Genomic DNA, 55,588 nt, shown 5'->3' on the forward strand with positions numbered 1-55,588 from the left:
CGACCCCGTTGTCGGTGTCCGCGGCGTCACCGGTCCGGTACCAGCGGAGCCCGTCACGCTCGACGAAGGCCGCCGCCGTGCGGGCGTCGTCGCCGAGGTACCCCTCGGCGAGCATCGGCCCGTGCAGCCACAGCTCGCCGTCGACGACCGCGGTCCGGACGGTGCCGAAGGGCACGCCGTCGTACACGCAGCCGCCGCTCGTCTCGCTCGCGCCGTAGGTGGTGACGATCCGCACCCCGGCCGCCCGTGCCCGTTCGCGGAGCGGGGCCGGCGTGGCCTGGCCCCCGACCAGGACGGCGTCGAAGGACGTCAGCGCCCGCGTCGCACGGGCGTCGTCGAGCACGCGGGCGAGCTGCACCGGTACGAGCGAGGTGTACCGCCGCGGAGCCGCGGGGCCGGTGTCGAGCCGGTCCGCGGCGTCCGCGAAGGCCGCGGCGTCGAAGTGCCCCGGTGCCACCACGGCGGGCGTCGTCCCAGCAGCGATCGACCGGGTCAGGACGTTGAGGCCGGCGATGTAGTGCGTCGGCAGCGCCAGCACCCAACCACCCGGTCCGCCGAGCGCCGCGTCCGCGGCGGCGGCGCCGGCGAGGAGCGCCTCCGACGACAGCGCCACCCGCTTGCCCGTCCCGGTGGAGCCGCTCGTCTCGACCACCAGGGCGACCCGCTGCGGGACGTCGGCCGGAGCCGGTGTCGGCAGCGCCGGAGCGTCCTCGGCGACGGGGAGCAGCGCGGGGCCGCCGGCGAGTGCTGCCTCCAGGCCGTGCAGCACGCCCATCGGGTCCGACGCACCCAGGGTGACCAGCGGACGCGTCATCGGTCCGACCCGACCATCAGTAGTGCCAGGGGAACGCGGTCCACTCGGGCTTCCGCTTCTCGAGGAAGGAGTCGCGGCCCTCGACGGCCTCGTCCGTGCCGTAGGCCAGGCGGGTGGCCTCGCCTGCGAAGACCTGCTGGCCGACCAGGCCGTCGTCGACCGCGTTGAAGGCGTACTTGAGCATCCGGATGGCCGTCGGCGACTTGCCCAGGACGATCTCGCCCCACCGGATCGCCTCGCGCTCGAGGTCCTCGTGCGGCACGACCTTGTTCACCGCGCCCATCTCGTACGCGCGCTGCGCGGAGTACTCCTCGGCGAGGAAGAAGACCTCGCGCGCGAGCTTCTGGCCGATCTGCTTCGCGTAGTACGCGCTGCCGTAGCCGCCGTCGAACGAGCCGACGTCGGCGTCGGTCTGCTTGAACTTCCCGTGCTCCGCGCTCGCGATCGTGAGGTCGCAGATCGCGTGCAACGAGTGTCCGCCGCCGGCCGCCCACCCCGGGACGACCGCGATGACGACCTTCGGCATCATCCGGATGAGGCGCTGGACCTCGAGGATGTGCAGCCGACCCATCGACGCCTGCGCCGCGGCCGGGTCGACCCCCTCGGGCGGAGCGCCCTCGTCGCCGACGTACTGGTACCCGCTCCGACCGCGGATCCGCTGGTCGCCGCCGGAGCAGAACGCCCAGCCGCCGTCCTTCGGGCTCGGGCCGTTGCCGGTCAGCAGGACGACACCGACGCGGGGGTCCTGACGGGCGTCGTCGAGGGCACGGTAGAGCTCGTCGACGGTGCGCGGGCGAAAGGCGTTGCGGACCTCGGGACGGTCGAACGCGACGCGGACGATGCCCTGCGAGACGTGCTTGTGGTACGTGATGTCGGTGAACTGCTCCGCGATCGGAGCCGCGGTCCAGACGTCGGGGTCGAAGAGGTCGGAGACGGGAGCAGCCATGCCCCCAACGCTACCGCCGGGGCGGACCGGCTAGTTGCTCGTCCCGCTCGTCGCCGAGCCGCCCATGTCGGTGAGGAGCTCGGGCGCGACGATCACGAGCAGGACGATGAGGATCACCGGGTTCGCGAAGAACGCGACGACGACGCCGACGGCCCCGTACCACCGGCCGAACGACCCGACCGCGGCGACGAAGCCGAGCACCGCGGCGATGAGGGTCAGGAACACGACCACGAAGCAGATGCCCAACGCGAAGTCGGTGTCGCCGCCCATGAAGACGGCGAAGGCGCTGGCGTCCACCGCGGCCGAGACGACGGCCAACCCGAGCGCGATCTTGCCGACGACGGGATTGCGCTTCCGCCGGGCCGCCTGGCCCTGCTGGCGGACGTCGACGGTGTTGCGCTGCATGAGGCGGGCGAACTCGTCGGTGCCACGGCCGGGCGCACGAGCGGCAGCAGCGGGGGTGCCGCGGACCGGGGATGCGGCGGGCGACGCGGCACGCTGTGCGGGTGAGGCCGCGCGCTGCGACGGGGGCGTCGCTGCGCGCTGGGCCGGAGGCGTGACCGGGGGCTTCGACGCCGGCGTCGACGGACGTCCCGACGTGCGCTGCTGCGGATCCCGCGCCACCGAGCCTCCCTCGTCCGACCTGTCGGTGCTGCCGACCGGAAGCCGACCGATGCATGCTAATGCCCTGCCCTGGCGGTCCCCTCCGAGGAAGTGTGAGGTGCCCTGGACGTCGCGGACGGACACCGGCTGGGAGGATGGGACCGTGCTCCCCGACCTCGCCGACCTCCTCGCCGACGCCCACGTCGTCGCCCTGCCGATGCGCGTGCGCTTCCGCGGCATCACCGTGCGCGAGGCAGTGGTCCTGCGCGGACCGGCCGGCTGGACCGAGTTCTCGCCCTTCGTCGAGTACGACGACGCCGAGGCCGCCGCGTGGCTCCGCGGGACCATCGACTTCGGGTGGACCGAGCACGAGCCCGCCGCCGACTCCGTCCCGGTGAACGCCACCGTCCCGGCGATCGCACCCGACGAGGTCGCCCCGCTGCTCGCCCGGTACCCCGGCTGCACGACCGCGAAGGTGAAGGTGGCCGAACCCGGCACGACGGTCGACGACGACGTCGCGCGGGTCGCCGAGGTCCGACGGGTCATGGGCCCCGACGCCGCCGTCCGTGTCGACGCGAACGGGCTCTGGTCGGTGGACCAGGCCGCCGAGGCCCTCGAGCGTCTCGCCCCGTTCGGCCTGCAGTACGCCGAGCAGCCCTGCCGCACGGTCCCGGAACTGGCCGAGCTCCGGCACCGGATCGCGGGCCTCGACGTGCCCGTCGCCGCCGACGAGAGCGTCCGGAAGGCGTCCGACCCGCTCGCCGTCGCCCGGGCCGGGGCCGCCGACGTCCTGGTGGTCAAGGCGCAGCCGCTCGGCGGCATCACCGCCGCGCGCGCCGTCGTCGCGGACGCCGGGCTGCCCTGCGTGGTCTCCAGTGCGCTCGACACGTCGGTCGGGCTCGGGATGGGGGCGTTCCTCGCTGCGGCGGCGATGTCACCGGGCTACGCCGCGGGACTCGGGACGGCCGCGATGTTCACCTCGGACGTCTCCGCGTCGCCGATCCTGCCCGTCGGTGGACGCATCCCCGTCGCGCGCGCCGCGGTGTCGCGGGAGCTGCTGGACCGGAACGCCGCGTCGCCGGAGCGCACCGCGTGGTGGCTCGCGCGGCTCGAGCGCGTGCACGCGGTGCTCGCCGCCTGACGCGTCGCCGGGGGCGCGGCGCGCGGCGCGCGCCCCGCACGTGGCGCGCGTCGCGAAGTGGCACGACTCGCCGCTCGCGTCCGCCGAGATGTCCGAATCCGTCACGCTCGCACGTCGCGGACCGCACATCGCGCCACCTCGGCATCACGCCGACGGCGCGTCGTGACGCGTCGCCGAGGGCGCGCGGCGCGCGCGTCGCGCGCATCGCGGAGCGCTGCGCGCCTCGCCGAGATCGCACTTCCGACGGTGTCGCCGGGGCCCGGGCACCACGAAGTGCGATCTCACCCGCGGCCGGCGGCCGCCGTGCCGCGGACGGCAGTCCGGCCGGCGCCGGTGGGGACGACGCGGGTGCGGCCCGAGACGCGACCGGAGACGGACTGGAGGCGCGGTGCCAGCTGGCACCGCGCCTCCAGGACGACCGTGGTCGCGTCAGCGACGCACCCGACTCACAGACCCGAGTAGCTGTGCAGGCCCTTGAAAAACACGTTCACGACCGAGAAGTTGAACATCACCGCAGCGAAGCCGATGAGTGCCAGCCACGACGACCGCGCACCGCGCCAGCCGCGCGTCGCACGTGCGTGGATGTAGCCGGCGTAGACGACCCAGATGATGAAGGTCCAGACCTCTTTCGTGTCCCAGCCCCAGTAGCGGCCCCAGGCCCGCTCGGCCCAGATCGCACCCGCGATGAGGGTGAAGGTCCAGAGCACGAAGCCGACGAGGAGGACGCGGTAGGTGAGCACCTCGAGGCGGTCGGCGTCGGGCAGCGTCGCCATGAAGCGGAGCTTGCCGGTCGGACCGCGGCCCTGCCGGTAGGTCTGCACGAGCTGCGCGACCGCCAGGCCGGCGCCGAGCGCGAAGAAGCCGGTGCCGGCGATGGCCACGAAGACGTGGATGACGAGCCAGTACGACTCGAGCGCGGGCACGAGCGGGCGGACCGGCACGTAGTAGTTCACGGTGGCGATGCCGAGCAGGATGATCGTCAGGCCGGTGATGAACACACCGAGGAACTTGAGGTTCTGCCAGAGCTGCACGAGCAGGAAGATCAGGATGATCAGCGCCGTGCCGGTCAGCGAGAACTCGAACATGTTGCCCCACGGCACACGGTCGGCCGCGATGCCCCGGAGCACGACGGAGCCGACGTGCAGCACGAGCGCGAGGATCGTCATCGCCATGCCGACCCGCTCGAAACGGGTGCCACGACGCGAGCCCGAGTCGCCGTCGGAGGACTGCGCGACCTTCTCGAGGACGACGGTGCCGCCCCGGACGCTCGCGACGGTCTTCTCCGCCGTGCTGACCTGCGGCGCAGCGGTGCCGGCCGCGGCGGCCGCGACGTCGCCGGAGCGCTTCGCCATGTCGAGCGCGAACGCGATGAACGCGATGACGTAGACCGCCATCGCGGAGTACGTCAGCACGACCGAGTAGGTCGCGAGGTTCGTGGTCATGTCGTTCACTGGGGCATCCTAACTCCGAGGTCCGACGTGTGGCGCTGGGCGATGTCGGCGACGGCCCGTTCGAGGTTCGGGTCCTCGCCGCGGGCGAGACCCGCGTACTCCAGCGTGTACTCGGTGTCCGAGCCGTCCGAGCTGTCCGAGCCGCCCGAGCCGCCCGAGGCATCCGACCCGCCCGCGTCGGGGCCGGCCGTGCGCTTCGTCGGCACGACCTTCACCCACACCCGGCGCCGCGGCACGAAGAGCGAGGTGAGCAGGCCGAGCACGGACAGCACGGCGAACCCGGCGACGAAGAGCTGCGACGGGTCGTGGTGCACGTCGAGCGACACGTACCGCTTCACCCCGTCGAACGTGATGGAGCCGGCACCGTCCGGCAGCGACTTCGTCTGCCCGGGCTTCAGCTCGATGCTCGCGGCGGCCGACTGCCGGCCCGCGATCTGCTTGAGCCCGCTCGTGTCGAGCGTGTAGACGCTCTGCGGCACGCCGTCGTCGAGCCCGAGGTCGCCCGTGTAGACCTGCAGCGTCAGCAGCGGGTTCTGGTCGTCCGGGTAGTTGCTCGTGTACGCGCCGCTCGCCAGCTTCGTCGCCGTCGGGTAGAAGAACCCGACCATGCCGAGCTGGTCCGGGACCGCGTCCGGCACCTTGACGACGCCGGTCGAGGTGTAGTTCGCGTCCTCGGGCAGGAACGGCACGACGTCCTGGAACGCCACGTTGCCCTTGCCGTCGCGCACCGTCATCTGCATCGCGTAGCCGTTGCCGAGCAGGTACACGTTCGTACCGCCGACGCTCACCGGGTCGTTCACGCCGAGGCGGCCGGTCTTCGGGGCCTCGCCAGGCTGCCGGGTGGTCACGGTGGCGGAGTAGTCGAGCGCCTGTCCGAGGGCGTCGAGGTTCCGCTCCTCGTACTTCGTGACGAACTTGTCGAGCGTCAGGTTGTAGCCCTTGAGGTCGGTCTGCTGGAACCAGCGACCCGGGTTGAACGAGTCGTACGAGCCGAGCACGTTCGAGAAGGTCTGCCCCTCGACGAGGAGGCGCTGCCCGGTGTACCCGAACCCGCCGCCGACGCCGACCGCCAGGAGCACGCCGACCAGGGCCGCGTGGAACACCAGGTTGCCGGTCTCGCGCAGGTAGCCCCGCTCCGCGCTCACCGAGTCGCCGAAGCGCTCGACGCGGTACCCGGAGCGCTTGAGGATCGCCATCGCGCGGGTCACCGCGTGCTCGACGGACGGGAGGCCCGTGGCCGCGTCCGTCCCGCCGCTCGCGCCCGTCGTGGTGTCGCGTTCCAGGGTCGTGCGACCGACCGGCACGCTGCGGTAGCCCGCCAGGCGCGCCAGACGCACCGGCGTCTTCGGCGGCCGGGTGCGGAGCGCCTGCCAGTGGTGCTTCGTCCGCGGGACGATGCAGCCGATCAGGGAGACGAAGAGCAGCAGGTAGATCGCCGAGAACCACACCGAGGTGTAGGTGTCGAAGACCTGCAGCTTGTCGAGGACCGGGAACAGCTGCGGGTGGTCCGCCTTGTACTGCACGACGCCGTTCGGGTCCGCGGTGCGCTGCGGCACCAGGGAGCCCGGGATGGCCGCGAGGGCCAGGAGCATGAGGAGGAAGAGCGCCGTCCGCATGCTCGTGAGCTGGCGCCAGAAGAAGCGGAGGTAGCCGATCGGGCCGAGCTTCGGCTGGTTGACCCCGGAGTCGCCGGGGCCCGAGCCGTCGACGTGGTCGGACGGTCGCTGCGGGTCGGAGACGGCGTCGGCACCCTCGGCCGCGTCGGTCGGGGTGGGCTCCTCGGCCGGGTTCGTCGGGTCGGCCGGGTTCGTCGGGTCAGACTGCGGGGACAAAGCTCTGGATCACCGCCCCCGCGCTCGACATGACGGCCGACCAGATGCCGGTGACCATGAGCAGACCGATGACGATCAGGATCGCTCCTCCGATGATGTTGACGGTGCGCATGTGGCGCTTCACGGCGCGGATCGCACCCGTGGCCCACCCGGCGCCGAGCGCGACGAGCACGAACGGGATGCCGAGACCCAGGCAGTACGCGACCCCGAGCCACATGCCCTGCCAGGCGCTGCCGGACTGGACGCTGAGCAGGTTGATCGCGGCGAGGGTCGGGCCGAGGCACGGGGTCCAGCCGAGGCCGAACACGATGCCGAGCAGCGGTGCGCCGACGAGCCCGGTCGCGGGGGTCCAGCTCGGCTTCAGGCTGCGCTGCAGGAACGTGAACCGGCCGACGAAGACGAGGCCCATCGCGATGACGACGACGCCGAGGACCTGGGTGATGAGGTCGCGCCAGCGGACGAGCCAGAACCCGAGCGCACCGAAGACCGTCGTGTAGGCGACGAAGACGGCCGTGAAGCCGAGGATGAACAGCAGCACCCCGAGCACCACGCGACCCCGGCGCTGCCCACCCTCAGCGACGCCACCGACGTAGCCGAGGTAGCCCGGCACGAGGGGCAGCACGCACGGCGACAGGAACGAGACGAGCCCGGCGAGCGCCGCGACGGGGAGCGCCACGGCCATCTGCCCGCTGAGGATCGCGTCGGCGAAGGGGTTGCTGGACACGGGTCAGGAGGCCTTGCCGGCCAGTTCGTCACCGACGAGCGTGTCGAGGATCGACGGACCGTCGACGGCGCCGAGCACGCGGGCAGCGACCCGCCCCTGCTTGTCGAGCACGATGGTCGCGGGGACGGCGTTCGGCGCGATCTGCCCGGACAGCGCGAGCTGCATCTCGCCGGACTTCGCGTCGAGCACGGTCGGGTAGTCGATCCCGAAGGTCCGCTCGAACGCGGCGGCCGTGCCCTGCTCGTCGCGGACGTTCACGCCGATGAACTGGACGTCCTTGCCGGCGTACTCGTCGTGGACCTTGTTGAGGTACTTCGCCTCGGCGCGGCAGGGCGGGCAGCCGGCGTACCAGAAGTTGAGGACGACGACCTTGCCCTTGAGGGCCTTCGACGACACCGTGTCGCCGTCGGTGTCCTTCGCCGAGAAGTCGACGGCGTCGGTGCGCTTGTCGGTGGCGACCTCGGTCACCGCGCCGTCGCCGGAGATGTAGTTCTGCGTCGTGCCGTTGCCGTACTGCTTGGCGAGGCCGCCGCTGTCGGACGAGCACCCCGACAGGACGAGGGCGGCGGCGACGGCCGTCACCGCGAGGACCGCGAACCGCTTGCTGATGACGCTCACACTGCTCCTTCGTCGATCGCGGTCGCGCGCAGTGCCTGCGCCGGGTCCGCGTACCCGACCTCGGTGAAACGGCCGGACGAGGTGGCGGGTACACGCTCGACGGTCGTGATGCTGGAGAGGTCGCAGCGGCGCTTCCTCGGGTCGTGCCAGAGCTGCTCGCCGGCCAGACGGCGGTGCACCATCCAGATCGGCAGCTGGTGGCTGACGAGGACGACGTCGCCCTCGTCCACGCTCTCCCAGGCCGTCGCGACGGCGGCGAGCATCCGGTTCGCGATGGACTCGTACGCCTCGCCCCAGCTCGGTCGGAACGGGTTGGCGATCCACGGCCACTCCGCCGGACGCCGGAGCGAGCGCTTCGTGAAGCCCGGGGGCTGTCCCTCGTAGCGGTTCGTCGGTTCGATGAGTCGTTCGTCGAGCACGACCTCGAGCCCGTACGCCTCGGCCCACGGCGCCGCGGACTCCTGCGTGCGCTGCAGCGGGGAGGCCACGATCCGGCGCACGTCGACCCCGGCGTCCTTCCAGGCGGTCGCCGACGCGCGCGCCATCTGCTTGCCCAGGTCGCTCAGGCCGAAGCCCGGCAGTCGCCCGTAGAGCACACGGTCCGGGTTGTGCACCTCGCCGTGACGGACGAGGTGGATTCGGGTCGCGGGCATGGGTTCCAGTGTAGGTCGCCCAGCCGTTCCCACCGGCCGCACAGCCGATTCACCGGATGCGGAACCGCTCAGCCGAGCTCCCCGGACAGCCGCCGGTGCAGCGCAACCGAGCCGGTGTTGAGGTTCACCACCTCGACCGTGGACCCGTGCTTCGCGAAGCGCTGCTCGACCCCGTCGAGCGCGGCCACCGTGCTCGCGTCGAAGACGTGCGCCTCGGACATGTCGATGACGACGTGCTCCGGGTCCTCGGCGTACGAGAACCGGGTGACCAGGTCGTTCGACGACGCGAAGAACAGCGCACCGCGCACCCGGTACCGGACCGTGCGGTCGTCGACCGGCTCGCGGACGACCGTGACCACGTGCGCGACCCGGCGGGCGAAGACGAGGGCGGCGACGACCACGCCGACGAGCACCCCGGTCGCGAGGTTGTCGGTGGCGACGACGACCACGACAGTGATCACCATCACCGCGGTCTCGCCGAGCGGCATCCGGCGGAGCGTGCGCGGCCGGATGCTGTGCCAGTCGAAGGTCGCGACGCACACCATGACCATCACCGCGGTGAGGGCGGCCATCGGGATCTCGGCGACGACGTCGTGCAGCACGATCGTCAGGACCAGGACGGAGACGCCCGCCGTGAAGGTCGACACCCGCGTCCGCGCGCCCGCGGTCTTCACGTTGATGACGGTCTGCCCGATCATCGCGCAACCGCCCGTCCCGCCGAAGAAGGCCGAGGCGACGTTCGCGACGCCCTGCCCCCAGGACTCCCGCCACTTGCTCGACCCCGTCTCGGTGATCGAGTCGACGAGCTGCGCGGTGAGGAGGGTCTCGATGAGCCCGACGATCGCGACGCCGAACGCGTACGGCGCGATGAGCTGCAGGGTCCCGAGGCTGAGCGGGACCGTGATGCCGTTGAACCCGGGCAGCGCGGTCGGCAGCGAGCCCTCGTCGCCGACCGTGGGCACGGCCACGCCGAACACGATCGTGATCGCGGTGATCACCACGACCGCGATGAGGGGCGCGGGGATCGCCTTCGTCAGGAAGGGGAAGCCGACGATGATCGCCACCCCGAGGGCGGTGAGCGGCCAGACGACGACGGGGACGTCGCCGCCGAAGAGGTTCGGCAGCTGCGCCGTGAAGATCAGGATCGCGAGGGCGTTGACGAACGCCACGTTGACGCTCCGCGGGATGAACCGCATCAGGCGTGCGACCCCGAGGAACCCGAGCACGACCTGGACGAGGCCGCCGAGGACGATCGTCGGCACGAGGTAGGCGATCCCGTGGTCCCGCACGAGCGGGGCGATGACGAGCGCGACCGAGCCGGCGGCCGCGGACACCATCGCCGGGCGCCCGCCCACGATGGAGATGACGACGGCGATCACCACGCTCGAGAACAACCCGACGGCGGGGTCGACGCCGGCGACGACCGAGAACGATATCGCCTCGGGGATGAGCGCGAGCGCGGTGACGACGCCGGCCAGGACCTCTCGCGTGAGGAGCCGGGGCGAGCGCAGGGCGCTGAGGACGCTCGGGGCGGTGGGGGCGTGGGTGATCACGGACATCACCGGGAACTCTACCCTCACGTGAGGGTAGAGTTGGTCGTGTGAGCACCACCATGCACATCGGGGAACTGGCCGAGCGCGCGGCGATGTCCCTCCGGACCATCCGCCACTACGACGAGGTCGGGCTGCTCGTGCCCAGCGGTCGGACGTCGGGCGGGTTCCGCGTCTACACCGAGCAGGACCTCGAGCGGTTGCTGGTGATCCGGCGGATGAAGCCGCTCGGGTTCACCCTCGACGAGATGGCCGAGCTGCTCCGGGTCGTCGACGGCCTCGCCGCGAAGGACCCCGACGACGAAGCCGCACTCGCCGCCCGACTCGACGAGTTCCTGCTCGACGCCCGTGCCCGGCACGCGAAGCTCGTCGAGCGTGCGGGCATGGCCGAGGAGTTCATCGGGACCCTCGGCTCACTCCGCGCTTCGCTCCCCTGACGGTCGGCTATCGGGCCGTCAGCGATCGGGGAGCTCTCCGGCGTCGATGAGGCGCGCACGCTCGCGTCGCGCGGTGCGCCATTCCGCGCTCCGGCGGATCAGCTCGTCGTGCTCCCAGATGATCCGGCGGGCCTTCCACGGGCGGAAGCGGTACCGCCGCCGAACGCGCTCGCGCCACTCCTGTTGCCGACGCGTCACCAGTGCCAGCACCGGGTCCTCCACCGTCATCGTTCTTCCCTTCCCGTGATCAGCCCCAGCACCATCGTGCCGAGCGCGGCGTCATCGCCGCCAAGAATCCGCATGTCGTACATCGCCTGGGCACTCATCGAGCCGATCTCCGCCCGCCCGACGTCGCCGTCACACGCCTGCTCCACCGTCCACACGAACCGCGACCACGCGCGATCCCGCTCCTCGCGCGCCACGTCCCGCCGCCACCGCAGCACCGCCCACACTCCCCCGACGACCCCCACCACCAGCGTCAACGCCGCCGCCCCCAGCGCCGCGACCACCGTCGCGACCGCCGCAGGCGGCCAGGCCGCGAGCCCCTCGACCCCTGCCGTCATCCGGGGCCTCCCTCCAGCTCACGACCCGGCCACGTCGACGACGCTACGGACACGGCGGACCCGCCACGCGCCTCCAGGCCGACCCGTGGAGAACACCCCGACCGGGCCGAGCTGTGGAGGAACGAGCACCGGCTGAGCCGGAGCATTAGACTCGACCACCGTGATCGAACGCACCCGCATCGCCGACCTCGCCGCACTCCCTGACGGCCCCGTCTCCGTCGCCGGATGGGTGGAGACCGTCCGAGACCAGAAGAAGGTGCAGTTCGTCGTCCTCCGCGACGAGTCCGGCGCCGCACAGCTCGTCAACCCCGCCACGCGCGAGGCCGAGGACGGCGACGACGCCGCCCAGCTCGCGCTCGGCATCACCAACGAGATCTCCGGCCTCGCACACGGCACGTTCGTGCACGTGCGCGGCACCCTGAAGCACGACGAGCGCGTCAAGCTCGGCGGGCTCGAGGTCAAGGTCGGGTCGCTCGAGGTGATCAGCGCCGCGATCCCGGAGACCCCGATCGCCGACGACTCCTCGCTCGACAAGCGGCTCGACTGGCGCTTCCTCGACCTGCGGAACCGCAAGCAGAACCTCATCTTCCGCATCCAGACGACGATGGAGCACGCGTTCCGCACGTACTGGGTCGAGCGTGACTACATCGAGATCCACACGCCGAAGCTGATGGCCTCGGCGTCGGAGTCCCGCGCCGAGCTCTTCCAGCTCGAGTACTTCGAGACGACGGCGTACCTCGCGCAGTCGCCGCAGAACTTCAAGCAGATGGCCCAGCCGGCCGGCTTCGGTGCGGTCTTCGAGATCGCCGACGCCTTCCGCGCCGACCCCTCGTTCACGAGCCGTCACGCCACCGAGTTCACGAGCATCGACGCCGAGTTCTCGTGGGTCGAGTCCCACCAGGACGTCATGGCCATGCACGAGGAACTCCTCGTCGCCGGCTTCACGGCCGTCAAGGAGAAGCACGGCAAGGACATCGAAGAGGTCTTCGGCTTCGAGTTCGTCGTGCCGACCGCTCCGTTCCCCCGCGTCACCCTGGCCGAGGCCCGGAAGATCGTCGCCGACAGCGGCTACGAGGTCGTCCGCGCCGACGGCGACCTCGACCCCGAGGGCGAGCGTCGCGTCAGCGCGTGGGCGAAGGAGCACCACGGCTCCGAGTTCGTCTTCGTCACCGACTACGACGCCTCGATCCGGCCGTACTACCACATGCGTCACGCCGACGACCCGACGCTCACGAACAGTTACGACCTGCTGTTCAACGGCGCCGAGATCTCGACCGGTGCGCAGCGCGAACACCGCGTGGAGACCCTGACGGCCCAGGCCGTCGAGAAGGGCCTCGACCCGGAGGAGCTCGGCTGGTACCTCGACTTCTTCCGCTACGGCGTGCCGCCGCACGGCGGGTTCGGCATGGGCCTCGCGCGCGTGCTCATGCTCGCGCTGCACGAGCCGTCCATCCGTGAGGTCACGTACCTGTTCCGCGGCCCGACGCGCCTCACCCCGTAGTCACCGGGCACACGACACCCGGCACACGACAGCGGCCCCCGTTCCGAGAACGGGGGCCGCTTCGCGTCTGCCTGGAGGCGCGGCTCAGCTCTGCCAGTCGATGGCGGCCCGCCCCGTGACGAGGCCACGGATCTCCGCTGCCGCAGCCTGGTGCTGCGGGTCCACCTGGTACTCGTCGAGTCCGGCGAGGTCGTCGAACGTCGCGACGACGGCGACGTCCTGGTTCCCGTCCGGGTAGGCCACGTTCTCGACGACCTCGAGCGAGCGGATCGAGCCGACCGTGCCGACGAGGCCGACGAGCAGCTCGCGGATGCGCCCGATCGACTCTTCACGGTCGAGGTCCTCGCGCAGGGTCCAGGAGACGACGTGGTGGATCATGCGCGGGCCTCGGCCTTCTCGAGCGCACGCTCGAGCCGGTCGGCGTCGACGTGCCAGTTGCTGTGGACACGCCCGTCGACCAGGACGACCGGGATGTCCTCCGCGTACTCGAGGCGCAGGGCGTCGTCGTCGAGGATGGACAGCTCCTGCAGGGTCGTTCCGGGGTGGCTCGCCACGACGCGTTCGACGACCGGGCGGGCGTCGTCGCAGAGGTGGCAGCCGGGCTTCGTCAGCAGGGTCACGGCAGGCATGACCCCACCATATCCGGCGTCGAAGCGGGCACCCGTCCGGCAGGACACGGCTGTGCCGTTAAATGCGAAAGCCCCGGCGAACCGGGGCTTCAGCGGCAAGTCGTACGACTTACTTCTTGTTGCGACGCTGGTGGCGCGTCTTGCGAAGCAGCTTGCGGTGCTTCTTCTTCGCCATGCGCTTGCGACGCTTCTTGATGACAGAACCCATAACGGACCTCACTCGGACTGATGTTGTGTGGACACCGGGCCAACGAGACCGCGGAAAAACAACCCCGCCGAGTCTAGCGGAGCGCTGACGCGATGTCGAACGGCGCGGTTCGGACCCGCCTAGCCGACGTCGGCGACGCCACCGCGCAGGACATCCGCGACGGCGGACTCCGGGACGCGGAACGAGCGGCCGAAGCGGATGGCGGGGAGTTCCCCCGCGTGGACCATGCGGTAGACGGTCATCTTGGAGACGCGCATCATCTCGGCGACCTCAGCGACGGTGAGGAAGCGCACGTCGTCGAAACTGCCGGTCATGGTCCGCCTTCGGGATCGGTGTGACCTGTGTGGTCACTGGACACTGTAGGGGCCGGTGAGACCGGTGTCCAGATGGGGTTCAGTCCTCGTCGCCACGCCGCGTGAAGCGCTTGCGGCTGCTCTCGACGACGCGCTCCCACCCCTGCTGTGCGCCGGACAGCGCCGCGGTCGCACGGTGCGATGCCTCGGCCATCACCCGGCCGAGTTCGGTGCCGACCTCGACGGTGGCCTTGCCCGCCACGCCGTTCCGCCGGATCGACACCGGCTGGCCGTCCATCGTCCACGCGGTGGTCGCCGGGGTGCCGTCCGCGTCGACCGCACCGGTGAAGGGCATGACCCACTCCTCGATGCCGACGAGGGGCTCCGGATCGAGGCGGTAGTAGCGGTGCTGGCCCTCTTCGCGGCTCGTCACGAGGCCGATGTCCCGCAGGACCCGGAGGTGCTTCGACACGGTCGGCTGGCTGACGCCGAGCTTCTCGACGAGCTGGCCGACGCTGAGTTCGCCGCCGGTCACGTCGGATCCGTACGCCGAGAGGAGCGCCCCGAGCAGTTCGCGTCTGGTGGGGTCCGCCACGACGCTGAAGATGTCGGCCATGGGGCAAGGCTAGCCGCGGCACCACGGATGTACCATGACGAACCGTCCCGCCCATGTCCCCGGAGGCATACGATGCTCGACCGGCACGAGCCGCTCACCCGCTCCGCGGGCGCGACCCGCCGACGCCCGTCGCGTCTCGGCACGGCCCTCCGCTCGTCCCCGTCGCGGCTGGCGATCGCGGTCTTCGTCGCGCTGATCTTCCTCTTCACGAGTCTCTTCATGACCCCGTGGGCGGCTGCGGACGGGCAGTCGACGCACTTCGCGGACGCCCTCTTCACCGCGGCATCGGTGGTCTGCGTCACCGGCCTCGCGACCGTCGACATGGCGACGCACTGGTCGGTCTTCGGCAAGACGCTCGTCGTGATCGGCACCCAGATCGGCGCCGTCGGCGTGCTGACCTTCGCCTCGATCCTCGGGCTCTTCGTGACCCGGAAGCTCGGGTTGCGCGCCAAGCTCATGGCCGCCGGCGACTCGAACCCGCTCCGGACCCACCACGGCGCCGTCCCCGAGGGCCAGGCGGTCCGGCTCGGCGAGGTCGGCACCCTGCTCGCCACCGTCGCGGTGAGCACCCTGTCGATCGAGATCGTCCTCGGGCTGCTGTTGCTGCCCTCGGTCCTCATCGCGGGCATGCCGTTCTGGACGGCGGTCGGCGACTCGTTCTACTACGCGGCGATGGCGTTCACGAACACCGGGTTCGTGCCGAACGCCAGCGGCCTGGCCCCCTTCGCGCACGACTACTGGTTCCTGTCGCTGCTCATGGTCGGCGTCGTCGCGGGCTCCATCGGCTTCCCCGTGATCCGCGCCCTGACGAAGCAGCTCCGCACGCCCCGCCGCTGGCCCATCCACGTGAAGCTGACCCTGGCGACGAGCGCGGTCCTGCTCGTCGGCGGCGCGACCGTGTACATCGCGCTCGAGGCGTCGAACCCGACCACCTTCGGCGAGGAGGGCGCGGGCCGGACGGCGTTCCAGGCCCTCTTCCTGTCGACGATGACCCGGTCCGGCGGGTTCTCCCTCGTCGACTTCGACCAGCTCAACGGGTCGAGCCTGCTCGTCACCGACATGCTCATGTTCATCGGCGGCGGCTCGGCGTCGACCGCCGGCGGCATCAAGGTCACGACGCTGGCCGTGCTGTTCCTCGCCGCGGTCGCCGAGGCGCGCGGACGCCAGAGCATGGAGGCCTTCGGGCGACGCATCCCGAGCGACGTGCTCCGCGTCGCCGTGGCCGTCGTGCTGTGGGGCGCCACCATCGTCGCCGTGGCCACGGTGGTCCTGCTGCAGATCACCCACGAGTCCCTCGACCGGGTGCTGTTCGAGGTGATCTCGGCGTTCGCCACCTGCGGCCTGTCCTCCGGGGTGTCCGCGAGCCTGCCCGAGTCGGGCAAGTACGTGCTCGCCGCGACGATGTTCCTCGGCCGTGTCGGTACAGTGACCATCGCCGCTGCCCTGGCCGCCAGCCAGAGCCGGCAGCTGTTCCGCCGTCCCGAGGAGAGGCCGATCGTTGGCTGACCGCAATCGTCCGCACCCGCTGGGTGCCGTCAGTCACGACGCCCCGGTGCTCGTCATCGGCCTCGGCCGGTTCGGTGCCGCCACCGCCGGGCAGCTCGAACGGCAGGACCGCGAGGTCCTCGTCGTCGACACCGACGCCGGCCTCGTGCAGAAGTGGTCGGACCGGGTCACCCACGCGGTGCAGGCCGACGCGACCGACATCGACGCGCTCCGGCAGATCGGCGCCCAGGACTTCCCGATCGCGGTCGTCGGCACCGGCAGCGACCTCGAGTCGAGCGTCCTCATCACGGCGAACCTGGTCGACCTCGGCATCCCGCAGATCTGGGCGAAGGCGATCAGCCGCTCGCACGGCACGATCCTGTCCCGGATCGGCGCGAACCACGTGGTCTACCCGGAGCGAGAGGCCGGCGAGCGCACGGCCCACCTCGTGTCCGGGCGGATGCTCGACTTCATCGAGTTCGACGACGACTTCGCCGTGGTCAAGATGTTCCCGCCGGCCTCGGTCCGCGGGAAGGACCTCGCCACGACGGTGATCCGCACGCGCTTCGGGCTCACCGTGCTCGGGATCAAGACGCCGGGCCGGGCGTTCGTACCGGCCACCCCGGAGAGCGTGATCGGTCAGGACGACGTCATCATCGTCTCCGGTACCGAGGGTGACCTGGAGCGGTTCGCGGCCCTGGAGTGACCACGGGACGGCCTGGAGGCGCGTGGCGGGCCCGCCACGCGCCTCCAGGCCGCCACCGGTCGCCGTCTACCCCTGCGACAGTTCCTCCGCCCGCTCGATCGCCGCGCGGGACGCCCGCTCGAAGGTCCCCGCGAAGTCGGCGTCCTGCAGGACCGCGACGGCGCGCTCGGTGGTGCCCTTCGGGCTCGTGACCGCGCGGCGGAGGTCCGCCGGTTCCCTGCCCGACGCAGCGAGCAGTTCGACCGCGCCGCGCAGGGTGCCCTGGACCATGGTCTCGGCCTGCTCGTGGGTGAACCCAAGCGACTCGGCCGCCTGCTGCCACTGCTCCACGAGCAGGAACACGTACGCCGGCCCGGAGCCGGACACCGCGGACAGCGCGTCGAGCTGCGACTCGGGGACCTCGATGACCACGCCGGACGCGGCGAACACCGACGACGCGAGCGCCACCGCGTCCGCGTCGGCCGACGCGCCGGGGCTGATGCCCGTCACGCCGTGCCCGACGCCGATCGGCGTGTTCGGCAGGGCGCGCACCACGCGGACACCCGCGGGCAGCTTCGCCTCCATGCTGGCGGTCGTCGTCCCGACCGCGACACTCACCACGACCGCGCCGGGCTCGAGGTCCTGGGCGACCTCGTCGAGCAGGTCGCCGATCGCGTACGGCTTGACGCCGAGGACGACGAGCGCGGCACCCCGGACGGCCGCGCGGTTCGCGTCGGCGTCGGTGTCGGTCGCCGCGGCGTCGAGGCCACGCTGCCGGTGCGCGGCGGCCGACGCCTCGGACTTCGTCGTCAGCGTGACCGTGGCCGGGTCGAGGCCGGCGGCGAGCAGCCCGTCGAGGACCGCGCCGGACATGGAGCCGACGCCGAGCAGGGCGGTGCGGGGCAGTTCGATCGTCATGCTCCCGACCCTATCCAGCGCTCGCGCCTAGGATCGGATCGCACGTCAGGGAGAAGGGACACCCGTGAGCGCTTCCGGAGGCACCAAGGCCATCCTCGCCGCACTCGGTGCCAACGTCGGCATCGCGATCGTCAAGTTCATCGCCGCGGCGATCAGCGGGTCGGCGTCGATGCTGGCCGAGGGCGTGCACTCCCTGGCGGACTCGGCGAACCAGCTCCTCCTGCTGCTCGGCGGCCGGCGCGCACGGCGTGCGGCGGACGAGGAGCACCCGTTCGGCTACGGCCGGGAGCGCTACGTCTACGCCTTCGTCGTCTCGATCATCCTGTTCTCGGTCGGCGGTGTCTTCTCGCTCTACGAGGGCATCGAGAAGCTCACCCACCCGCACCCCCTCGAGAACTGGTGGCTGCCGCTCGTGGTGCTCGTCATCGCGATCGGGCTCGAGGGCTTCTCACTCCGCACCGCCCTGCGCGAGGCCCGCCCGCAGAAGGGCCGGCAGAGCTGGGTGCAGTTCGTCCGCCGGGCCAAGGCGCCGGAGCTCCCGGTCGTCATGCTCGAGGACACGGCGGCGCTGCTCGGCCTCGTGTTCGCCCTGTTCGGCGTCGGCCTCACCGCGATCACCGGCAACGGCGTGTTCGACGCGATCGGCACCATCTTCATCGCGGCGCTGCTCATCGCCGTCGCGGTCGTGCTCGGCATCGAGACGAAGAGCCTGCTCGTGGGTGAGGGAGCGACCGCGGCCGACGTCGAGCGCATCAAGCAGGCGCTGCTCGACGGGCCGGAGGTCGATTCGATCATCCACATCAAGACCCTCTACCTCGGGCCGGACGAGCTCATGGTCGGCGTGAAGGTCGCGGTCGACGGTGACCGACGGCTCGGCGACGTCGCGGCCGGCATCGACACCGTCGAGCAGCGGATCCGGGCCGCCGTGCCGATCGCCCGGGTGATCTACGTCGAACCCGACGTGCTCCGCACGGGCCCGCGGCCGCCGACCGAGGCGATCGTCATCCGCGCCGCAGACTGAAGAACGCGTCGAGCACGGCCGAGCACTCCTCCTCGAGCACCCCGGCGACCACCTCGGACCGGTGCGGCAGCCGACGGTCCCGCGCGATGTCGTAGACGCTCCCGCTCGCGCCGGCCTTCGGGTCCCAGGCCCCGAACACGACGCGCGGCACCCGGGCGGCCATGACCGCGCCGGCGCACATCGGGCACGGCTCGAGGGTGACGACGAGGGTGTGGTCCGCGAGGTGCCAGTCCCCCGTCACGGCGGCGGCCGCGCGGAGGGCGAGCACCTCGGCGTGCGCCGTCGGGTCCTGCAACGCCTCGCGCTCGTTCCGACCGACCGCCACCACGGCGCCGTCCCGGTCGAGCACGACGGCCCCCACGGGCACGTCCCCGGTTGCCAGGCAGGCGCGGGCCTCGTCGAGCGCACGTCGCATCGCGGGGACGAACGGACGGGCGGCGGGCTCTTCCACGGGACCTCCTGGCGGTCGGCGGCACGGTAGGGTCGACCCTATGCGAGTCCACGTCGCCGACCACCCGCTCATCACCCACAAGCTCTCGGTGCTCCGCGACCGTACGACGCCCTCCCCCACGTTCCGTGCCCTCACCGAAGAGCTCGTGACGCTGCTGGCGTACGAGGCGACCCGGAACGTGCGCGTCACCGCGACGCCGATCGACACCCCGGTGGCACACACCATGGGCGTCTCGATCGCGAAGCCGCGTCCGCTCGTCGTGCCGATCCTCCGTGCCGGGCTCGGCATGCTCGAGGGCATGGTCAAGCTCGTCCCCACGGCCGAGGTCGGCTTCCTCGGCATGGCGCGCAACGAGGAGACCCTCGAGCCGCAGACCTACGCCGAGCGCCTGCCCGACGACCTCTCCGGCCGCCAGTGCTTCGTGCTCGACCCGATGCTCGCGACCGGCGGCACCCTCGCCGCGGCGATCGACTTCCTGTTCGCCCGCGGCGCGGAAGAGGTCACCTGCGTGTGCATCCTCGGTGCGCCCGAGGGCCTCGCGATGGTCGAGCAGGCCGTCGGCGACCGCAACGTGTCGATCGTCCTCGGGGCGCTCGACGAGAAGCTCGACGAGAACGGCTACATCGTGCCCGGGCTCGGCGACGCCGGCGACCGCCTGTACGGGCTCGCCGAGTAGCGCAGACCGGTCACGTTCCGGACTGGAGGCGCGGTGCCAGCTGGCACCGCGCCTCCAGTCCGTCGTGGCGCGCGTCGCGACGGCCGCACCCGCCCCTTCCGGGCGTACCGCGTCGTTCCGGGCGTACCTGGTCGTTCCGGGCGTACCGAGTCGTTCCGGGCGTACCGAGTCGTTCCGGGCGTACCGAGTCGTTCCGGGCGTACCTGGTCGGTTCTTTCCGTCCGGTACGCCCGATTCGACTTTCAATCGAGGGTGCGATGGGAAGGAACGGGCGCGGTGTGCGGCGTCCGGGGCGGCCACGCAGAACACACCGTCCACGCGGACGGTTGACACGGGGTTGGTATACCGCTGATACTCGTCCCATGACTGCAATCGTGTCCGCCCGCGTCCTCTCCGAGGCACTGGGGACCGCCGGCATGATGATGCCGGCCACGGCCGTCATGCGTTGTCGAATGTGTGCCTGATCGGCACCCGTTCCAGCCGGATCCCCCGCGACACCACCCCGGTCGCGCGCGCGTGATCCCCGGATGACGACCACGTCGACGACGCGCACCACGTCACGAGGCTCGTCTCCCGCACCCCCGGGTCCGCCCCGGTCCCTCGCAGGACCGCAGGGCACCACGGCGCTCGCCGTACCCGGGCCGACGCATTCGACACAGCCGCGGCCACCACATCGTGCCGCAGCCACATCGCCCGGAGAACCGCCATGTCGCTCACCATCGCTCAGCCCCGCACCGCACTCCGCACCGCTGCACCGGCACCCACCGACCTCGGCACCGTGACGCCGATCCGTCCCCGCCGCGAGCCCGTCGCCCCGCCGTCGTCGAACGGCGTGCCCACCAGCCCGGTCGTCGCGCCGCAGCGGAACCGTGCGCTCCCCGAGGGCACCGAGGCCCGCGGGTTCGCCCTCTACGTCGGCATCGACGAGGCGAAGGCCGTGGCCGCCGGCACCACGCTCGCCGCGGTGGTCGAGCAGCTCAAGGCCCTCACCGCGCAGCTCGTCCCGTCGTCGGAGACCTACGCCGCCGTGGCGGTCGCCGCCGAGGGCTCGGGTGGCCGCGACGTCGACGTGGTCCGCCTCGCACTGCAGGACCGTTCCGCGGTGGCCGCGCGGAAGCAGGCGGAGAAGCCCGAGCCCGAGGAGACCGGGGTCGTCATCGACATCTCGCGGAAGCGCGTGACGCTCGACGGTGAAGCCGCTCCCCTGACCTACAAGGAGTTCGAGCTCCTGCAGTTCCTCGTCCTCCGCGAGGGCCAGACCGTCGACCGCTCGGCGATCATCGACGGGCTCTGGTCCGACGGCGAGGACGAGACGCCGAACGAGCGCACGATCGACGTGCACGTCCGCCGGCTCCGCTCGAAGCTCGGCGCCTTCGAGGAGATCGTCCGGACGGTCCGTGGTGTCGGCTACCGGTTCGACCGTCACGCCGACGTCGCCGTGCGCTACGCGTCCACGCCCTCGCCCGACCTCTTCTGATCCACACGGCGCGCTCTTGGTGAACTCGCAGCGAACGGCGGTTGCACCCTCTGGCGCGCCGTTACCGGTTCGTTATACAGTCGGTCGTGCAGTCGGTGTTTGCTGTGGCAGCGGCTGTGGAATGTGATTGCAGGACACTCTTGGTGCAAGGGAGAGGGCCGGTCGTCCCCGTGACGGCCGGCCCTCGTCACGTCCGCGACCACCCCTCGCGGCCCTGACGTGTCCGCGTTGCGTCCGGTGTCGCCGCCCGTCGGTAGTGTGGGATGACCGTACGACCGGAGGGAGCGCGACCGTGGACGAGACACGTCGCACCGAGAAGGCGACCGCCGTGGCGGCCTGGGAAGCGCTCTTCCGCGCCCAGGTCACCGTGATGCGAGCGCTCAATGCCGACTTCCCCGCCGACGAGATCTCCTTCAACGAGTACGACGTCTGCTTCAACCTGTCGACGCAGCCCGGTCGCCGCTGCCGGATGCGCGAGCTGACCGGCCACCTGCTCCTCACACAGCCGAGCGTCAGCCGCCTCGTCGACCGCCTCACCGCGCGCGGCATCGTCGAGAAGCAGCCCGACCCGACCGACGCCCGCGGGGTCATCGTCGCCCTCACCGCGCACGGCTTCGACGTCTACCGGTCCGTCGCGGTGCAGCACGCGCAGACCATCGCGGACCAGGTCGGTGCCGGGCTGGACGACGCCGAGCTCCGGACCCTCACCGAGCTCTGCACGAAGCTCCGCACGGCGGCTGCGGCGACGTCCCCACGTCGGACCGAGCCGCGCTCGGCCGTCACGCCGGATCCGGCCACGGTGTGACCGGCGCGCTGGTCTGGCTCCGCGAAGACCTGCGGCTCGCCGACAACCCCGCGCTGCGAGCCGGGATCGACCACGGCGGCGACCTGACCGTGGTCGTCGTGCTCGACGAGGAGAGCCCCGGCATCCGGCCGCTCGGCGCAGCCAGTCGCTGGTGGCTGCACCACTCGCTCGGCGCGCTCGGCGACGAGCTGCGCGACCGTGGTTCCCGCCTGGTCCTCCGCCGTGGTCCCGCAGCCGACGTCGTCCACCGGCTCGTCGCCGAGACCGGTGCGGACGGGGTGTTCTGGAACCGGCGCTACGGCCCGGTGGAGCGCGACCTCGACGCCGGCATCAAGAGCGCACTCACCGACGCCGGCACCGAGGCGCACAGCTTCGCGGCGAACCTGCTCTGGGAGCCGTGGACGGTGCTGACCGGACAGGGCGAACCGTTCAAGGTCTTCACGCCGTTCTGGCGCGCGGCACAGGCGATGCCCGAACCCCGGCACCCGCTGCCGAAGCCGCGCGACCTGCCCCCGGCGTCCGACGTGGCGTCCGACGACCTCGACGACTGGGCTCTCCTGCCGACGAAGCCGGACTGGGCCGGTGGTCTGCGCGAGGCGTGGGAGCCGGGCGAGGCCGGCGCGCACCGCCGACTCGAACGCTTCGTCGAGCACGCGCTCGAGGACTACGACCAGCGCGACGAGCCGGCGATGGCCGCGACCAGCGACCTCTCGCCGCACCTCCGCTGGGGCGAGGTGAGCCCGTACCAGGTGTGGCACCGCCTGCACGGCCGACTCGAGCCCGAGCAGCGGCAGCAGGCGCCGGCGTTCCTCCGCCAGCTGGCCTGGCGCGAGTTCAACTGGAACGAGTACTTCCACTGCGACGACATCGCCACGGTCAACGTCCGACGTGAGTTCGACGCCTTCCCGTGGCGCGACGTCTCCGAGGACGAGCTCGACCGCTGGCGGACCGGCACCACCGGCTTCGACCTCGTCGACGCCGGCATGCGGGAGCTCTGGCACTCCGGCGCCATGCACAACCGCGTCCGCCTGGCCGCCGCGAGCTTCCTGGTGAAGAACCTGCTCGTCGACTGGCGGATCGGCGAGCAGTGGTTCTGGGACACCCTGGTCGACGCCGACCCGGCGAACAACGCGGCCAACTGGCAGTGGGTCGCCGGATCGGGGTTCGACGCCGCGCCGTACTTCCGGGTGTTCAACCCCGACCGGCAGCTCGAACGCTTCGACCCGCACCGTGAGTACGTCCACCGGTGGGTGCCGTCCGACGAGCTCCGACCGGAGCCGATGGTCGACCTCAAGGCGACGCGGCAGCGAGCCCTCGACGCCTACGACCGGATGCGCCGGTCGTGAGCGGAGTCGACGACCGCGTCCTCGCCGAGGTCGACGCGGTCTTCCGCGCGCGGGTCGAACGGGGCACGGCGCCGAGCAGCGTGTGGGGCGTCTTCGACCGCACGGGTCTCGTCGCCACCGGCGGACACGGCGATCGCGGTGACGGTCTCGCGCCGGACGAGCACACCGTCTACCGGATCGCGTCCTGCACGAAGAGCGTGACCGCCGCCACCCTGCTCGCTCTCGTGGCCGCCGGCCGCGTGCAGCTCGACGCTCCCGTGACGGACTTCGTTCCCGCTTTCGCCGCGGTCGAGCTGCCGACGTCGGACTCCCCCGTGCCGACCCTCCGGATGCTGCTGACGATGGCCGCCGGGTTCCCCACCGACGACCCGTGGGCCGACCGCCAGGAATCGATCTCCGACGCCGAACTCGACGCCGTGCTGCGCGCCGGGCTCCTGTTCGACTCGGTGCCGGGCACCCGGTTCGCGTACTCGAACCTCGGGTACGCGCTGCTCGGCCGCGTGATCGCCGTGGTCGCGGGCGCGCCGTACACCGAGGTCGCAGCCGCCACGGTCCTCCGCCCGCTCGGGCTCGACGACACGGTCTTCCGCGCGTCCGACTCCCGCGGGTTCGTCGTGACCGGGGTGCGTCCGCACGCGGGCGCGTGGGAACCGCTGCCGCTGAGCGGTCCGGGCGCGTTCTCGCCGATCGGCGGGCTGTTCTCGACGGTCGCCGACCTCGCTCGGTGGGGTCGGCACCTCGCCTCGGCGTTCGCCACCGAAGCGGGCGACGCCACCGGGCAAGACGGCGGCGCCCAGGACGAAGGCACCGCCCCGGACGACGACACCGCGCCGGACAGCGCCGCCGGTCAGGGCAGCTCCCCCGAACCCGGCCCGGTCTCCCCCGCCGACCGTCGCCTCATGCAGCAGGCGATGCGGGTCGTCCCCGCATCCACCCTGCCGGGCGCGGCACGAGCGACCGCGTACGGCTTCGGGCTGTTCGTCGAGCAGGACCCGGAGTTCGGCGAGCTGGTGTCGCACTCGGGCGGGTACCCGGGGTTCTCCGCGCACATGCGGTGGTCCGTGCGGGACGGCCTCGGCGTCGTGGCGTTCGAGAACGCCACGCAGGCGAAGGTCTCGGCCGCTGCCGACACCGCGCTCGACCTCGTCCTCGCCGGTTACACGAGCACCGCGGCCACCACCGGCCAGCCCGCCGCCGGCCGAGCCGCCGCCACCGGCCGGACCGCTGCCACGAGCCAGCCCGCCGCCACCGGCCGGACCGCTGCCACCGGCCAGGCCCGTGCGACCGGACGAACGGCTGCCGCGACCCGCGCCGCGCAGGCCACCGTGACGCAGCTGCTCGCCGGGTGGAGCGACGACCTCGCCGATGCGATCTGCACGCCGAACGTCGCCCAGGACGTGCCGTACGAGCGTCGACGCCGCGCGATCGCCGAGGCGGTCGCCGCCGTCGGCGCGGACCTCACCGCCGCGCCGGTCGCGGAGCAGTCCTCCGCTCCGTCGCACCTGCGGTGGTGGCTGCCCGGAACCGCCGGACGCCTCCGCGTCGAGATCCGGTTGGCCCCGCTCGCAGGCGGTCGGGTCCAGACCCTCACCGTCACGCCGGAGCCCAGCGAGCGCTGACCCGGCCGCGAGACACCGCGACCGACAGCGAGACCGCGGCCGACAGCGAGACCGCGGCCGACAGCGAGGCGGCGACCTCAGACCGGCGGCCGCCCACCCACGAAGCCGAGCGCCCGCGCGGCGACGCGGGTGCCCTCGCGCGCAGCCGCGCCGACCCGCACCGGATCGGTCGCCCAAGCCCGGAGGAACCCGGCGGCGAAGGCGTCCCCTGCTCCGAGGGTGTCCACCACGGTCGCGGGCGTGATCGGGACCCGCTGGGGACTCCGCCCCCGCCGCCCGAGGAGCACGCCGTCGTGTGCCCGCGTGACGACCACGAGCGGCACCCGTTCGGTGAGCAGGCGCACGGCATCGGCGACCGTGGCGGCGCCGGTCAGCGCGATCGCCTCGGCCTCGCTCGGGAAGAGCACGTCCACGCCCGCGAGCGCCTCGACGAACTGCTCCGGCCCCACCGCCTGGACGACCGCCGTGGCGGACGGGTCGAGCGACACCCGTGCCGTGCCGGTGCGGGCTCGAGCGACCAGGGCGGCGATGCGCTCGGCCCCGCCGCCGCCGAGCATCGCGGATCCGGTGAGGTGCACGATGTCCGCGCGGCCGACGAGCTCCGCCGGCACGTCGTCGGCGGTCAGTGCGCCGCTCGCCGCCGGGTCGGACATCGCCGTCCGGCCGACGTCGTTGCGGACCGACACCACCGCGCCCGTGGCGCTCCGGGCGTCGTAGCGGATGTGGGCACGGACCCCGGCGTCGCCCAGCGCGCGCTCGTGCCGGTACACGTCGTCGACCCCGACGCGCGCGACCAGGTCGACCTGGGCGCCGAGCCACCCGAGCCAGGTGGCGGTGTTCCCGGCGGCCCCGACCGGGCGGTGGCGGATCACGGCGGCAGGGTCGTGCGCGCAAGGGGCCGCGGCGGTGGTCTGCACGAGGACCCCGTCGAGGACGTCACCGACGACCAGGAAGCGCTTCCCCGCCCCGCGACGTCGGCCCGCGACCGTCCGTCCGGCACGGGCCTCCCCGGGGCGTGGCGGGGCGTCGAAGCGCTCGGACGGAGTGGACATCGACCTCATCCTACGTGAAGCCGAGCAAATCTCCGGTTTGGTGACGTCACTCGACCCTCTGGTTCTTCTCGGAATCGAACGGTAATATACTCTCTGATCGTATGTGAACGGTCGCGCACCCCACACGACCCCCACGGAGACACCATGCCCAGGAAGCCCGATCCGACGCTGAAGCCCGCGATCATCGCGAAAGTGACACAGCACCTCCGGGACACCAAGATCGAGGACGTCTCCGTCCGCAGCCTCGGCCGGGTGCTCGGCACCAGCGCGTACCCGATCGTGTACCACTTCGGCTCCCGCGACGCCCTGATCGACGCCGTCGTCGCACACCTCGCAGACGACTCGATGCCCCCCGCGCTCGACCCCGCAACGGACCCGCAGGGGTTGGCCGAGTACCTCGTCGCGGTGTTCGGGGGCGTCGACGACCCCGACCGAGCACTCGCCGCGCGGCTCGCCTTCGAGCTCGGCGCTGTCGAGTCCCTCGACGGCCGTGACCGTGAACACGCCTTCCACCAGGACCAGGTCCTCGCGATCGCAGCATGGGCGCGCGAGCACGGCGTCGACGCCGACCAGGCCGACCGATCGGCACGCGACGCCGTCCTGGCCGCACGCGGGGCCCAGTGGGGCGCGATCGTCGACCACGAGCACAGCGACGTGGACGCCGAGCTCCGGGCGATCGCGAGCGAGCTCGCCGACGTCGCCGACGTCGCCGTCCCCCGCCCCTGATCGGCACGGACCGACACGGACGCGCCACCGGGACCAACCCTCGATCGGCCCCGGACGGACCGCCGGAACGCACCCCCGGACAGACTGGAGGCGCGGTGCCAGCTGGCACCGCGCCTCCAGTCGGTCAGACGGTCACCGAGGCGACCCGCCGACGATCCGTCAGAGCGTGACGAAGCTCTGCGACTTCGCGTTCGCGAAGCGCGCGGCCACGTTCTCCCAGTCGACGATGTTCCACACGGCCTTGACGTAGTCCGCCTTGACGTTGAGGTAGTCGAGGTAGAACGCGTGCTCCCACATGTCGAGCATGAAGATCGGCACGACACCGAGCGGCACGTTGGCCTGCTGGTCGAACAGCTGGAACGTGGTGAGCTTCTGGCCCACGGTGTCCCAGGCGAGGACGGACCAGCCGGAGCCCTGGATGCCCGTGGCGACGGCGGTGAACTGGGCCTGGAACTTCTCGAACGAGCCGAAGAACTCGTCGATCGCGGCGGCGAGCTCGCCCTCCGGGACCTTCGTGTCCGGGCCGAGGTTGGTCCAGAAGATCGAGTGGTTGACGTGACCGCCGAGGTTGAACGCGAGGTCCTTCTCGAGCTTGTTCACGGTGGCGAGGCTGCCGGACTCGCGGGCCTCGGCGAGCTGCTCGATCGCGGTGTTCGCACCCGTCACGTAGGTCTGGTGGTGCTTGTCGTGGTGCAGCTGCATGATCTTGCCGCTGATGTGCGGCTCGAGCGCGGCGTAGTCGTACGGCAGCTCCGGCAGGGTGTACTCAGCCATGTGAGTTCCTTTCGATCAGTGGATTGCGGATGGTGCTCCGCGGCTCACGAGAGCCGGGAACGATCGGTGAGGGAGTGGAATTCCCGGTTGTGGTAGACCAGCGGTTCGCCGCGTTCGAGGCCGACGACGATGTCGAGGACCTCGGCGACGACCACGGTGGAGGAGCCGATCGGCGTCGTCGACAGCGGCCGGCAGCGCAGTGCGCTCGCGGCGCTCGGCAGGTAGCGGTCGCCGGACGGCAGGGTCCCCCAGATCGGGTCGTCGGCCGCGGGGCTGCCGGTCGAGGCGAAGCGCTTGGCGAGGGCGACCCCGAGCGAGTCGACCAGGTGCACGACGAACAGCGGGGCGCCGAGCACGACGCCGGCGGACCCGGAGTTCGTGGACAGGGAGAACACGAGCACGGGCGGGTCGATGGCCACGCTCGCGACGCTCGAGGCGGTGAGTCCGGTGGGGCCGTCCGGGCCCTCGGCGGTGATGACGGCGACGCCGGCGGGGTGTCCGCGGAAGGCGGCCTTGTACGCGTCCGCGATGGTCGCCGGTGCTTCGTCGGGCATGGGAGTCGTGGTCGTTCCTTCGGGGAGGGGAGGCCGCGGCTCCGCGACCATGTCCCAACGTAGGACCTCAACCGTGGTTGAGGTCAACGATTCTCAGGTTCGACCGATCCCGGGCGCGCCGTGTGACCTCGCGTGACGCGGCCCCGGCAGTGTCAGCGGCGCTTGAGCATGACGACCGCGCCGGCCGCCGCGACCACCATGAGGAGCGCCGCGACCCCGGCCGTCATCGTCACGCCCGAGTCGAACGCGGCCCGCGCCGACTCGAGGAGCACCTGCCCCGCGGACCCGCCGAGCTCGCTCGCCGCGGACACCGCACCACCGAGCGTCTCCTGCGCGGCCGTGTGCGCCGACGAGGACAGCCCGTCCGGCACCACGACGTGCGCCCGGTACGCGGTGGCCAGGATCGTGCCGAGGACGGCCGTGCCGAGCACCGCACCGATCTCGTACGCGGTCTCGGACATCGCCGACGCCGCTCCGGCCTTGTCCGCCGGGGCCGTCGAGATGATGAGGTCGTTCGTCACGGTCTCGGACGCGCCGATGCCGATGCCGAGCAGCACGAAGGCGAACGCGAGCGCCACGATCGAGGCGTGGTGGCCGAGCACGGCGACCATCGCGTACGCCGCTGCCGAGAAGAGCAGGGCGACCGCGACGACCCAGCGCGGTGCGACCCGGCCGACGATCGGCACGACGACGAGCCCGGCGACGATGGTGAGCACCGACCCGGGGACGAGCACGATGCCCGAGGTGAAGGGGTCGAGCCCGGCGACGAGTTGCAGGTGCTGGGCGATGAAGAACAGGAACCCGGTCAGCGAGAACATCGCCGCCATGTTCATGAGCACGCTGCCGGTGAACGCCGTGCTGCGGAAGAGCCGGAGGTCGAGCATCGGTGTGCGCGACCGGAGCTGCCGCCGCACGAACGCGATGCCGCACAGCACGCCGACGGCGAGCATCGCGATCGCGAAGCCACGCTCCTCAGGGTGCACGACGGACTTGATCGCCCACGCGATCGGGGCGAGCGCGCCGAGGGACAGGAACATGCTCGGCACGTCGACGGGGCCCGGCATCGGGTCGCGGGACTCCGGGACGCAGAACGGCACCCCGACGAGCATGAGCACGAGGATCGGGACGGCGACCAGGAACACCGCACCCCAGTGGAAGTGCGCGAGCAGGACGCCGCCGACGAGCGGGCCGAGGGCGTTGCCGGCCGCGAACATCGTGGACCAGACGGCGAGGGCCATCCGTCGCTCCCCCGCGTCGACGAAGACGTTGCGGATGATCGACAGGGTGGCCGGCATGAGCATCGCGCCGAAGACACCCATCGCGATGCGCGCGGCGACGAGCATCCAGGCGTCGGTCGCGAACGCCGCGGCGACGGAGAACAGGGCGAAGCCGCTCGCGCCGATCACGAGGATCCGGCGCCGACCGATGCGGTCGCCGATGCTGCCCATCACGACGAGCAGGCCGGCGAGGACGAGCGGGTACGCATCGACGATCCAGAGCTGCGTCGTGGCGTCGGGGTCGAGCGCGCGGCTGATCGACGGCAGCGCGAAGCTCAGCACGGTGTTGTCCACCGAGATGAGCAGGACGGGCAGCATGAGGACCGCGAGCGCGGCGAACCGGCGGGCGCGGCTGCCGGTGACGGCGGTGGTGACGGGACCGGTGAGCAGTGCGGACAAGGAGGACTCCTGGGACTTCGAGCCGGACCAGGTCGACGGCGGTGCAGACGAGACGGGACGCGGGGTCTGCACGCGTCCCGTCAGGACTCCGTTAGTGTACCGTCTGGACGGTAATGGTTGCAAATGCAACCAGATGGCGGCCTGGAGGCGCGGTGCGGGCCCGCCACGCGCCTCCAGGCCGTCAGCCGGTCACCCCCGGAGCCGGACGGACCCCGTCAGGCCGACTCGCGCAGGAGCAGGCGGTGGCGCACCGTGCGCTGCACGGCGTCACCGTGTCGCGGCAGCTCGCCGGCGAGCATGCCGAGGGCGAGGTCGAGCGCCTCGCGGGCGACGGCGTCGAGGTCGACCGCGAGCGTCGTCAGCGTCGGTGACACGAGCCCGCCGAGCGGGAGCCCGTCCACCCCGACCACCCGGACGTCACCGGGGACGTCCACGCCGGCGCGTCGGCACGCCTGCAGGACGCCGAGCGCCATCACGTCGTTGAAGGCGAGGATCGCGTCGAGCCGTCGGCGCCGCCCGAGGATCGCCGTCGTCTCCTCGGCGCCGCACTCCGCCGTGCCGTGCGGGGCGTGCACGATCTCGGGCAGGTAGCCGCGCCGCTGCAGGGCGTCCATCAGGAGCAGGCCACGAGCACTCGTGTGCTCCGGCGACGAGTTGTCGAGCACGACCGGGTGCCGCACCCCGGTCGCCACGAGGTGGTCCGCGAGGGTCTCGATCGCATCCGCCGGGTCGATCCAGACCGCGGCGGTCGGCGGGTCGGACGACGGGTCGAGCTCGACCATCGGCACGCTGCCGAGGAGCTCGCTCCACCGGTGCCGACGGGAGCCGAGGTAGCCGATGACGACGTCGGTCTGCGCACCGAGCGCCTGGACCATCCGGTCCGCGTCGCTCGCCAGGTCGACGTCGGCGAGCATGACGTTCCACCCCTGCTCGGCCGCGAGGCGGAACACCGCGGACGCGAGCTGCGGGGTGTACGGGTTCCGCAGGTCATTGACGACGAGCCCGAGCTGGTGGTCACCGCCGGTGACGAGCCCACGGCCGAACCGCGACGGCCGGTAGTCGAGCCGCTCCGCCTCGGCCAGCACGCGCTGCTTCGTCACGGCGCTGATGCCGGACATGCCGTTCATCGCGCGCGTCACCGTCTGCCGGGACACCCCGGCGGCCGCGGCGACGTCGATGATCGTCGCGCGGCCGCCGGGGTGCGGGCCGTCCGGGGGCGAGTGCGTCAGTCGCGGAGGTCCAGCCATGCCACCTGTTCCGGAGTGAGGTCGACGGAGAGGCCCGTCATGGACGACCGGGCTTCGGCGATCGTACGCGGTCCGAACAGCGGGAAGGTCGGGAACGGCTGGTTGAGGACGTAGGCCAGGGCGATCGCCGTCGCCGGGACCCCGAACCGCTCACCGAGTTCACGCGCGCGACGGAGCCGCTCGAAGTTCTCGTCGCTGTAGTAGCAACGCACGAGCTCGGCGTCGCTGGTGTCCTCCGGCGTCGCACGACCGGTGAAGAACCCGCGCGCCTGCGACGACCACGGCAGCAGCGGGACCTGCCGCTCCTCGAGCCACGCCTTCGACGCGGCATCGGTGGCGTGCTCGCAGCCGGCCCACGGCACGTCGTACGCCTCGGCCAGGCCGAAGTGGTTGCTGAGCACCTCGAACTCGTGCTTGCCGTTCGCACGGGCGTAGGCGTTCGCCTCGTCGAAGCGGGCGGGCGTCCAGTTCGACCCGCCGTACACGCGGATGCGGCCGGCGCGGCGGTGCTCGTCGAGGACGTCGACGAACTCCCCCACCGGGATGTCCGGGTTGTCGCGGTGCATCATGTAGATGTCCGCGTAGTCGGTGCCCTGGCGCTCGAGGCTCTCGAGCAGCTGCTTCGTGAGCGACTCCGGGTCGCAGAACGGGCTGTGCGCGCCCTTCGTGATGACGACCACGTCCTCGCGCACCCCGCGGTTCTGGATCCACTTGCCGAGGCGCCCCTCGAGCACGCCGCCGCCGTAGATGTAGCCCGTGTCGAAGACGTTGCCGCCCTGCTCGACGAACAGGTCGAAGATCGCGCTGGCGTGCGCGAGGTCGGGCTGGTTGTCGACGCCCATCACCAGGCGGGACAGCCGCTTGCCGACGCCCGGGATCTCGCCGTACTTCATCGGGTTGTCCGCGGCCGCGGGGGTGTGCGCCGCCACCCGGAGCGGGTGACCGCTGACCGTGGGGATGTCGGCGGTCTCCGCTTCGAACGGGAAGCGGAGACCGATGGCGGCACGCCACTTGTCGAGCGTGCGGGCGGTGGCGAGCGACTCGTCCAGCGTGTACTCGGGGACGTCGACCCGTCCGGCCGCGAGCGCCGCGGTGGTCGCGTCCGCCTCACGCGCGTAGGGGTGTTCGCCGGCGAAGGACAGCGTGCGCGGGTCCTCGTCGACGGTGCGGACCACGATCGTCGGGTCGTCGCCGAGCGTCCAGGGGTCGGAGAGCGTGATCGTCCCGCGCGTGCCGTGCACCCGGACGGCGTTGTCGTCCTGCACCCGGACACCGGTCCGGACGTCGGCGGTGATGCCGTCGCGGTACGTGAGGTGTGCGACGGTCCACTCGTCGACGCCGGTCGGCCCGAGGGTGCCGGTCGCGGTGAGCTCCGTCGGCTCGGCGACGGCCACGCCGGTCGCGGCCTGCACGATCGCGGCGGCCATCGTCACCGGGTAGCCACCGACGTCGAGGATGCCGCCGCCCGCGGTGTCGACGTCGAACAGCCGGCCGGACCGTTCACCGGCGCGGAAGGCGAACGAGGCGTCGACGTGCGTGACGTCGCCGATCGCGCCGTCGCGGACGAGCTCGAGCAGTGCCGCGGTCTGCGGGTGGAAGCGGTACATGTACGCCTCGACGAGCGGCAGCCCGGCCTGGCGAGCGGCGTCGGCGAGCGCCATCGACGTGCCGTGGTTCGGCGACAGGGGCTTCTCGCAGAGCACGGCCTTGCCCGCCTCGAGCGCGGCGAGCACGAGGGCGGCGTGCCCGGTGTGCACCGTCGAGACGTACACGGCGTGCACCCGGGGATCCGCGAGCACCTGGTCGTAGGAGCCGGCCACGACGCCCGCGAAGCCGTGCTCCGCGGCCTCGTCGGCGAACGCCTGCGCCCGCTCCGGCGAGGAGCTGCCGGCGGCCACGAGGGTCGCACCGACGCTGCTCGCGGACAGCTGGGAGAGGAAGCGGCGAGCGATCCCGCCGGGGCCGAGGACGGCCCAGCCAGGGACGTCCTGCTGCACGTCCGTGCTGCTGCTGGCGGTGGTCGCGGTCTGCGCTGACATGCGGGTACCCATTCTCGTCGTGAACCTTCACGGTCACGACGACCGTACTGCCGCGACGCCGAGCCTGCAACGGTGCAGGTGCTTGACACGGCGTGTCCGTGGGAGGAGGCTCTGCACCACTTCGTGAGCGTTCACGGTCGAACGCTCCAGGTATCCCGATCTCAACGACGAGAGCAGGTACTCCGTGACAGCAGCACCAACGATCAGTCTCAGCCGGCGGGGGTTCCTCGCCGGTGCGGGTGCCATCGGCGCCCTCGCCTCCACGGCGCTCCTCGCCGGGTGTTCCACCGGCACCGCGATCTCGAAGGACCCGGACGAACTCGTCCTCTGGTACTGGAACCGATCACTCGACCCGAAGTTCCTGCGGCAGGCGGCCGGCGGCATCAGCGGCCACGGCACCAAGCGACTCCGGCCCGACCTCATCGGCGGAGCGTCCTACGACACCAAGTTCCGGACCGCGCTCGCCGGGAACGCCTTCATCCCCGACGTCCTCATGGTCAACTCGAACTGCTGGCTGTACTTCCCCGACGAGGACCTCTTCACCGACTTCGACGACCACGGCGGCGCGGCGAAGCGGGGTGAGTACTACGACTGGAAGAGCGCGCTCGGTCGGACGCCGAGCGGCCGGCAGTGCTTCTGGCCGGTCGACACCGGACCCACCGGCTTCTTCTACCGGCAGGACGTGCTGGCGAAGGCCGGGCTGCCGACCGATCCGGACGAGGTCTCCGACGCGATCTCGACCTGGGACGGGTTCCGTTCCTTCGGCGCGAAGATCCGGAAGGGCGCGGACGCCGCCACCGTGATCACCGCCACGCAGCTCTTCAACCAGTACATCGCCGCGAGCCCGACGCGCTACTTCGACCGCGACGACCGACCGGTGTTCGAACGGGACGACAGCTCGATCCGGCAGGCGTGGGAGAACGCCGTCGCCTGTGTCCGGTCCGGGCTGACCGGCAACCTGCAGTCCGGCACCGACCAGAACGCCGGGTGGGTGTCCGGCCGGGTCGCCGGGCAGATCGAGGGCGCCTGGTGGACGCAGGTCATCCACGACACCGCCCCCGACGCCGCCGGACAGTGGCGGATCGCCCGGCAGCCGGATCGGCCCGGCAACAGCGGCGGCTCGTTCCTCGCGGTCCCGAAGACGTCGAAGGACCCCGCTGCCGCCGTCGCGTTCGCCCAGTGGATCACCTCGCCCGAGGTCCAGTCGCACACGTACAACGACATCCAGCTGTTCCCGTCGACCCCCGCGTCCTTCGCGAACGGGATCATGCGGAAGCCCGGCGACTACTTCGGCGACCAGGACCCCCTCGCGTTCTTCAACGCCTCGGCGATGGACGTCCCGGTGACGTACATCTCGAACTCCGAGCGCTTCATCGGCGCCTTCGCGACCGAGATCACCAACGTCGAGGCCGGCGGCAAGGACCCCGACCGGGCCTGGCAGGACGCCGTCGACCAGACCAACCGGGTCCTCGAGAAGCGCGGGGTCCGCGCATGAGCACCAAGCAGGCTCCCCCGACCACGAGCATCCCCGCAGTCGTCGGCACCCCCACCTCGTCCATCACCACGGCCGCCACCGGGAAGCGCTTCGGGCTCCGGCGGTTCTGGCCGCAGTACGTCGCGATCGCGCCGTTCTACGTGCTCTTCCTGGTGTTCGGGCTGTTCCCGATCGTGTTCTCGATCGTGCTGTCGTTCACCGACTGGGACGGGGTCGGGTCCCCCACGTTCGTCGGGCTCGCGCAGTACCAGTACCTCCTCGGCGACCCGCGGTTCTGGAACGCCGTCGGGAACACGTTCCTCATCTGGATCATGTCGACGATCCCGATGCTGTTCCTGGCGCTCGTCCTGGCGTTCCTGCTGCACGGCAACATCCGCGCGAAGGGGTTCTACCGCGTCGCGTTCTTCGTGCCGAACGTCACGAGCATGGTGGCGATGGCGATCGTGTTCGGCTCGGTGTTCTCCGACGGCTTCGGTCTGGTGAACGCTGCACTGCGGGCGGTCGGCGCGGATCCGGTCGGCTGGCTGTCGTCGTACTGGGGCATCAAGATCACGATCTCGGTGATGGTGATCTGGCGCTGGACCGGGTACAACGCGATCATCTACCTCGCGGGGCTGCAGTCGATCTCGACGGAGCTCTACGACGCCGCCAAGGTCGACGGCGCGAACGCGTGGCAGATCTTCTCGCGGATCACCGTGCCGCTCCTCCGCCCGGTCATCCTCTTCACCCTCATCACGTCGACGATCGGTGGGCTCGGGCTCTTCACGGAGCCGCAGATCCTGTTCAACGGGCAAGCGGTGGGCGGCCCGGACGAGGCCGGCATGACGATCGTGCTCTACCAGTACGAGCAGGCGTTCAACCAGTTCGACTTCGGGTACGGGTCGGCGATCGCCTGGGTCCTGTTCATCTTCTCGGTGGTGTTCGCCATCATCAACTGGCGCCTGCTCAGTGAACGCGACGGCCTGAAGACACCACGACGCCTCCGGGTCCCGCGCGTCGTCCGCACCGACTCGACGGGCTCCGCCGGCTCGGACGGCTCAGCCGGCTCGGTCGGCTCGGACGGCTCGGACGGCTCGGACGGCTCAGCCGGCTCGGACTCGGCCCGCACCAGCGCGAAGGGGGTCGACGCATGACCGCGACACCGACCACGACGACCACGAACACCGCCGCCGCCCTCGGACGGCCAGGGGCAGCGACCGACGACCGCGGCCACGGCTTCCGCCGGGGATGGCTCGGCACCGCCGTCACGCACCTCTGCCTCATCGTCGGGGTGCTCCTGTCGATCTTCCCCTTCTACTGGCTGCTCGTGATGTCGACCTCGACCAACGCGGAGATCTTCGGCTACCCGCCGTCGCTCTGGTTCGGGGACAACGCACTCGCCAACGTCGCCTCGGTGTTCAGCAACGTGGACATGCTGCGGGCGCTCCTCAACACCGTGCTCGTCGCCGGCAGCACGGCCGTCCTGGTCATGCTGTTCGACTCGCTCGCGGCGTTCGCGTTCGCGAAGTACGAGTTCCCGTTCAAGCGGTCGCTGTTCACCGTGATGCTCGCCACGTTCCTGGTCCCCGGCAGCCTGTCGCTCGTGCCGAGCTTCGTGCTCATGGCCCACCTCGGGTGGATCGGCGGGCTGCAGGCGCTCATCATCCCGGGAGCGGCGAACGCGTTCGGCATCTTCCTGCTCCGGCAGTTCGCGACCGGATCGATCCCGAACGAGGTGATCGACTCGGCACGGGTCGACGGCGCCGGGTTCTTCCGGACCTGGTGGTCGATCGCGGTGCCGATGCTCCGAGGCGGACTGGCGTTCCTCGGCATCTTCACCTTCATCACCGCCTGGAACGACTACGTCTGGCCGCTCATCGTGCTCATCGACCCGAAGGGACAGACGCTCCAGGTGGCCCTCGCCGGCCTGAGCTCGGTGAACGCCACCGACCTCGGCGCCGTGATGGCTGGCGCGGTGATCAGCGTCTTCCCGCTGATCGGCGTCTTCATCATCGGGTCGCGGCACTTCATCGCCAACATCGCCGCCGGTGCGCTGAAGGGATGACCGTGGACCGTGGGCGGCGGCGCGACGACCGCGTCGCCGCCCACGGCTCCGGAGCACGTCACGACTCCCTAGACTCGTGCCCATGGCAAGCGCCCGCGATCGTGTCCTGGACAGCTTCGTCGCCATCGTGTGCGAGGAAGGAGAGCGTCCGGCGACCCTCGACGCCGTGGCAGCTCGTGCCGGGGTCTCGAAGGGCGGACTGCTCTACCACTTCGGGTCGAAGGCCGCCCTGGTCGAGGGGCTCTGCGAACGCCTGTCGGACCTCTCCGCGATCGACGTCGACCGGATGCGGGACGCCGAGGACGGCGCGGCGCGGTACTTCGTGCGGAACTGCCTGTTCGTGGGCAGCGAGCTCGACCTCGCGCTCCTCGCGGCGAGCCGCCTGCAGCAGGCCGGCTACGAAGAGGCCGGCCGGACCCTCGACGAGACCGAGAACGGCTGGCTCACCACGCTCGTCGACGCCCTCGGCGACGAGCCCACCGCCCAGGCCGTGAAGCTGCTCGGCGACGGGCTGTACCACCAGGCCTCCCTCGGCGCCGCGAGCGACGTCCGGCCGAACCGCAGCACGGTCGACATGGAGGCCCTGCTCGGCGTCGTCGACCGCCTCATCGCGACCAGGCCCGGCGCGTGAACCGACACCGACCCTGCTGGGGATAGACTGGGTCCGATCCACCCGCCTGACTTCCGGAGGTACCACCGTGGGCCGCGTCATCGCCGCTGTTTTCTCGATCCTGCTGCTGCTGGTGTCGATGTACCTGTTCGGCTTCGCGTTCCAGGTGGAGTCTGGTCAGGCCTTCATCTTCATGGGCGGTCTCCTGCTCATGTCGCTCTCCTTCTTCCTGCCGATCCACGTGTTCGGCAAGCGGTAACCACACCGCACGCCGAACGGCCCCGCACCTGCAGAGGTGCGGGGCCGTTCTGCGTCCCGCGGCTGGGCAGGGTTGGGCTCGGCCCCGCCGCCCGCCGGCTGCCGCCCCCGGCCCGCCGGCCCGCCGGCCCGCCGGCCCGCCGGCCCGCCGGCCACCGCCCGGCCGGCCACCCACCGCCCGGCCGGCCGGCCCGCCGACCGCCGCACAACGAAAGTCACCCGGAACCGTGAGAAGACGCGGTTCCGGGTGACTTCGGTTGTGCGAACCGCGGGCTGACCCGAGCCGAGCCGGGCCGGGCCGCGAACGGCCGGCCGGTCCGAACCGCGAGCCGCGGGCGCGGCCGAGCCGCGGGCCGAGCCGAGCCCGGCACACGCGGCCCGGCGCACGCAGCAGGGCGGCTACGCCAGCACGCGCAACTTCCGCAGCGTGACCGCGGTGGCGACGGCGGCGTGCACGGCCTCGGCGCCCTTGTCCTCCTTCGACCCCGGCAGCCCGGCGCGGTCGAGCCCCTGCTGCTCGTCGTCCAGCGTCAGCACGCCGAACCCGACGGGCTTGCCGGTCTCGATCGCCACACGGGTCAGGCCGCTCGTGGCCGCGTCCGAGACGTACTCGAAGTGCGGGGTGCCGCCGCGGATGATCACGCCGAGCGCGACCGCCGCGTCGAACCCTGCCTCGAGCGCGGTCTTCGCGACGACGGGCAGCTCGAAGCTCCCCGGGACCGGGATGACCTCGGCCGACGCACCGAGGCGTTCGACCTCGCGCTGCGCCCCGGCGAGGAGCCCACCGGCGATGGCCTCGTGCCACTGCCCGGCGACGATCGCCACCCGGATCCCGCTGCCGTCGACGTGGTCGCGGTCCGCCGCGCCTGCTCCGCTCATCGTGTCGTTCCTTCCGTGGGCACGGCCTCGGCCGTCGCCCGGTCTGCCGCGTCGAGCCACTCGACGAGTGCGGCGATGGTGATGACGGGCACGCCGGCGCGTGCCCCGAGTGCGAGGAGTCCCGGCAGGCGCATCATGCCGCCGTCCTCGTCGACGATCTCGCAGATCGCCGCGGCGGGCCGGAGCCCGGCAGCGGTGACGAGGTCGATCGCGGCTTCGGTGTGGCCCGCGCGTTCGCGGACCCCGCCCGGTCGTGCACGCAGGGGCACGACGTGTCCGGGGCGGTGCAGGTCGTCGCGGACGGACGCCGGGTCGGCGAGGACCCGGAGCGTCCGGGACCGGTCGTGGGCGCTGATGCCGGTGGTCACCCCGACGGCGGCGTCGACGGTCACGGTGTAGGCGGTGCCGCGGACGTCCTCGTTGTGCTCCACCATCGGCGGGAGGTCGAGTGCGTCGGCGATCTCGACGCTCACCGGGGCGCAGATGAACCCGGAGGAGTGCGCCACCGTCCAGGCGATCCACTCGGGGCTCGCGAGTTCGGCGGCGAGGATGACGTCGCCCTCGTTCTCGCGGTGCTCGTCGTCCGCGACGATGACCGGCCGGCCGGCGGCGATGGCGGCGACGGCCTCGTCGACGGTGGACAGTCCGACCCCGTCGGCCAGGGCGGGTGCTTCGGCGACCATCACCGGGCCTCCAGACCGACAGGCGCAGCCGACCCGACCGGCGCAGCCGACTGCACCGCCGCGTCCAGCCGCAGCATCCGCCGGACGTGCCGCGCCAACACGTCGGTCTCGACGTTCACGCGGTCCCCCGGCACCCGCGCGCCGAGGGTGGTCGCGGCGAGCGTCTCGGGGATGAGGCTGACCTCGAACCAGGCCGCGTCCGGAGGGGTGTCCTCGGCGGAGACGGCGCTGACCGTCAGGGAGACGCCGTCGAGCGCGATCGAGCCCTTGTCGACGACGAGCGGGCTGAGGTCGGGCACGAGCGAGAACCGCACGCGGCGCCAGCCGTCACCGTCCGCCGTCTCGAGCACGGTCGCCGTGCCGTCCACGTGCCCCTGCACGATGTGTCCGCCGAGCCGGTCCCCGACCGAGGCAGCACGCTCGAGGTTGAGCCGGTCGCCGACGGCCAGGGTGCCGTGCGCGCTCATGTCGAGCGTCTGCTTCATGACGAAGGCGGTGAAGGTCTCGGGGGTCTGTTCGACCACGGTCAGGCAGACGCCGTTCGTGGCGATGGAGTCGCCGTGCTGCGCGTCGGCGACCACGAGCGGGCCGTGGACGGTGAGCGCGACGGAGTCGCCGTGCTGCTCGACGGCGGTGACGGTGCCGAGTTCCTCGATGATGCCGGTGAACACTGGTGTCCTCTCAACGGGACTCCGGGGCGTTCGACGATCGTCGGCATCGACGGACGGGTCGCGGCACCGCAGGGGTGGTCGCGTCCTGTCCGCCAGCGCGCCTCCCATCCGGACTCTCACCGTCGGTCCCGGAGTTTCACCGAGTCAACCTCTGCCGGGTTCGCACCCGTCATCAGTTCGTGGACTGTCACCACCGGTTCGGACTTGCACCGACCCCGGAGCGCTTGCGTAGTCGGAACGATACCCCAGACGGATGACGGTCGCGTTGCGCCGCCCGCGCGGACGTAACGGGGCGTCGCGGTGCCGGCTGCGGCTCGCGACGTGCGCACCGACTGCCTGGAGGCGCGGGGCGGGCCCGCACCGCGCCTCCCGTCAGCCGCGCCCCCGCGCCAGGGCGACCGCCTGTCGGAGCGACAGGTCCGGCAGGTAGGCGCGCACCACCGCGATCCCGATCGCCGGGAGCGCGACCGGGTCCGGGTAGGCGAGCACCAGCGGGTGCAGCTCGGGGCCGAACTTCAGCTTGAACTTCAGCAGCGACCGGAAGCCGTAGACGGGCTCGAGCACCCCGCCGACCAGGTCGAGGAGGTCCTGCACGCCCTCGTTCGCCGGCGCGGTGTCGGGCGCCTGCGCCAGCGGTGCGGCGGAGAGGCTGAGGCGTTCGACGCCGTCCTCGCGCATCCGTTCCGCGGCGCTCGCGACGAGGAACTCCATCACCCCGTTCGGTGCGGCGCCGGTGCGACGCATGACGTCGAGCGTCCAGCCGACGACGCGGCCCTCGCGGTGACTCGGCAGCCAGCTGGTGACGGCCAGCACGGTGCCGGCCTCGTCCTGCGCGACGAGGGTCCGGACCGCCGGGTCCCGCATCTCGTCGACCCCGCCGAGGGTGAAGCCCATCTCGGGCAGCTCGCGTTCGGCGACCCATTCCTCGGAGATCGCCTCGATCTGCCGGGTCGTCGAGCTCGGCAGCTGCTGCCACGACGACCAGGTCGCCGTGATGCCCTCACGCTTCGCCTTGTTCACCGAGGTCCGGACGTCCTGCTTCTTCTTGCCGCTCATCGTCCACGTGCGCGGGTCGAAGTCCGCGTCCTCGGCGACCGGCAGCGTGCCCCAGCCCTGCTCCGTGAGGGCGCCGGCCTCGTCGGCGCCGATCCCGTAGAACACCGCGGTCCAGCCGTTGTCGTCGCACCAGCGGGCGAACGCCGTCATCGCGTCGGCACGGGCGTCCGGCCAGCCGAAGGGCCCGCCGACCGTCACCGCGACCCGGCCGTTGCGGCGGAACGCGACCGCTGCGCGACCGTCGTCGGCGAACCAGTAGGCGTTGCCGTGCCACGTCGTCATCCAGCCGAAGGCGTCGCCGCCGCCGGCCTCGAGCAGGGCGCGGGCGCGTTCGCGGTCGTGGCGGGTGCCGTCCGGGTCGGCGTCCGGTTCGACGGCGCCGGTCGGCCGCACGGACGCCAGGGCGATGACGAACCAGAGCACCGGTCCGGCCAGGCCGAGGACGATCCGCAGCATCGGGTGCAGGGACGGCAGGCGGTCCCAGAAGGTGACCGGGGAGAGCGGACCGAGGGCGGCGACGGCGAGCCGGAGCGGGTCCTCGACGTGCTGGGGCGCGGACGCCGCGGTCACCAGCACGACCGCGACGATGACGACCAGGGCCGACCCGACCGTCACCGCGAAGCTCACCACGCGGCGGCGCGAGGCCAGCACCGTGAAGGACCGGCGGAGCACCACCAGCACGACGGCGGTCGCCAGGGGGACGACGATCGAGGCGGCGATGGACAGGTCGACGATGAACTGGTCCTCGGTGCCGTGCAGCCGTTCGACCCGGCCGGGCACGGCGCCGTAGGTGACCGCGGCGGCCACCGCGGTGACGACGTCCACCACGACCACGAGCCACACGGCGAACCGGCTGCCGCGGAACAGCCCGAGTCCCGCGACGACGAGCACGAGCAGCGGGGCCGCCGCCAGCACCACCGTCCAGGGGTCGGTCGCGCGGTAGGCCAGGAGCGCACGCAGGCACTCCCCCGCGATGCCGTCGGCGCGGCAGCCGTGCACCGGGGTCACCGGTCCGGCGCCGACCACGGCGGCGAGCGGCGCGAGGATCCCGACCCGGGCGCGGGAGACGAGGGCGATCACCGGGCCGACGGCCGACACGAGCACCACGGTGCCGAGCAGGACCCGGGTCTCACGGTGCGAGCTCCGGAGCCAGCCGTTCCGCTTCGGGGTGCGGCGGAGCAGTTCGCCGAGCAGCCAGCCGGCACCGGCGGCCAACACGGCGTAGAGGTCCGAGGCGTGCCCGGCGTACAGCAGCAGGGCGGCCACCACGGCGAGCGCGTTCACCCGGATCCGGCGTCGCCACAGGGGTCCGGCGAAGGCGCTCGCGGTGACGATCGTGCCCACGATGGCGGTCCACGGGTCGAAGCTCGTCGCCCGTCCGAGGAGCAGCGGTCCGACGTCGCGCCCGTCCGAGTCGACGAAGGCGCTCAACGCCCCGATGCCGGTGCCGACCACGGTCGTGACGACGAACGCGACCGCCGTCCGCCACGAACCCATCAGGCGCTCGGCGGCACCGACGAGGACGACGACGCCGGCGAGGGTGAGCAGGAGCGCGAGGACACCGGTCGAGGCGGCGAACACCCGGAACGGGCCGTAGGAGACCGGACCGGTGCCGTGCACCACGCGGAGGACGACGGCGGTCGCCGAGGTGGCGAGCACGAGGACGAGGATCGCGGTCGTGACCGGGTGCCGGCGGACCGTGCGCGCGACGGCGCGCCAGGCGTTCCGCTTGCGGGAGGGTTCGGGTGCCGCGGGGCGCGGGGCACGGGGCGGGGCCCCGGACCCGGACGCGTGCGGCTCGGACGCACGCTGCCCAGACGCGGGCTGCCCGGGCGCGCGCGGGTCGGGCGCGTGCGGGTCGGGCGCGGACGCGTTCGGGTCGGACCCCGTCGTCCCCGGGCCGGTCTCGGTCACAGCGATCCCTTCGTCGCCGGCAGCCCGAGGTGCGCGATGACCGCGGGGAGGCCGTGGGACAGAACGTAGCGCACCGTGTTCCAGTCGTGGGCGGACCCCGGGGACACGATGAGCGCCGTCTGCATCCCGACCCGTTCGGCGACCGCACGGAGCGCGTCCGTCGAGGCGTGGTACGGCGCGTCGTCCTGGCCGTACCCGAAGACGGTGAGGTGGTGCGGGTAGTGCCCGTGCGCCGTCATGATCGCGGCCGGTGCCGCGGCCCGGTACGCCGCCGCCGACCCGCCGAACCCGAGCGCGATGGTCTGCTGGACGCTGCCGTTCCGGGGTCCGGGCTCGCTCGAGATCGCCAGCGTGGTGCCGAACACGTCGGGGTGCGCGGCGGAGAACTGCATCGCGCAGGTCGCCCCCTCGGAGAACCCGACGACGCCCCACGCGCTCGGCGCGCTCGCGACCGGCAGGTGCTGCCGGATCCACCGCACGGTGTCGGTCATGACGTAGGTCGCACTCCGACCGAGCCGCCGGGAGTCCACGCACATCGGGTTCCGTTCGGGCGCGCCGAGCTGGTCGGGCGCCACGACGATCGGGGCGAGCCCGTCGTGCGTCTCGGCGTAGTGCTCGAGGTACTGGCCGAGGTCACCGGTCTGGAACATGTCGGCCGGCTGCCCGGGCTGGCCGGACAGCGACACGAGCACTGGCAGCTTCGGCGGGTGCGCGGTCCGGGCCGCCGGCGGGAGCCAGACCACGGCCTTCCGGGCGTGGAAGTGGGACACCGTCCCCGGGATCCGGACGCTGATCGTCTCGCCCTCGCGCGGCATCCCGGCGGGCGCGTGCCAGTCGGCGGGGTCGACCTCACCGTTCCCGACGCCGCGGTGGGGCGTGGAGATCGTCCGCGTCGGGTACGGGTTCGTCGCGACCGCCTGCTCGACGTTCTTGTAGAAGCCGAAGTCGACGTTGACGCCGAGGCCGGCGGCCAGGGCGACGCACGCGGCTGCCCCGAGCGCGACGACGCGCAACGTCCAGCCGCCCTGCACCAGCACGACCACGAGCAGCGCGATGCCGGCGCAGGCGAAGGCGATCCACATGCGGGTCACCGGCGTGAACGACACCCCGAACAGGTCGAGCACGTCGCCCGTCCACCACACCGCCACGAGCCCGGCGCCCGCGCCCACCACGAGCGCGGCGACCCGGATCACGACGGCTCGGACGGGATGTCCCCGTCGCCGGTCGCCCCGGTGCAGGAGTGGTGCGAGGACCACCCAGACGGTGAGCACGAGGGCGATGGCGTCGACGGGGACGAGGACGTCGCGCCCGGTGATCGGGATGCGCAGGAGGTCGTGGAGCACGGTCTCATCGTGGCCGTACCCCGCTGCCGGGCAGCCCCGGAGGCGCTTCTGCTGTCCACAGGTTCACCACCGACTGCTCCCAGACGGCCATCAGCGTGTGTCCAGCTCAGCTCGGCTCAGCTCAGCTCGCGGTACCGGTGGGGCGGTGCCGGTGCGGCTGGGCCGGCTGTGCGCGCGCACGGGTCGGAGGGGCACCCGGATCCGGTGCCCCTCCGACCCGCTGTGACCGCGGTGGTCAGTGCCGCTTGCGCAGCACCATCGTCCCCGCTCCGGCGAGCAGCAGGAGCAGGGCGAACCCGGCCGGCAGGACCGGCGAGCTCGCTCCCGTGTAGGCGAGCCCCGGGGCGGCCGCGCCGGCCGCGGCGCTGGCCGCCGTCTGTGCGACCGTCGAGACACCGGCGGTCATCGCGTCGGCGGTCACGGCCCGGGAGGCAGTGGTCGCCACGACCGCGGCGGCACCGGTGACCGGGGTGGTCACCGAACCGGGCGTGGTGCCGTCGCCGACACCGGTTCCGGTGCCGGGGGTGCTGGTGCCGTCACCGGGCGTGGTGCCGTCCCCGGGGTCGGTCCCGTCACCGGGGTCCGTGCCGTCACCGGGGTCGGTGCCGTCACCGGGGTCGGTGCCGTCCCCGGGGTCCGTGCCCGTGCCCGGGTCGGTCCCGGTGCCGGGCGTGGTGGTGCTGGTGCCGTCGCCGACGATGCCGATCCCGTTGCCGCCGATGGTCACCGGCAGGCTGATCACCGGGGTGAGCTGGGTGCCGGAGAGGAGTCCACCGTCACCCGAGGTCGAACCACCAGCTGCCGGGGTGGTCGACCCCGTGCCGATGCCGGTCGCCGGGGTCGTCGACCCCGTCGAGGTCCCGTCACCGACGAGGCCGATGCCGTTCCCGCCGATCGTGATCGGGACGGAGATCACCGGAGTGACCTGCGTGCCCGACGCCGTGCCGTCCGACCCCGAGGTCGAACCACCAGCAGCAGGGATGGTCGTACCGGTGCCGGTGCCGGTCGCCGGGGTCGTCGCCCCGGTCGACGCGCCGTCGCCCAGCACGCCGATGCCGTTACCGGACACCGTCACCGGAACGGAGATCACCGGAGTGACCTGCGTGCCCGACGCCGTGCCGTCCGACCCCGAGGTCGAACCACCAGCAGCCGGGGTGGTCGTGCCGGTGCCGGTGCCGGTTGCCGGGGTCGTCGACCCCGTCGAGGTCCCGTCACCGAGCAGCCCGATGCCGTTGCCGGACACCGTCACCGGGATCGACACGACCGGCGCGACCTGCGTGCCGGAGGCCGTCCCGTCCGAGCCCGACGTCGTCGGAGCCGAAGCCCCGGCAGCCGGCGCGGAGGACGCCGACGTCGCCGGAGCAGCCGCGGCCGCAGCCGGCGCGGAGGACGTGGCATCCCCACCGACGGCGATCGCGTTGCCGGTCGCCGTGACCGGAGCGGTCACATCACCGGCGACCTGCGTGCCCGAGGCCACCCCGTCCGACCCGGAGGTCGTCGGCGCAGCGGCGGTCGGAGCAGCGGCCGGGGCAGCAGCGGCAGGAGCGGCAGGAGCCGCGGAAGCCGAGGTCGACGTGGCGTCCCCACCGACGGCGATCGCGTTGCCGGACACCTGCACGGGAGCGGCGACCTGCGGCACGACCTGCGTGCCCGAGGCGACCCCGTCCGACCCGGAGGTCGAGGGTGCTGCGGCCGGGGTAGCCGGCGTGGATGCGGGAGCCGCCGGCGCCGGAGCGCTCGTGACGGCCGACGTGACCGACGACACCGCGTCGCCGAGCACGCCGAGCGCGTTGCCGGACGCCGACACGGGGACGGAGACGGACGGGGCAACCTGTGTGCCCGAAGCGGTGCCGTCCGCGCCGGAGGTCGTGGCCGCGTTCGCAGCACATGCCCCTCCGAGCGTCAGCCCGCCGACGAAGAGGGTGAACCACAGCCCTCTCGAGACGTACTTGTTCATGGTCGTTCCTCACTGATCGAGATCGTTGGCCGACCGCGATGGCGGCCGGAGGTGCGTGCCTGCCGTGGCGGACAGGCGCACCGATCTCAGTCAGGGGCGACGTCGTGCTCGCCGACGACCGATGCGGGGACCGCGTCGTCGGAGAGGGTGCCGCGTGACCCCGCGGCGAGGGAGATCTGTCCGCCGGTGGAACCGACGATCCCGACGGCTGCTGCCGAGCCGGTCGAGCCGGAGGCGCTGCTGCCGAGGACGCCCGCAACCGGGCCGTCGAGCGGGCCGTCGCCGTGGCCGGTGCCGCCGCCCCGGGGGACGAGCAGAGCGCGGCCGCCGACGGTGGCGTCCTGTGCGGCAGCGTCGGCCCGGAGGACCCGGTCGCCAGCGAGGACCGTCGCGGCCTCGGAGGACACGGCGTCCGTGCGCGCGACACTCACGTCCGCCGCGACGGCGCTCGAGCCCGGAGTCTGCGCCGCGGACGCGTCCGGACGCACGCCGGCGGATGCCGAACCGACGGGGGCAGTGGAGCCGCCGCCCACCGGGGTGCCGGGGACGTCGACGACGGGATCCGTGCCTCCAGGCAGGCCGCCGCCCACGACCGGGGGCAGACCGGCGACCGCGTCCGGGACGGACCCGACGACGGAACCGACGCCACCGAGCGTGTCGTCGACCAGTCCGGTGACCGGACGGGTGACGGTGCCGAGGGTGTCGTCCCCGAGCACGGTCCCGAGGACCGGCAGGCAGCCGACGACCTGGTCGAGGGTGCCGACGACGGTGGTCACCGGGCGTGCTCCGGTGAGGTGCTCGACGGCTCCCGTGACGGGGCGGAGCACGGTGACGAGGGTGTCCGTGACGGGCCTGGAGGCGCTGCTCGCCTCGGTCCCGTCGGCTGCGGTCGCAGGGGTGGCCGGGGTGGTCCCGGTGGCCGGCTGCTGGCCGCCGGTGGCGCCGGTCGGCGCACTGCCGGTGGGTGCTGCGGGGGTCGTCGCGGGCGCCGGAGCCGGTGCCGCGGGGGCGGGGCTCGACGGGGCCGGGGACGATGCTGTGGGGGCGGGTGCCGCGGGGGCTGCGACCGGGGCCGGAGCTGCCGGAGCCGGGGCTGCCGGTGCTGCCGGAGCCGGTGCTGCCGGAGCGGGCGCTGCCGGAACGGGAGCCTTGGGCGGTGCCACTGCCGTCCGGACCGGGTCGACGGCCCGCTCGACGACGTGTCCGACGCCGCTCGTGACGCCCTGCACGGTGTCGCCGAGACCGTGCACGAGCCCGCCGACGAGCCCACGCTGCTGCGACGGCTGCGGATCGGACGTCGCCGCGGAGGCCGGACGGGCGCCGAGCACGAGGGTGAGCAGCACGAGGGCCGCGGCGACGACGATGCCGTACAGCGCGTACCGGGTCATCGCGCGCCAGGGTGCGCGCAACGGCTGGTCCATGCGCTCACCTCCTGATCTCGGCTGCGCACGTAGAGTGGTTGACCGGCACGGTACGCCCGTCCACGCCAGAACGCACCAGGTTTCTCAAGAATTCGTCAGGAAAGGCCGGTCTTGGTCTCGATCTTCAACGCTCCGACCCGCAATACGGACATCGTCACGCTGCACGAGATCCTCCGCCTGCGGCAGGACGTCTTCGTCGTCGAGCAGGGGTGCGCGTACCCCGACATCGACGGCCGCGACCTCGAGCCCGGCACCGTCCAGTTCTGGGCCGGGCAGGGGTCGGTCGACGCCACGCTGCGACTCCTCCGCGAGCCCGACGGCACCGAGCGCATCGGCCGGGTCGCCACTGCTCGGGCCTCCCGTGGTCAGGGTCTGGCTGCGCAGCTCATCGAGGCCGCGATCGCCGAGTCCCGATCTGCGCGCATCACGATCGACGCGCAGGCGCACCTCGAGCAGTGGTACGGCCGGTTCGGGTTCGTGCGCTCCGGTGAGGACTTCGTCGAGGACGGGATCACGCACCTCCCGATGACCCGCACGCGCTGAGGCGCGGCACCAGCCGGGCGCACGGGGTCGGTCAGGCGCGCGCCAGGCGCGAAGTCGGTCGCGCGCGCTCGGTCAGGCGCGCCAGCGGCGGAGCTCGTCGAACGAGCGTCCCTGGTGTGCCCGGTCGGCGACGAGCCGTTCGAACACGATGTTCGTCTGCGTCGTCGCCACCGACGGGTCCCCGCTCAGCTCGTCGGCGACGAAGTCCCGGAGCTGCTCGGTCGACGTGCAGGCGATGTGCACGAGGAAGTCCTTGTCGCCCGCCAGGAACGACACGTCCTGCACGACGGGCACCCGCAGCAGGCGCTTCGCGAAGTCCCGGAGCTCGTGCCGGGCGGCGGCGTGCACGCGCACCGAGACCATCGCCTCGATCGCGAACCCGAGCCGGGCGACGTCGACCTCGGCGCGGTACCCCCGGATGACCCCGGCGTCCTCGAGCGCCCGCACCCGGGTCAGGCAGGTCGACGGGGCGATGCCCACCGCGGCGGCGAGCCGGTTGTTCGGGATCCGGGCGTCGGCCGCGAGCGTCCAGAGGATCCGCTCGTCGACCTCGTCGAGGCGCGGGGCGGGATCGGGGCGGCGGACGGGGCGTTCGGACACGGCTCGACGCTACCGTGCCGAGGCGTCGGTGAGGAGCGCGCGCAGGGCGTCCTCGAGCGGGCCGGCAACGGCCTCGTGCTCCGCGGACGCCAGCGGCTCGACCTGGGTCGAGGTCCGGAGCATGGTCATCCCGAGCACCACGGCGAGCGCGATCTCGGCGCGGATGAGCAGGTCGTCGGTGACCGTGCCGGCGACGGCACCGGCCAGGCGCTCGGCGTAGCGGCGGAGCGTCTCGCGGCGGATGGCGTCGGCGCCGTCGTCGCCGGAGGACCGCAGCAGGAGCATGAGCTGCATCGAGTCCTCGTCGGTCGGCGACCGCACGACGTGTCCGATCAGGTCGCGGACGGTGCGGTGCGCGTCCACCGCTGCGCGCCCTTCGGTCCCGAGGTCCCGCACGACGCGGTCGAGGCACGCGCGGAAGAGCCCCTCCTTCGACCCGAAGTACCGGTTGATGAGCGCGACGTTGACGCCGGCGTCGGCAGCGATGTCGCGCACGGTCGTGGCTCGGTAGCCGTCGAAGGCGAACCGACGTCGCGCGGCCTGCACGAGCAGCAGACGGGTGGCCTCGGCGTCCTTGCTCATGGTCGAAGCGTACCGGCCCGGACCGGGATGTAAGCAATTGTTGACATCGGCCGACAACCGCGTACCCTCGTCAAGTCAGCAAGCGTTTACATCGACCGTACGGAGCACGATGACCGACACCATGGCGACCCCGCGGACCGGGTCCCACCCCACCACCGACGGCCGGCGGCCGAACAGCACGGCGATCATCGTCTACCTGTCGCTCGGCGGTCTGTCCTTCGCGGTGCTGCAGTCGCTCGTCGCCCCGGCCCTGTCGACCATCGGGCAGGACCTCGGCGCCTCGACCAGCGCGACGAGCTGGGTCCTCACCGCCTACCTGCTGTCGGCCTCCGTGCTCACGCCGATCCTCGGTCGTCTCGGGGACATGGTCGGCAAGCGCAAGGTCCTCATCGTCGTCCTGTCGATCCTGCTCGTCGGGGCCGTCCTCGCAGCCCTCGCGCCGAACCTCGGCACGCTCATCGTCGGCCGTGCGCTGCAGGGCGCCGCCGGCGCGGTCATGCCGCTGTCGATCGGCATCGTGCGCGACGAGCTCCCCAAGGAGAAGGTCAGCGTCACCATCGGACTGCTCTCGGCGATCTTCGGCATCGGCGCCGGGGTCGGCATCGTCGCGGCCGGCCCGATCGTCGAGCACCTGTCGTGGCACTGGCTGTTCTGGCTGCCCGCCGTGCTCGTCGTGATCGCCCTGCTCGGCGCGGTGTTCGGCATGCCCGAGTCCCCCGTCCGGAAGCCCGGGCGCCTCGACATGGCCGGCACCCTCGTGCTCGGCGTCTCCCTGGTCGCGATCCTGCTGGCGATCAGCGAGGGCGAGACCTGGGGCTGGGGCGACGTGAAGACCGTCGGCCTGCTCGTGCTCGGTGCCGTCGCGCTCGTCGCGTTCGTGGTCGTCGAGCTCCGGGTCAGCGAACCCCTGATCGACGTCCGGCTCTTCGCGGTGCGCGGGGTCTGGACCGCCCACGTCGTCGCCCTCGTCTTCGGCTTCGCGATGTTCGGCACGTTCGTCCTCGTCCCGACCCTGCTGCAGCTGCCGACCGCCGTCGGGTACGGCTTCGGCAAGGACGTCACCGAGGCCGGGCTCTTCCTCCTGCCGACCGTCGTGATGATGGTGATCGCCGGTCCGATCGCCGGCATCCTCGTGCGGAAGGTCGGCCCGAAGCCACCGATGCTCATCGGCGGGGTCGCCATCGTCGCCGCCTTCGTCATCCCGGCGATCAGCCACACCGAGCTCTGGCAGGTCGTCGTGTCCGGCGTCCTGACGGGCATCGGCATCGGCATGGCCCTGGCGGCGTGCTCGAACGCGATCATCGAGAGCGTCCCCGCGAACCAGACCGGCGAGGCGATCAGCGCGAACACCGTCGTCCGGACGATCGGCTCCAGCGTCGGCACCGCGGTCATCGCGGCCCTCATCACGTCGCACAGCACCGCGCAGGGGCTGCCGACCGACGACGCGTTCACGATCGGGTTCTGGGCCTGCACCGGCGTGGCGGTCCTCGCGGTCGTCGGAGCCCTCATCGCCCCGTCGATGCGCGCCCGCCGCGCAGCGGCCACGGCCCGTGGGATCGACGACCTCGACGAGGTCGCGTCCTGACGCCCTGAACGCCACCACCCCTGGAGGCCCGTCCTGCGTCGTCGACGCGGGGCGGGCCTCCAGGCCGGTGCGGTGCCCACCCGCCGTCGCCGCGAGCGCTGCTGAACCTGCGAACCCGCCGAGCACCGTCGCAGGAGCCGTGACGATCATCGACTCCACGACGTCCACCTCGTGGGCGCGAACGCCGCGCCCCGGACAGGAGACCCCATGAGCAGCACCGACCACGACGAGAGCCGCAGCAGCAAGCCGTCGTTCCGCGACACGATGACCGCCGGACTCGTGCAGAAGGCACTCGAGCCGGTGCTCCGTGCCGTGCGGGACGAGGTCGCGTCGGCCCGACGCGAGGTCGGCGAGCGCGTGAGCGGTGCGAAGACCGGGCTCGTGCTGACCGGGGTCGGCGTGGCCTTCGCCCTGACCACACTCGTGGCCCTCGCCGGCTTCGTGGTCGCACTCCTCGCCCTGGCGCTGCCGCTCTGGGCGGCCACCGGGATCACCGTCGTGGTCTTCGCGGTCGTGACCGCGATCCTGCTGGCGGTCGGGGTGCGCGGGATCCGTCGCGGTGTGCCGCCGGTGCCGCGCGACACGATCCAGGCGACGAAGGAGCGGGTCCACTCCGCGAGCAGCACGGACACGGACACGGAAGCGGTCTGACCGCCGGTCTGACCGCCGCTCTGACAGCCGGTCTGACCGCCGCTCTGACCGCCGGTCTGACTACATCGCGAGTGTCATGCCGACCACGGCGACCGTCATCGCGAAGACCTCGCCGCTCCGGACCGCACGACGGTCGTCGCGCCCCCACTCGTACCGGAGCAGCCACCCGCTGAACGCGCAGTAGCCGATCACCCCGGCCCCGAGGACCGCGGTGAGCGCGATGCCGTGCCCGGCGTGTCCGTCGGCGAGTCCGGTCGCGTGTCCCATCAGGAGCATCCCGGCCATCACCACCGCCGACAGCGCCCGGTGGACGTCCATCGGCTCGGCGCGGCGACCGTCGGCGCGTCGCCGCCGCATCACCGGCAGCGGTGCGAGGAGCAGCAGAACGGTCGCCGCCAGCAGGGTCCACGACGCGCCGGCGTGCACCACGGGCATGAGCATCGCGACGAGCATCACCGCCGCGGGCACGATCACCGCCGGACGCGGCCGGTACCGATCCCCGACGATGCAGCACACCGACGCGAACTGCGGCACGACGAGCATGGCGTCGGCGACGGTCTCGTGCACGGCGGTTCCTCGGGCGGGAGCGCTGGGTGGAGCGCGGTGGTCAGTCCTGGGCGCGGGAAGCGGCCTTGGCGGCGCGCTCCTGCTTCACGCGGGCGTTCTCGGCGTGCACCGCTGCCTGCGTCGCACGCTCGCGGACGAGCCACTCGGGCTTCTGCTCGAGCAGCGTCTTGATCTCGGTCGTGGTCAGCGGATCGTCGATCCCGGCTCGGGTCAACCCCGAGATCGAGATGCCGAGCTTCTGCGCCACGACGGGTCGGGGATGCGGTCCGTCACGACGGAGGTCCTCGAGCCAGGTCGGGGGTTCCGTGCGGAGTTCGTCGAACGCGGTCCGGCTGATCGGCGCGCTCTGGAAGGTCTCCGGGGCGGCCGCCAGCAGGATGCCGAGCTTCTTCGCGGCCGTCTCGGGCTTCATGGTCTGTTCCTGCGCCATACCGACAAGGGTACGGCCCCTATGCTCGTCTGCATGACCGCGGCTCTCACCATCGCCTTCGTGCCCGGGGTCTCCCCCGCCAAGTGGGCACGCGTCTGGCGGGAACGCTTCCCCTCCGTCGAGCTCCGGCTCCGTCCGATCGGCGCCGACGAGGTGGACGACGCGCTCGCCGGCGAGGTCGACATGGTCTTCGCCCGGGTCCCCGTCTCGGACGCCCACAACGCGATCCCGCTGTGGACCGAGACCGCCGTCGTCGCGATGCCGAAGGACTCCCCGCTCGCCGACCTCGCCGAGGTCGACCTCACCGACGCCGAGGTCCACGTCGTCGACCCTGGTCCCGTCCCCGCCGACATCGACGCGACGCTCGACCTGGTCGAGGCGAACGTCGGCGTGGCGGTCCTCCCCCAGTCGCTGTTCCGCGCCGCCAGCCGCAAGGACCTCGTCGGCCGCCCGCTCGTCGGTGCACCCGGCACCCAGATCGTGCTCGCCTGGCGCGACGAGGACGCCTCCGACACGACGGAGGAGTTCATCGGGGTGGTGCGCGGGCGGACCGCCAACAGTTCCCGGAACCAGACGGACCAGCCTGGAGGCACGGATCGCGACACCGGGGACGGCTCGCGTCCGTCAGGTGGCGGGGACCGGTCGCGTGGCTCGGCCGGCGGTGACGGCGGCGGCAGCGGGAGCGCCGGTGGCGGCGGTGGCGGTGGCGGTGGCGGTGCCGGTGGCGGTGGCGGCAAGGCGAAGCCCGCCAACGGGAAGACCGTCGCCAAGCGCTCTGCCACGAAGGGCACCGGCGCGAAGAGCGGCGGCGGGAAAAACTCGACCGGCCGCGGCCGGACCCAGCGCGGGATGAAGGGCAAGCCGAAGCGCGGCTCGAAGGGCAACCGCTGAGGACGACTTCGTCCTGACCGACTGGCGCGTCCTGACCGACGCGTTCAGCCTGACCGACGAGTTCAGCGCATGACGGCGGCGGCCGCTCGTGCGACCCGCGCGCCTCGGGCGTCCTCGGCAGCTGCCCGGGCGTCGGCCACGACACGGGTGTCGGCACGCAGCACGGACCCGGCGTCGAACGGCGGCTGCGGGTCGTACTCGATCTGCAGCTGGATCGCCTCGGCGACGGGCTGACCGACGAGTTCAGCCGCGAGCCACAGCGCCATGTCGATGCCCGCGCTCACCCCGGCGGCGGTGACGACCGACCCGTCGGCCACCACGCGGTCCTCCACCGGCTGCGCGCCGAACGCCTCGAGCATCGGCTTCGACGCCCAGTGCGTCGTCGCGCGCTTGCCCGCGAGCAGCCCCGCCGCCCCGAGCACGAAGGCCCCCGTGCACACCGAGGTCACCCAGGTCGCACGCTCGGCTTCGCGCCGGACGAACGCGACCACCGCCGGATCGAGCATCGCGTCGAACGCTCCGTCCCCGCCCGGCACGACCAGCACGTCCGCGGGGCCCGCCCCGTCGATGGTCGTCGTCGGCACCAGGGCGAGCCCGCAGTCGCTCGGGACCGGGTCGAGGGTGGCGGCGACGTACTCCACGCGCACGCCGGGCACCCGCGACAGCACCTGCGCCGGGCCCGTCAGGTCGAGCTGCGTCAGGTCCGGGAAGAGCAGGAACGAGATCCGGATCTCGTCCGGGCCGTGCTCCGGCGTGACCGCGTCGGCGTCGTCCACCGGGTCGGGCGTCGGGACCTCGGCGTCGACGGGCACCTCGACCACGTCGGCGTCGACCGGGTGGACGGGGTGGACGCGCGGGTTCTCGGAGCTCATGTCGCGACCATAGCCCTGCCCGACCAGCACGGTGTCGGTCAGCCCCAGACGCCCGAGGTCCCCCGCCGGTGGCTGCCGACCAGGTGCGTGTCGACGATGCCGAGCGCCTCCATCAGCGCGTACATCGTGGTCGGGCCGACGAACGCGAAGCCGCGCTTCCGCAGCGCCTTCGACAGCGCGACGGACTCGTCGGACTTCGTCGGGACCTCGGCGTAGGACTGCGGCTCCGGCGTCGACGCGGGGCGGAACGACCACACGAAGTCGACCAGGCCGCCGTCCTCGCGCAGGGCGATCGTGGCGTTCGCGTTGGTGATCGTCGCGAGGATCTTCGCGCGGTTCCGGACGATCCCGGCGTCCGCCATCAGCCGGGCGACGTCGTCCTCACCGAACTGCGCCACGGCGTCGGCGTCGAAGTCCGCGAAGGCCGCACGGAACGCCGGCCGCTTCGCCAGGATCGTGCGCCAGGAGAGTCCGGACTGGAAGGCCTCGAGCGAGAGCCGCTCGAACACGCCCCGCTCGTCGCGGACGGGCATCCCCCACTCGGTGTCGTAGTAGTCACGGAGCAGCGGGTCCGTCGATGCCCACACCGGACGGGCGAGCCCGTCGTCCCCCACGACGAGGTCGGACGCGGGTGCAGCGACGGGCTCGGGGCTCATCCCCCCATCATGGCCGTCCCCGCCGACACCGTCATTCCGCGGGAGGGCTGTCCTGCATCGCTTCGGAGTCCATCCACACGTACTCCCAGCGGTGGCCGTCGGGGTCGGTGAAGCTCCGCTGGTACATGAACCCGAGGTCCATCTCCGGCCGGTCCTCGTTACCGCCCGACATCACCGCGGCGTCGACCACGCGGTGGACCTCCTCCTTCGACGGTGCGCTCAGGGAGTTGATCACCTCGATCGTGCCCGCGTCGGCGATGGGCTTGTCGGTGAACTCGGCGAACTTCGCCTTCGTCAGCACCATCACGTAGATCGTGTCGCTGACCACGACGCACGCCGCGGTCTCGTCGGTGAAGTCCGGGTTGATCGAGTAGCCGAGCGCTTCGTAGAACGCCTTCGAACGCTCGAGGTCGTCGACCGGCAGGTTGATGAAGACCATCGTGTCCATGGGAGGTCCTTTCGTCAGGTTCAACCTGGCGCACGTCCCTCCGCTCCGCAACCGTTCCGCGCCGGTACCACTGTCAACCGTCACCGAGACGGGCCGGAGTCACGCGACCGGCTCGCACCGTGCCTCCAGGCCGGCGGTGCCCACACGACCGACGCGAGCCGAGACGACACGATCGTGGTCGTACGACGACGAACTCGTCGTGAGTTGCGCACGCTCGCAGTTGCGGCCACGCGGAAACGACGAGACCGCCGTCGTTCGACAGCGGTCTCGTCGTTCCGGGTCCGCGCGCGCAGCGCAGCGCA

58 protein-coding genes, 1 pseudogene and 1 riboswitch (1 of these 60 cut by a window edge) are annotated in these 55,588 nt (G+C 72.2%); of the genes and pseudogenes, 21 read left to right on the forward strand and 38 right to left on the reverse strand.

Features of this window, described 5'->3' with window-relative positions; genetic code table 11:
• The 3 genes in view from EDF64_RS04005 to EDF64_RS04015 are tightly spaced (at most 30 nt apart) and all read right to left on the reverse strand, a layout consistent with a single transcriptional unit that may run on beyond the window.
• A protein-coding gene (locus EDF64_RS04005) for an AMP-binding protein (RefSeq protein ID WP_133518784.1) crosses the window boundary here: on the reverse strand, positions 1-814 show its 5' portion. Its footprint begins 320 nt before the window's first position; only the first 814 of its 1,134 coding nucleotides appear in the window; it begins with the start codon at positions 812-814; its stop codon lies beyond the left edge, outside the window.
• 16 nt (positions 815-830) lie between these two features.
• Positions 831-1,760, reverse strand: coding sequence for a 1,4-dihydroxy-2-naphthoyl-CoA synthase (locus EDF64_RS04010; RefSeq protein ID WP_133518785.1), 930 nt, complete (start codon positions 1,758-1,760; stop codon positions 831-833).
• A gap of 30 nt (positions 1,761-1,790) precedes the next feature.
• Positions 1,791-2,384: a hypothetical protein gene (locus EDF64_RS04015; protein WP_133518786.1), complete on the reverse strand. Its 594-nt coding sequence runs from the start codon at positions 2,382-2,384 to the stop codon at positions 1,791-1,793.
• Positions 2,385-2,526: 142 nt separating this feature from the next.
• On the opposite strand from EDF64_RS04015, the gene EDF64_RS04020 reads away from it, so the two are divergent.
• Positions 2,527-3,504 carry an o-succinylbenzoate synthase gene (locus EDF64_RS04020; RefSeq protein WP_243736239.1) on the forward strand — a complete coding sequence of 326 codons (978 nt, stop codon included), beginning with the start codon at positions 2,527-2,529 and terminating at the stop codon, positions 3,502-3,504.
• A gap of 446 nt (positions 3,505-3,950) precedes the next feature.
• On the opposite strand, the gene ccsB is transcribed toward EDF64_RS04020, so the two are convergent.
• The 6 genes from ccsB to EDF64_RS04050 form a co-directional block, all read right to left on the reverse strand.
• On the reverse strand, positions 3,951-4,946 hold the full coding sequence (gene ccsB, locus EDF64_RS04025) for a c-type cytochrome biogenesis protein CcsB (RefSeq protein WP_133518940.1): 996 nt from the start codon (positions 4,944-4,946) through the stop codon (positions 3,951-3,953).
• A gap of 5 nt (positions 4,947-4,951) precedes the next feature.
• Positions 4,952-6,787 carry a cytochrome c biogenesis protein ResB gene (gene resB, locus EDF64_RS04030; protein WP_133518788.1) on the reverse strand — a complete coding sequence of 612 codons (1,836 nt, stop codon included), beginning with the start codon at positions 6,785-6,787 and terminating at the stop codon, positions 4,952-4,954.
• Positions 6,771-7,469, reverse strand: coding sequence for a cytochrome c biogenesis CcdA family protein (locus tag EDF64_RS04035; protein ID WP_133518941.1), 699 nt, complete (start codon positions 7,467-7,469; stop codon positions 6,771-6,773). Before EDF64_RS04035 ends, resB begins: the two co-directional genes overlap by 17 nt.
• A 45-nt stretch (positions 7,470-7,514) precedes the next feature.
• Positions 7,515-8,129: a TlpA family protein disulfide reductase gene (locus EDF64_RS04040; protein WP_133518789.1), complete on the reverse strand. Its 615-nt coding sequence runs from the start codon at positions 8,127-8,129 to the stop codon at positions 7,515-7,517.
• Complete coding sequence (locus tag EDF64_RS04045) at positions 8,126-8,782, reverse strand: histidine phosphatase family protein (RefSeq protein WP_133518790.1); 657 nt, start codon at positions 8,780-8,782, stop codon at positions 8,126-8,128. The genes EDF64_RS04040 and EDF64_RS04045 overlap by 4 nt, the downstream gene beginning before the upstream one ends.
• Before the next feature lie 68 nt (positions 8,783-8,850).
• Entirely contained in the window at positions 8,851-10,341 is a 1,491-nt protein-coding gene (locus EDF64_RS04050) for a SulP family inorganic anion transporter (RefSeq protein ID WP_133518791.1), read from the reverse strand.
• A 53-nt stretch (positions 10,342-10,394) separates the two neighbouring features.
• On the opposite strand from EDF64_RS04050, the gene EDF64_RS04055 reads away from it, so the two are divergent.
• Positions 10,395-10,769: a MerR family transcriptional regulator gene (locus EDF64_RS04055; protein ID WP_133518942.1), complete on the forward strand. Its 375-nt coding sequence runs from the start codon at positions 10,395-10,397 to the stop codon at positions 10,767-10,769.
• Between the two features lie 18 nt (positions 10,770-10,787).
• Here the strand turns inward: EDF64_RS04055 and EDF64_RS04060 are convergent, their stop codons facing one another.
• The gene (locus tag EDF64_RS04060; RefSeq protein WP_133518792.1) at positions 10,788-10,997 is read right to left on the reverse strand and encodes a hypothetical protein; all 210 of its coding nucleotides are present in this window, start codon (positions 10,995-10,997) and stop codon (positions 10,788-10,790) included.
• The gene (locus EDF64_RS04065) at positions 10,994-11,332 is read right to left on the reverse strand and encodes a hypothetical protein (protein WP_133518793.1); all 339 of its coding nucleotides are present in this window, start codon (positions 11,330-11,332) and stop codon (positions 10,994-10,996) included. Before EDF64_RS04065 ends, EDF64_RS04060 begins: the two co-directional genes overlap by 4 nt.
• 160 nt (positions 11,333-11,492) lie before the next feature.
• On the opposite strand from EDF64_RS04065, the gene aspS reads away from it, so the two are divergent.
• Positions 11,493-12,833: an aspartate--tRNA(Asn) ligase gene (gene aspS / locus EDF64_RS04070; protein ID WP_133518794.1), complete on the forward strand. Its 1,341-nt coding sequence runs from the start codon at positions 11,493-11,495 to the stop codon at positions 12,831-12,833.
• An 84-nt stretch (positions 12,834-12,917) separates the two neighbouring features.
• Here the strand turns inward: aspS and EDF64_RS04075 are convergent, their stop codons facing one another.
• The 5 genes from EDF64_RS04075 to EDF64_RS04095 all read right to left on the reverse strand — a co-directional run bounded on the left by EDF64_RS04075 (position 12,918) and on the right by EDF64_RS04095 (position 14,579).
• On the reverse strand, positions 12,918-13,211 hold the full coding sequence (locus tag EDF64_RS04075) for a Dabb family protein (RefSeq protein WP_133518795.1): 294 nt from the start codon (positions 13,209-13,211) through the stop codon (positions 12,918-12,920).
• The gene (locus tag EDF64_RS04080) at positions 13,208-13,462 is read right to left on the reverse strand and encodes a glutaredoxin family protein (protein ID WP_133518796.1); all 255 of its coding nucleotides are present in this window, start codon (positions 13,460-13,462) and stop codon (positions 13,208-13,210) included. Before EDF64_RS04080 ends, EDF64_RS04075 begins: the two co-directional genes overlap by 4 nt.
• Positions 13,463-13,571: 109 nt before the next feature.
• The gene (locus EDF64_RS04085; protein WP_003792170.1) at positions 13,572-13,670 is read right to left on the reverse strand and encodes a 30S ribosomal protein bS22; all 99 of its coding nucleotides are present in this window, start codon (positions 13,668-13,670) and stop codon (positions 13,572-13,574) included.
• A gap of 119 nt (positions 13,671-13,789) precedes the next feature.
• The gene (locus tag EDF64_RS04090) at positions 13,790-13,984 is read right to left on the reverse strand and encodes a helix-turn-helix domain-containing protein (protein ID WP_017888579.1); all 195 of its coding nucleotides are present in this window, start codon (positions 13,982-13,984) and stop codon (positions 13,790-13,792) included.
• A gap of 79 nt (positions 13,985-14,063) precedes the next feature.
• The gene (locus EDF64_RS04095; protein WP_133518797.1) at positions 14,064-14,579 is read right to left on the reverse strand and encodes an ArsR/SmtB family transcription factor; all 516 of its coding nucleotides are present in this window, start codon (positions 14,577-14,579) and stop codon (positions 14,064-14,066) included.
• A gap of 72 nt (positions 14,580-14,651) precedes the next feature.
• On the opposite strand from EDF64_RS04095, the gene EDF64_RS04100 reads away from it, so the two are divergent.
• Together EDF64_RS04100 and EDF64_RS04105 are read left to right on the forward strand one after the other, a co-directional pair.
• Positions 14,652-16,085 (forward strand): TrkH family potassium uptake protein, encoded by a 1,434-nt coding sequence (locus tag EDF64_RS04100; protein ID WP_133518798.1) that lies wholly within the window; start codon positions 14,652-14,654, stop codon positions 16,083-16,085.
• Positions 16,078-16,770 carry a potassium channel family protein gene (locus tag EDF64_RS04105; protein WP_243736240.1) on the forward strand — a complete coding sequence of 231 codons (693 nt, stop codon included), beginning with the start codon at positions 16,078-16,080 and terminating at the stop codon, positions 16,768-16,770. The genes EDF64_RS04100 and EDF64_RS04105 overlap by 8 nt, the downstream gene beginning before the upstream one ends.
• A 66-nt stretch (positions 16,771-16,836) precedes the next feature.
• Here EDF64_RS04105 and proC read toward each other — a convergent pair whose 3' ends face one another.
• A complete protein-coding gene (gene proC, locus EDF64_RS04110) occupies positions 16,837-17,667 on the reverse strand; it encodes a pyrroline-5-carboxylate reductase (RefSeq protein ID WP_133518799.1) in 831 nt (276 codons plus the stop codon).
• Positions 17,668-17,731: 64 nt separating this feature from the next.
• Here proC and EDF64_RS04115 point away from each other — a divergent pair, with 64 nt between their 5' ends.
• A complete protein-coding gene (locus EDF64_RS04115; protein WP_133518800.1) occupies positions 17,732-18,688 on the forward strand; it encodes a cation diffusion facilitator family transporter in 957 nt (318 codons plus the stop codon).
• Here the strand turns inward: EDF64_RS04115 and EDF64_RS04120 are convergent.
• Positions 18,669-19,103 (reverse strand): nucleoside deaminase, encoded by a 435-nt coding sequence (locus EDF64_RS04120; RefSeq protein ID WP_133518944.1) that lies wholly within the window; start codon positions 19,101-19,103, stop codon positions 18,669-18,671. The two genes, EDF64_RS04115 and EDF64_RS04120, sit on opposite strands and share 20 nt — an antisense overlap.
• A gap of 76 nt (positions 19,104-19,179) precedes the next feature.
• Between EDF64_RS04120 and upp the strand changes: the two genes are divergently transcribed.
• The 5 genes from upp to EDF64_RS04145 all read left to right on the forward strand — a co-directional run bounded on the left by upp (position 19,180) and on the right by EDF64_RS04145 (position 25,062).
• Complete coding sequence (gene upp, locus EDF64_RS04125) at positions 19,180-19,815, forward strand: uracil phosphoribosyltransferase (protein ID WP_071290729.1); 636 nt, start codon at positions 19,180-19,182, stop codon at positions 19,813-19,815.
• Between the two features lie 706 nt (positions 19,816-20,521).
• Positions 20,522-21,292: a winged helix-turn-helix domain-containing protein gene (locus tag EDF64_RS04130; RefSeq protein ID WP_133518801.1), complete on the forward strand. Its 771-nt coding sequence runs from the start codon at positions 20,522-20,524 to the stop codon at positions 21,290-21,292.
• Between the two features lie 292 nt (positions 21,293-21,584).
• Entirely contained in the window at positions 21,585-22,097 is a 513-nt protein-coding gene (locus EDF64_RS04135) for a MarR family winged helix-turn-helix transcriptional regulator (RefSeq protein WP_243736241.1), read from the forward strand.
• Entirely contained in the window at positions 22,094-23,443 is a 1,350-nt protein-coding gene (locus tag EDF64_RS04140) for a cryptochrome/photolyase family protein (protein WP_133518803.1), read from the forward strand. The genes EDF64_RS04135 and EDF64_RS04140 overlap by 4 nt, the downstream gene beginning before the upstream one ends.
• On the forward strand, positions 23,440-25,062 hold the full coding sequence (locus EDF64_RS04145; RefSeq protein WP_166645588.1) for a serine hydrolase domain-containing protein: 1,623 nt from the start codon (positions 23,440-23,442) through the stop codon (positions 25,060-25,062). The genes EDF64_RS04140 and EDF64_RS04145 overlap by 4 nt, the downstream gene beginning before the upstream one ends.
• Positions 25,063-25,139: 77 nt before the next feature.
• On the opposite strand, the gene EDF64_RS04150 is transcribed toward EDF64_RS04145, so the two are convergent.
• Positions 25,140-26,114 carry a carbohydrate kinase family protein gene (locus EDF64_RS04150; RefSeq protein WP_166645589.1) on the reverse strand — a complete coding sequence of 325 codons (975 nt, stop codon included), beginning with the start codon at positions 26,112-26,114 and terminating at the stop codon, positions 25,140-25,142.
• A gap of 192 nt (positions 26,115-26,306) precedes the next feature.
• Here EDF64_RS04150 and EDF64_RS04155 point away from each other — a divergent pair, with 192 nt between their 5' ends.
• Complete coding sequence (locus EDF64_RS04155; RefSeq protein WP_133518806.1) at positions 26,307-26,840, forward strand: hypothetical protein; 534 nt, start codon at positions 26,307-26,309, stop codon at positions 26,838-26,840.
• A gap of 159 nt (positions 26,841-26,999) precedes the next feature.
• On the opposite strand, the gene EDF64_RS04160 is transcribed toward EDF64_RS04155, so the two are convergent.
• From EDF64_RS04160 to EDF64_RS04180, 5 genes are all read right to left on the reverse strand, one after another.
• Positions 27,000-27,614, reverse strand: a complete 615-nt coding sequence (locus EDF64_RS04160; protein ID WP_071290736.1) for a superoxide dismutase — start codon at positions 27,612-27,614, stop codon at positions 27,000-27,002.
• A gap of 44 nt (positions 27,615-27,658) precedes the next feature.
• On the reverse strand, positions 27,659-28,168 hold the full coding sequence (locus tag EDF64_RS04165; RefSeq protein WP_071290737.1) for a flavin reductase family protein: 510 nt from the start codon (positions 28,166-28,168) through the stop codon (positions 27,659-27,661).
• Between the two features lie 152 nt (positions 28,169-28,320).
• Positions 28,321-29,844, reverse strand: a complete 1,524-nt coding sequence (locus EDF64_RS04170) for an MFS transporter (RefSeq protein WP_133518807.1) — start codon at positions 29,842-29,844, stop codon at positions 28,321-28,323.
• Between the two features lie 215 nt (positions 29,845-30,059).
• On the reverse strand, positions 30,060-31,091 hold the full coding sequence (locus tag EDF64_RS04175) for a LacI family DNA-binding transcriptional regulator (protein ID WP_133518808.1): 1,032 nt from the start codon (positions 31,089-31,091) through the stop codon (positions 30,060-30,062).
• Positions 31,070-33,130 carry an aldo/keto reductase gene (locus tag EDF64_RS04180; RefSeq protein WP_133518809.1) on the reverse strand — a complete coding sequence of 687 codons (2,061 nt, stop codon included), beginning with the start codon at positions 33,128-33,130 and terminating at the stop codon, positions 31,070-31,072. The genes EDF64_RS04175 and EDF64_RS04180 overlap by 22 nt, the downstream gene beginning before the upstream one ends.
• A gap of 184 nt (positions 33,131-33,314) precedes the next feature.
• Between EDF64_RS04180 and EDF64_RS04185 the strand changes: the two genes are divergently transcribed.
• From EDF64_RS04185 to EDF64_RS18080, 5 genes are all read left to right on the forward strand, one after another.
• On the forward strand, positions 33,315-34,625 hold the full coding sequence (locus tag EDF64_RS04185; protein WP_243736242.1) for an extracellular solute-binding protein: 1,311 nt from the start codon (positions 33,315-33,317) through the stop codon (positions 34,623-34,625).
• On the forward strand, positions 34,622-35,758 hold the full coding sequence (locus EDF64_RS04190; RefSeq protein ID WP_208108823.1) for a carbohydrate ABC transporter permease: 1,137 nt from the start codon (positions 34,622-34,624) through the stop codon (positions 35,756-35,758). Before EDF64_RS04185 ends, EDF64_RS04190 begins: the two co-directional genes overlap by 4 nt.
• The gene (locus EDF64_RS04195) at positions 35,755-36,669 is read left to right on the forward strand and encodes a carbohydrate ABC transporter permease (RefSeq protein ID WP_133518810.1); all 915 of its coding nucleotides are present in this window, start codon (positions 35,755-35,757) and stop codon (positions 36,667-36,669) included. Before EDF64_RS04190 ends, EDF64_RS04195 begins: the two co-directional genes overlap by 4 nt.
• Positions 36,670-36,751: 82 nt before the next feature.
• Positions 36,752-37,300 carry a TetR/AcrR family transcriptional regulator gene (locus EDF64_RS04200; protein WP_133518811.1) on the forward strand — a complete coding sequence of 183 codons (549 nt, stop codon included), beginning with the start codon at positions 36,752-36,754 and terminating at the stop codon, positions 37,298-37,300.
• Positions 37,301-37,367: 67 nt separating this feature from the next.
• Positions 37,368-37,538, forward strand: a complete 171-nt coding sequence (locus tag EDF64_RS18080; RefSeq protein WP_166645590.1) for a hypothetical protein — start codon at positions 37,368-37,370, stop codon at positions 37,536-37,538.
• A gap of 398 nt (positions 37,539-37,936) precedes the next feature.
• On the opposite strand, the gene ribH is transcribed toward EDF64_RS18080, so the two are convergent.
• The 7 genes and pseudogenes from ribH to EDF64_RS18405 all read right to left on the reverse strand — a co-directional run bounded on the left by ribH (position 37,937) and on the right by EDF64_RS18405 (position 47,461).
• On the reverse strand, positions 37,937-38,416 hold the full coding sequence (gene ribH, locus EDF64_RS04210) for a 6,7-dimethyl-8-ribityllumazine synthase (protein WP_133518813.1): 480 nt from the start codon (positions 38,414-38,416) through the stop codon (positions 37,937-37,939).
• 41 nt (positions 38,417-38,457) lie between these two features.
• A pseudogene (gene ribB, locus EDF64_RS04215) lies at positions 38,458-39,099 on the reverse strand (3,4-dihydroxy-2-butanone-4-phosphate synthase); the annotation flags it as partial.
• Entirely contained in the window at positions 39,099-39,770 is a 672-nt protein-coding gene (locus tag EDF64_RS04220) for a riboflavin synthase (RefSeq protein WP_133518815.1), read from the reverse strand. The pseudogene ribB and the gene EDF64_RS04220, both read right to left, overlap by 1 nt.
• Positions 39,771-39,862: 92 nt before the next feature.
• Positions 39,863-39,997, reverse strand: a riboswitch (FMN riboswitch).
• A gap of 145 nt (positions 39,998-40,142) precedes the next feature.
• The gene (locus EDF64_RS04225) at positions 40,143-42,740 is read right to left on the reverse strand and encodes a bifunctional lysylphosphatidylglycerol flippase/synthetase MprF (protein WP_133518816.1); all 2,598 of its coding nucleotides are present in this window, start codon (positions 42,738-42,740) and stop codon (positions 40,143-40,145) included.
• A complete protein-coding gene (locus tag EDF64_RS04230) occupies positions 42,737-44,083 on the reverse strand; it encodes an alpha/beta hydrolase (protein ID WP_133518817.1) in 1,347 nt (448 codons plus the stop codon). Before EDF64_RS04230 ends, EDF64_RS04225 begins: the two co-directional genes overlap by 4 nt.
• A gap of 235 nt (positions 44,084-44,318) precedes the next feature.
• Positions 44,319-46,040: a hypothetical protein gene (locus EDF64_RS04235; RefSeq protein ID WP_133518818.1), complete on the reverse strand. Its 1,722-nt coding sequence runs from the start codon at positions 46,038-46,040 to the stop codon at positions 44,319-44,321.
• 86 nt (positions 46,041-46,126) lie between these two features.
• Positions 46,127-47,461: a hypothetical protein gene (locus tag EDF64_RS18405; RefSeq protein ID WP_133518819.1), complete on the reverse strand. Its 1,335-nt coding sequence runs from the start codon at positions 47,459-47,461 to the stop codon at positions 46,127-46,129.
• 111 nt (positions 47,462-47,572) lie between these two features.
• Between EDF64_RS18405 and EDF64_RS04245 the strand changes: the two genes are divergently transcribed.
• Positions 47,573-48,004 carry a GNAT family N-acetyltransferase gene (locus EDF64_RS04245; protein ID WP_133518820.1) on the forward strand — a complete coding sequence of 144 codons (432 nt, stop codon included), beginning with the start codon at positions 47,573-47,575 and terminating at the stop codon, positions 48,002-48,004.
• 72 nt (positions 48,005-48,076) lie between these two features.
• Here the strand turns inward: EDF64_RS04245 and EDF64_RS04250 are convergent, their stop codons facing one another.
• Positions 48,077-48,604: an Lrp/AsnC family transcriptional regulator gene (locus tag EDF64_RS04250; protein WP_133518821.1), complete on the reverse strand. Its 528-nt coding sequence runs from the start codon at positions 48,602-48,604 to the stop codon at positions 48,077-48,079.
• 9 nt (positions 48,605-48,613) lie between these two features.
• Positions 48,614-49,186: a TetR/AcrR family transcriptional regulator gene (locus EDF64_RS04255; RefSeq protein ID WP_133518822.1), complete on the reverse strand. Its 573-nt coding sequence runs from the start codon at positions 49,184-49,186 to the stop codon at positions 48,614-48,616.
• 109 nt (positions 49,187-49,295) lie between these two features.
• On the opposite strand from EDF64_RS04255, the gene EDF64_RS04260 reads away from it, so the two are divergent.
• A complete protein-coding gene (locus EDF64_RS04260; protein ID WP_133518823.1) occupies positions 49,296-50,771 on the forward strand; it encodes an MFS transporter in 1,476 nt (491 codons plus the stop codon).
• A gap of 207 nt (positions 50,772-50,978) precedes the next feature.
• Positions 50,979-51,422, forward strand: a complete 444-nt coding sequence (locus EDF64_RS04265; RefSeq protein ID WP_133518824.1) for a phage holin family protein — start codon at positions 50,979-50,981, stop codon at positions 51,420-51,422.
• Positions 51,423-51,482: 60 nt separating this feature from the next.
• Here EDF64_RS04265 and EDF64_RS04270 read toward each other — a convergent pair whose 3' ends face one another.
• Positions 51,483-51,989, reverse strand: a complete 507-nt coding sequence (locus EDF64_RS04270) for a hypothetical protein (protein ID WP_133518825.1) — start codon at positions 51,987-51,989, stop codon at positions 51,483-51,485.
• Positions 51,990-52,029: 40 nt separating this feature from the next.
• Positions 52,030-52,419 carry a DUF5997 family protein gene (locus EDF64_RS04275; protein WP_071292308.1) on the reverse strand — a complete coding sequence of 130 codons (390 nt, stop codon included), beginning with the start codon at positions 52,417-52,419 and terminating at the stop codon, positions 52,030-52,032.
• 33 nt (positions 52,420-52,452) lie between these two features.
• Here EDF64_RS04275 and EDF64_RS04280 point away from each other — a divergent pair, with 33 nt between their 5' ends.
• Entirely contained in the window at positions 52,453-53,310 is an 858-nt protein-coding gene (locus tag EDF64_RS04280) for a LysR family transcriptional regulator substrate-binding protein (protein WP_166645591.1), read from the forward strand.
• Positions 53,311-53,372: 62 nt separating this feature from the next.
• Here the strand turns inward: EDF64_RS04280 and EDF64_RS04285 are convergent, their stop codons facing one another.
• Genes EDF64_RS04285 through EDF64_RS04295 form a run of 3 tightly spaced genes read right to left on the reverse strand, consistent with a single transcriptional unit; the run spans position 53,373 to position 55,286 of the window.
• Positions 53,373-54,182 carry a DJ-1/PfpI family protein gene (locus EDF64_RS04285; protein WP_133518827.1) on the reverse strand — a complete coding sequence of 270 codons (810 nt, stop codon included), beginning with the start codon at positions 54,180-54,182 and terminating at the stop codon, positions 53,373-53,375.
• A 38-nt stretch (positions 54,183-54,220) separates the two neighbouring features.
• A complete protein-coding gene (locus tag EDF64_RS04290) occupies positions 54,221-54,838 on the reverse strand; it encodes a DNA-3-methyladenine glycosylase I (protein ID WP_133518828.1) in 618 nt (205 codons plus the stop codon).
• Positions 54,839-54,869: 31 nt separating this feature from the next.
• Entirely contained in the window at positions 54,870-55,286 is a 417-nt protein-coding gene (locus EDF64_RS04295; RefSeq protein WP_133518829.1) for a VOC family protein, read from the reverse strand.
• Between the last annotated feature and the right edge of the window lie 302 nt (positions 55,287-55,588).

The sequence above is a fragment of the Curtobacterium flaccumfaciens genome (assembly GCF_004361695.1).
Lineage (GTDB): Bacteria > Actinomycetota > Actinomycetes > Actinomycetales > Microbacteriaceae > Curtobacterium > Curtobacterium flaccumfaciens_B.

Coding starts and splice junctions, on each gene's coding strand:
- EDF64_RS04085 (WP_003792170.1), bottom strand. CDS start 13,670: ATGGGTTCTGTCATCAAGAAGCGTCGCAAGCGCATGGCGAAGAAGAAG.
- EDF64_RS04195 (WP_133518810.1), top strand. CDS start 35,755: ATGACCGCGACACCGACCACGACGACCACGAACACCGCCGCCGCCCTC.
- EDF64_RS04055 (WP_133518942.1), top strand. CDS start 10,395: ATGCACATCGGGGAACTGGCCGAGCGCGCGGCGATGTCCCTCCGGACC.
- EDF64_RS04190 (WP_208108823.1), top strand. CDS start 34,622: ATGAGCACCAAGCAGGCTCCCCCGACCACGAGCATCCCCGCAGTCGTC.
- EDF64_RS04235 (WP_133518818.1), bottom strand. CDS start 46,040: ATGAACAAGTACGTCTCGAGAGGGCTGTGGTTCACCCTCTTCGTCGGC.
- EDF64_RS04165 (WP_071290737.1), bottom strand. CDS start 28,168: ATGCCCGACGAAGCACCGGCGACCATCGCGGACGCGTACAAGGCCGCC.
- EDF64_RS04265 (WP_133518824.1), top strand. CDS start 50,979: ATGAGCAGCACCGACCACGACGAGAGCCGCAGCAGCAAGCCGTCGTTC.
- EDF64_RS04010 (WP_133518785.1), bottom strand. CDS start 1,760: ATGGCTGCTCCCGTCTCCGACCTCTTCGACCCCGACGTCTGGACCGCG.
- EDF64_RS04290 (WP_133518828.1), bottom strand. CDS start 54,838: ATGAGCCCCGAGCCCGTCGCTGCACCCGCGTCCGACCTCGTCGTGGGG.
- EDF64_RS04260 (WP_133518823.1), top strand. CDS start 49,296: ATGACCGACACCATGGCGACCCCGCGGACCGGGTCCCACCCCACCACC.
- EDF64_RS04160 (WP_071290736.1), bottom strand. CDS start 27,614: ATGGCTGAGTACACCCTGCCGGAGCTGCCGTACGACTACGCCGCGCTC.
- EDF64_RS04095 (WP_133518797.1), bottom strand. CDS start 14,579: ATGGCCGACATCTTCAGCGTCGTGGCGGACCCCACCAGACGCGAACTG.
- EDF64_RS04050 (WP_133518791.1), bottom strand. CDS start 10,341: ATGTCCGTGATCACCCACGCCCCCACCGCCCCGAGCGTCCTCAGCGCC.
- ccsB (WP_133518940.1), bottom strand. CDS start 4,946: ATGACCACGAACCTCGCGACCTACTCGGTCGTGCTGACGTACTCCGCG.
- upp (WP_071290729.1), top strand. CDS start 19,180: ATGCGAGTCCACGTCGCCGACCACCCGCTCATCACCCACAAGCTCTCG.
- EDF64_RS04285 (WP_133518827.1), bottom strand. CDS start 54,182: ATGAGCTCCGAGAACCCGCGCGTCCACCCCGTCCACCCGGTCGACGCC.
- EDF64_RS04080 (WP_133518796.1), bottom strand. CDS start 13,462: ATGCCTGCCGTGACCCTGCTGACGAAGCCCGGCTGCCACCTCTGCGAC.
- ribH (WP_133518813.1), bottom strand. CDS start 38,416: ATGAGCGGAGCAGGCGCGGCGGACCGCGACCACGTCGACGGCAGCGGG.
- EDF64_RS04100 (WP_133518798.1), top strand. CDS start 14,652: ATGCTCGACCGGCACGAGCCGCTCACCCGCTCCGCGGGCGCGACCCGC.
- EDF64_RS04275 (WP_071292308.1), bottom strand. CDS start 52,419: ATGGCGCAGGAACAGACCATGAAGCCCGAGACGGCCGCGAAGAAGCTC.
- proC (WP_133518799.1), bottom strand. CDS start 17,667: ATGACGATCGAACTGCCCCGCACCGCCCTGCTCGGCGTCGGCTCCATG.
- EDF64_RS04130 (WP_133518801.1), top strand. CDS start 20,522: ATGTCGCTCACCATCGCTCAGCCCCGCACCGCACTCCGCACCGCTGCA.
- EDF64_RS04295 (WP_133518829.1), bottom strand. CDS start 55,286: ATGGACACGATGGTCTTCATCAACCTGCCGGTCGACGACCTCGAGCGT.
- EDF64_RS04035 (WP_133518941.1), bottom strand. CDS start 7,469: ATGGCCGTGGCGCTCCCCGTCGCGGCGCTCGCCGGGCTCGTCTCGTTC.
- EDF64_RS04175 (WP_133518808.1), bottom strand. CDS start 31,091: ATGGCTGGACCTCCGCGACTGACGCACTCGCCCCCGGACGGCCCGCAC.
- EDF64_RS04060 (WP_133518792.1), bottom strand. CDS start 10,997: ATGACGGTGGAGGACCCGGTGCTGGCACTGGTGACGCGTCGGCAACAG.
- EDF64_RS04150 (WP_166645589.1), bottom strand. CDS start 26,114: ATGTCCACTCCGTCCGAGCGCTTCGACGCCCCGCCACGCCCCGGGGAG.
- EDF64_RS04090 (WP_017888579.1), bottom strand. CDS start 13,984: ATGACCGGCAGTTTCGACGACGTGCGCTTCCTCACCGTCGCTGAGGTC.
- EDF64_RS04200 (WP_133518811.1), top strand. CDS start 36,752: ATGGCAAGCGCCCGCGATCGTGTCCTGGACAGCTTCGTCGCCATCGTG.
- EDF64_RS04180 (WP_133518809.1), bottom strand. CDS start 33,130: ATGTCAGCGCAGACCGCGACCACCGCCAGCAGCAGCACGGACGTGCAG.
- EDF64_RS04075 (WP_133518795.1), bottom strand. CDS start 13,211: ATGATCCACCACGTCGTCTCCTGGACCCTGCGCGAGGACCTCGACCGT.
- EDF64_RS04255 (WP_133518822.1), bottom strand. CDS start 49,186: ATGAGCAAGGACGCCGAGGCCACCCGTCTGCTGCTCGTGCAGGCCGCG.
- EDF64_RS18405 (WP_133518819.1), bottom strand. CDS start 47,461: ATGGACCAGCCGTTGCGCGCACCCTGGCGCGCGATGACCCGGTACGCG.
- EDF64_RS04120 (WP_133518944.1), bottom strand. CDS start 19,103: ATGCGACGTGCGCTCGACGAGGCCCGCGCCTGCCTGGCAACCGGGGAC.
- EDF64_RS04280 (WP_166645591.1), top strand. CDS start 52,453: ATGACCGCGGCTCTCACCATCGCCTTCGTGCCCGGGGTCTCCCCCGCC.
- EDF64_RS04045 (WP_133518790.1), bottom strand. CDS start 8,782: ATGCCCGCGACCCGAATCCACCTCGTCCGTCACGGCGAGGTGCACAAC.
- EDF64_RS04065 (WP_133518793.1), bottom strand. CDS start 11,332: ATGACGGCAGGGGTCGAGGGGCTCGCGGCCTGGCCGCCTGCGGCGGTC.